The 55,934-nt window shown below is 68.7% G+C and carries 49 protein-coding genes and 2 pseudogenes (1 of these 51 running past the window's edge); 37 read left to right on the top strand and 14 right to left on the bottom strand.

What is annotated here, in order from left to right; genetic code table 11:
• Nucleotides 1-773, top strand: partial view of an ABC transporter permease gene (locus GSQ95_RS22490; protein ID WP_158896434.1) — the 3' portion only. The gene continues 37 nt to the left of window position 1, outside the view; 773 of the gene's 810 nt are visible here — the last part of the coding sequence; its start codon lies off the left edge, out of view; the stop codon is at nucleotides 771-773.
• 16 nt (nucleotides 774-789) lie between these two features.
• Nucleotides 790-1,932, top strand: a complete 1,143-nt coding sequence (locus GSQ95_RS22485) for an ABC transporter ATP-binding protein (protein ID WP_133860699.1) — start codon at nucleotides 790-792, stop codon at nucleotides 1,930-1,932.
• A gap of 282 nt (nucleotides 1,933-2,214) precedes the next feature.
• Here the strand turns inward: GSQ95_RS22485 and GSQ95_RS27305 are convergent, their stop codons facing one another.
• The 3 genes and pseudogenes from GSQ95_RS27305 to GSQ95_RS22475 form a co-directional block, all read right to left on the bottom strand.
• The gene (locus GSQ95_RS27305; protein WP_372241651.1) at nucleotides 2,215-3,078 is read right to left on the bottom strand and encodes a methyl-accepting chemotaxis protein; all 864 of its coding nucleotides are present in this window, start codon (nucleotides 3,076-3,078) and stop codon (nucleotides 2,215-2,217) included.
• Nucleotides 3,070-4,143, bottom strand: a pseudogene (locus GSQ95_RS27300) (methyl-accepting chemotaxis protein); the annotation flags it as partial. The pseudogene GSQ95_RS27300 and the gene GSQ95_RS27305, both read right to left, overlap by 9 nt.
• Nucleotides 4,144-4,299: 156 nt before the next feature.
• The gene (locus GSQ95_RS22475) at nucleotides 4,300-5,223 is read right to left on the bottom strand and encodes a LysR family transcriptional regulator (protein ID WP_158896436.1); all 924 of its coding nucleotides are present in this window, start codon (nucleotides 5,221-5,223) and stop codon (nucleotides 4,300-4,302) included.
• A gap of 367 nt (nucleotides 5,224-5,590) precedes the next feature.
• Between GSQ95_RS22475 and GSQ95_RS22470 the strand changes: the two genes are divergently transcribed.
• The 18 genes from GSQ95_RS22470 to madM all read left to right on the top strand — a co-directional run bounded on the left by GSQ95_RS22470 (nucleotide 5,591) and on the right by madM (nucleotide 24,420).
• The gene (locus GSQ95_RS22470; protein ID WP_158896437.1) at nucleotides 5,591-6,754 is read left to right on the top strand and encodes an isovaleryl-CoA dehydrogenase; all 1,164 of its coding nucleotides are present in this window, start codon (nucleotides 5,591-5,593) and stop codon (nucleotides 6,752-6,754) included.
• A gap of 10 nt (nucleotides 6,755-6,764) precedes the next feature.
• Nucleotides 6,765-8,372 carry a carboxyl transferase domain-containing protein gene (locus tag GSQ95_RS22465; protein ID WP_158896438.1) on the top strand — a complete coding sequence of 536 codons (1,608 nt, stop codon included), beginning with the start codon at nucleotides 6,765-6,767 and terminating at the stop codon, nucleotides 8,370-8,372.
• A 3-nt stretch (nucleotides 8,373-8,375) separates the two neighbouring features.
• Complete coding sequence (locus GSQ95_RS22460; protein ID WP_158896439.1) at nucleotides 8,376-9,176, top strand: enoyl-CoA hydratase-related protein; 801 nt, start codon at nucleotides 8,376-8,378, stop codon at nucleotides 9,174-9,176.
• Nucleotides 9,173-11,107, top strand: coding sequence for an acetyl/propionyl/methylcrotonyl-CoA carboxylase subunit alpha (locus GSQ95_RS22455; RefSeq protein WP_158896440.1), 1,935 nt, complete (start codon nucleotides 9,173-9,175; stop codon nucleotides 11,105-11,107). Before GSQ95_RS22460 ends, GSQ95_RS22455 begins: the two co-directional genes overlap by 4 nt.
• On the top strand, nucleotides 11,104-12,018 hold the full coding sequence (locus GSQ95_RS22450) for a hydroxymethylglutaryl-CoA lyase (RefSeq protein WP_158896441.1): 915 nt from the start codon (nucleotides 11,104-11,106) through the stop codon (nucleotides 12,016-12,018). Before GSQ95_RS22455 ends, GSQ95_RS22450 begins: the two co-directional genes overlap by 4 nt.
• Before the next feature lie 79 nt (nucleotides 12,019-12,097).
• A complete protein-coding gene (locus GSQ95_RS22445) occupies nucleotides 12,098-13,132 on the top strand; it encodes a LacI family DNA-binding transcriptional regulator (protein WP_158896442.1) in 1,035 nt (344 codons plus the stop codon).
• 148 nt (nucleotides 13,133-13,280) lie between these two features.
• A complete protein-coding gene (locus GSQ95_RS22440; RefSeq protein WP_158896443.1) occupies nucleotides 13,281-14,636 on the top strand; it encodes an MFS transporter in 1,356 nt (451 codons plus the stop codon).
• Nucleotides 14,637-14,654: 18 nt separating this feature from the next.
• A complete protein-coding gene (gene gudD / locus GSQ95_RS22435; protein ID WP_158896444.1) occupies nucleotides 14,655-16,013 on the top strand; it encodes a glucarate dehydratase in 1,359 nt (452 codons plus the stop codon).
• 205 nt (nucleotides 16,014-16,218) lie between these two features.
• Nucleotides 16,219-16,929: a YfdX family protein gene (locus GSQ95_RS22430; RefSeq protein ID WP_158896445.1), complete on the top strand. Its 711-nt coding sequence runs from the start codon at nucleotides 16,219-16,221 to the stop codon at nucleotides 16,927-16,929.
• Nucleotides 16,930-17,058: 129 nt separating this feature from the next.
• Entirely contained in the window at nucleotides 17,059-18,735 is a 1,677-nt protein-coding gene (gene mdcA, locus GSQ95_RS22425) for a malonate decarboxylase subunit alpha (RefSeq protein WP_158896446.1), read from the top strand.
• Entirely contained in the window at nucleotides 18,735-19,592 is an 858-nt protein-coding gene (locus GSQ95_RS22420) for a triphosphoribosyl-dephospho-CoA synthase (RefSeq protein ID WP_158973912.1), read from the top strand. The genes mdcA and GSQ95_RS22420 overlap by 1 nt, the downstream gene beginning before the upstream one ends.
• Entirely contained in the window at nucleotides 19,592-19,906 is a 315-nt protein-coding gene (locus GSQ95_RS22415) for a malonate decarboxylase subunit delta (RefSeq protein ID WP_133860715.1), read from the top strand. Before GSQ95_RS22420 ends, GSQ95_RS22415 begins: the two co-directional genes overlap by 1 nt.
• On the top strand, nucleotides 19,899-20,765 hold the full coding sequence (locus GSQ95_RS22410; RefSeq protein WP_158891034.1) for a biotin-independent malonate decarboxylase subunit beta: 867 nt from the start codon (nucleotides 19,899-19,901) through the stop codon (nucleotides 20,763-20,765). The genes GSQ95_RS22415 and GSQ95_RS22410 overlap by 8 nt, the downstream gene beginning before the upstream one ends.
• Nucleotides 20,762-21,577: a biotin-independent malonate decarboxylase subunit gamma gene (mdcE, locus tag GSQ95_RS22405; RefSeq protein WP_158891032.1), complete on the top strand. Its 816-nt coding sequence runs from the start codon at nucleotides 20,762-20,764 to the stop codon at nucleotides 21,575-21,577. Before GSQ95_RS22410 ends, mdcE begins: the two co-directional genes overlap by 4 nt.
• Nucleotides 21,577-22,191, top strand: a complete 615-nt coding sequence (locus GSQ95_RS22400) for a malonate decarboxylase holo-ACP synthase (RefSeq protein ID WP_256664688.1) — start codon at nucleotides 21,577-21,579, stop codon at nucleotides 22,189-22,191. Before mdcE ends, GSQ95_RS22400 begins: the two co-directional genes overlap by 1 nt.
• Entirely contained in the window at nucleotides 22,188-23,123 is a 936-nt protein-coding gene (mdcH, locus tag GSQ95_RS22395) for a malonate decarboxylase subunit epsilon (protein ID WP_158891028.1), read from the top strand. The genes GSQ95_RS22400 and mdcH overlap by 4 nt, the downstream gene beginning before the upstream one ends.
• 116 nt (nucleotides 23,124-23,239) lie before the next feature.
• A complete protein-coding gene (gene madL / locus GSQ95_RS22390) occupies nucleotides 23,240-23,644 on the top strand; it encodes a malonate transporter subunit MadL (RefSeq protein WP_158891026.1) in 405 nt (134 codons plus the stop codon).
• A gap of 8 nt (nucleotides 23,645-23,652) precedes the next feature.
• Nucleotides 23,653-24,420: a malonate transporter subunit MadM gene (gene madM, locus GSQ95_RS22385; RefSeq protein ID WP_158891037.1), complete on the top strand. Its 768-nt coding sequence runs from the start codon at nucleotides 23,653-23,655 to the stop codon at nucleotides 24,418-24,420.
• 9 nt (nucleotides 24,421-24,429) lie between these two features.
• Here the strand turns inward: madM and GSQ95_RS22380 are convergent, their stop codons facing one another.
• Nucleotides 24,430-25,338 carry a LysR family transcriptional regulator gene (locus GSQ95_RS22380; protein ID WP_158891024.1) on the bottom strand — a complete coding sequence of 303 codons (909 nt, stop codon included), beginning with the start codon at nucleotides 25,336-25,338 and terminating at the stop codon, nucleotides 24,430-24,432.
• Nucleotides 25,339-25,471: 133 nt separating this feature from the next.
• On the opposite strand from GSQ95_RS22380, the gene GSQ95_RS22375 reads away from it, so the two are divergent.
• From GSQ95_RS22375 to GSQ95_RS22365, 3 genes are all read left to right on the top strand, one after another.
• Complete coding sequence (locus tag GSQ95_RS22375; protein ID WP_158891022.1) at nucleotides 25,472-26,371, top strand: LysR family transcriptional regulator; 900 nt, start codon at nucleotides 25,472-25,474, stop codon at nucleotides 26,369-26,371.
• A gap of 188 nt (nucleotides 26,372-26,559) precedes the next feature.
• Complete coding sequence (locus tag GSQ95_RS22370; RefSeq protein ID WP_158891020.1) at nucleotides 26,560-27,876, top strand: MFS transporter; 1,317 nt, start codon at nucleotides 26,560-26,562, stop codon at nucleotides 27,874-27,876.
• Between the two features lie 47 nt (nucleotides 27,877-27,923).
• Nucleotides 27,924-28,922 carry a succinylglutamate desuccinylase/aspartoacylase family protein gene (locus tag GSQ95_RS22365; protein WP_158891018.1) on the top strand — a complete coding sequence of 333 codons (999 nt, stop codon included), beginning with the start codon at nucleotides 27,924-27,926 and terminating at the stop codon, nucleotides 28,920-28,922.
• 54 nt (nucleotides 28,923-28,976) lie between these two features.
• Here the strand turns inward: GSQ95_RS22365 and GSQ95_RS22360 are convergent, their stop codons facing one another.
• The 4 genes from GSQ95_RS22360 to GSQ95_RS22345 form a co-directional block, all read right to left on the bottom strand.
• Entirely contained in the window at nucleotides 28,977-29,975 is a 999-nt protein-coding gene (locus GSQ95_RS22360; protein WP_158891016.1) for a transketolase family protein, read from the bottom strand.
• On the bottom strand, nucleotides 29,975-30,823 hold the full coding sequence (locus GSQ95_RS22355; protein WP_158891014.1) for a transketolase: 849 nt from the start codon (nucleotides 30,821-30,823) through the stop codon (nucleotides 29,975-29,977). Before GSQ95_RS22355 ends, GSQ95_RS22360 begins: the two co-directional genes overlap by 1 nt.
• Before the next feature lie 14 nt (nucleotides 30,824-30,837).
• Complete coding sequence (locus GSQ95_RS22350) at nucleotides 30,838-32,136, bottom strand: MFS transporter (RefSeq protein WP_158891012.1); 1,299 nt, start codon at nucleotides 32,134-32,136, stop codon at nucleotides 30,838-30,840.
• Nucleotides 32,137-32,214: 78 nt separating this feature from the next.
• Nucleotides 32,215-32,964: an SDR family NAD(P)-dependent oxidoreductase gene (locus tag GSQ95_RS22345; RefSeq protein WP_158891036.1), complete on the bottom strand. Its 750-nt coding sequence runs from the start codon at nucleotides 32,962-32,964 to the stop codon at nucleotides 32,215-32,217.
• A 194-nt stretch (nucleotides 32,965-33,158) separates the two neighbouring features.
• Between GSQ95_RS22345 and GSQ95_RS22340 the strand changes: the two genes are divergently transcribed.
• Nucleotides 33,159-34,070, top strand: coding sequence for a LysR substrate-binding domain-containing protein (locus GSQ95_RS22340; protein WP_158891010.1), 912 nt, complete (start codon nucleotides 33,159-33,161; stop codon nucleotides 34,068-34,070).
• On the opposite strand, the gene GSQ95_RS22335 is transcribed toward GSQ95_RS22340, so the two are convergent.
• Nucleotides 34,067-34,948 (bottom strand): LysR family transcriptional regulator, encoded by an 882-nt coding sequence (locus tag GSQ95_RS22335; RefSeq protein WP_158891008.1) that lies wholly within the window; start codon nucleotides 34,946-34,948, stop codon nucleotides 34,067-34,069. The genes GSQ95_RS22340 and GSQ95_RS22335 overlap by 4 nt on opposite strands.
• A gap of 128 nt (nucleotides 34,949-35,076) precedes the next feature.
• Between GSQ95_RS22335 and GSQ95_RS22330 the strand changes: the two genes are divergently transcribed.
• The 3 genes from GSQ95_RS22330 to GSQ95_RS22320 are packed head-to-tail and all read left to right on the top strand — an operon-like array spanning nucleotide 35,077 to nucleotide 38,051.
• Nucleotides 35,077-36,387, top strand: coding sequence for a CitMHS family transporter (locus GSQ95_RS22330; protein ID WP_158891006.1), 1,311 nt, complete (start codon nucleotides 35,077-35,079; stop codon nucleotides 36,385-36,387).
• Complete coding sequence (locus tag GSQ95_RS22325; RefSeq protein ID WP_158891004.1) at nucleotides 36,388-37,740, top strand: acyclic terpene utilization AtuA family protein; 1,353 nt, start codon at nucleotides 36,388-36,390, stop codon at nucleotides 37,738-37,740.
• Entirely contained in the window at nucleotides 37,737-38,051 is a 315-nt protein-coding gene (locus GSQ95_RS22320) for a hypothetical protein (protein WP_158891002.1), read from the top strand. The genes GSQ95_RS22325 and GSQ95_RS22320 overlap by 4 nt, the downstream gene beginning before the upstream one ends.
• A 4-nt stretch (nucleotides 38,052-38,055) precedes the next feature.
• Here GSQ95_RS22320 and GSQ95_RS22315 read toward each other — a convergent pair whose 3' ends face one another.
• Nucleotides 38,056-38,334 carry a hypothetical protein gene (locus GSQ95_RS22315; RefSeq protein ID WP_158891000.1) on the bottom strand — a complete coding sequence of 93 codons (279 nt, stop codon included), beginning with the start codon at nucleotides 38,332-38,334 and terminating at the stop codon, nucleotides 38,056-38,058.
• Nucleotides 38,335-38,544: 210 nt separating this feature from the next.
• Between GSQ95_RS22315 and GSQ95_RS22310 the strand changes: the two genes are divergently transcribed.
• On the top strand, nucleotides 38,545-39,012 hold the full coding sequence (locus tag GSQ95_RS22310) for a substrate-binding domain-containing protein (RefSeq protein WP_158890998.1): 468 nt from the start codon (nucleotides 38,545-38,547) through the stop codon (nucleotides 39,010-39,012).
• 215 nt (nucleotides 39,013-39,227) lie between these two features.
• Here GSQ95_RS22310 and GSQ95_RS22305 read toward each other — a convergent pair whose 3' ends face one another.
• A complete protein-coding gene (locus GSQ95_RS22305; protein ID WP_158890996.1) occupies nucleotides 39,228-41,123 on the bottom strand; it encodes a sigma-54-dependent Fis family transcriptional regulator in 1,896 nt (631 codons plus the stop codon).
• A gap of 371 nt (nucleotides 41,124-41,494) precedes the next feature.
• Between GSQ95_RS22305 and GSQ95_RS22300 the strand changes: the two genes are divergently transcribed.
• Genes GSQ95_RS22300 through GSQ95_RS22280 form a run of 5 tightly spaced genes read left to right on the top strand, consistent with a single transcriptional unit; the run spans nucleotide 41,495 to nucleotide 46,763 of the window.
• Nucleotides 41,495-42,544, top strand: a complete 1,050-nt coding sequence (locus GSQ95_RS22300; protein WP_158890994.1) for an ATP-NAD kinase family protein — start codon at nucleotides 41,495-41,497, stop codon at nucleotides 42,542-42,544.
• A 1-nt stretch (nucleotide 42,545) separates the two neighbouring features.
• Nucleotides 42,546-43,523, top strand: coding sequence for a thiamine pyrophosphate-dependent dehydrogenase E1 component subunit alpha (locus tag GSQ95_RS22295; RefSeq protein ID WP_158890992.1), 978 nt, complete (start codon nucleotides 42,546-42,548; stop codon nucleotides 43,521-43,523).
• 25 nt (nucleotides 43,524-43,548) lie between these two features.
• Nucleotides 43,549-44,568: an alpha-ketoacid dehydrogenase subunit beta gene (locus tag GSQ95_RS22290; protein WP_158890990.1), complete on the top strand. Its 1,020-nt coding sequence runs from the start codon at nucleotides 43,549-43,551 to the stop codon at nucleotides 44,566-44,568.
• Entirely contained in the window at nucleotides 44,565-45,686 is a 1,122-nt protein-coding gene (locus GSQ95_RS22285) for an acetoin dehydrogenase dihydrolipoyllysine-residue acetyltransferase subunit (protein WP_158890988.1), read from the top strand. Before GSQ95_RS22290 ends, GSQ95_RS22285 begins: the two co-directional genes overlap by 4 nt.
• Nucleotides 45,687-45,698: 12 nt before the next feature.
• On the top strand, nucleotides 45,699-46,763 hold the full coding sequence (locus GSQ95_RS22280) for a 2,3-butanediol dehydrogenase (RefSeq protein ID WP_158890986.1): 1,065 nt from the start codon (nucleotides 45,699-45,701) through the stop codon (nucleotides 46,761-46,763).
• A gap of 46 nt (nucleotides 46,764-46,809) precedes the next feature.
• Here the strand turns inward: GSQ95_RS22280 and GSQ95_RS22275 are convergent, their stop codons facing one another.
• Nucleotides 46,810-47,388: a glutathione S-transferase family protein gene (locus GSQ95_RS22275; protein ID WP_158890984.1), complete on the bottom strand. Its 579-nt coding sequence runs from the start codon at nucleotides 47,386-47,388 to the stop codon at nucleotides 46,810-46,812.
• Nucleotides 47,389-47,773: 385 nt separating this feature from the next.
• Between GSQ95_RS22275 and GSQ95_RS22270 the strand changes: the two genes are divergently transcribed.
• Entirely contained in the window at nucleotides 47,774-48,694 is a 921-nt protein-coding gene (locus GSQ95_RS22270; protein WP_158890982.1) for a sensor domain-containing diguanylate cyclase, read from the top strand.
• A gap of 177 nt (nucleotides 48,695-48,871) precedes the next feature.
• Here GSQ95_RS22270 and GSQ95_RS27295 read toward each other — a convergent pair whose 3' ends face one another.
• Both GSQ95_RS27295 and GSQ95_RS27290 read right to left on the bottom strand, forming a co-directional pair.
• Nucleotides 48,872-49,660 carry a methyl-accepting chemotaxis protein gene (locus GSQ95_RS27295; protein WP_372241649.1) on the bottom strand — a complete coding sequence of 263 codons (789 nt, stop codon included), beginning with the start codon at nucleotides 49,658-49,660 and terminating at the stop codon, nucleotides 48,872-48,874.
• A gap of 66 nt (nucleotides 49,661-49,726) precedes the next feature.
• A pseudogene (locus GSQ95_RS27290) lies at nucleotides 49,727-50,491 on the bottom strand (MCP four helix bundle domain-containing protein); the annotation flags it as partial.
• Nucleotides 50,492-50,717: 226 nt separating this feature from the next.
• Here GSQ95_RS27290 and GSQ95_RS26675 point away from each other — a divergent pair.
• The 3 genes from GSQ95_RS26675 to GSQ95_RS22255 all read left to right on the top strand — a co-directional run.
• On the top strand, nucleotides 50,718-52,754 hold the full coding sequence (locus GSQ95_RS26675) for a cache domain-containing protein (RefSeq protein ID WP_256664687.1): 2,037 nt from the start codon (nucleotides 50,718-50,720) through the stop codon (nucleotides 52,752-52,754).
• Nucleotides 52,651-53,805, top strand: a complete 1,155-nt coding sequence (locus GSQ95_RS26235; protein ID WP_256664689.1) for an ATP-binding protein — start codon at nucleotides 52,651-52,653, stop codon at nucleotides 53,803-53,805. Before GSQ95_RS26675 ends, GSQ95_RS26235 begins: the two co-directional genes overlap by 104 nt.
• 237 nt (nucleotides 53,806-54,042) lie before the next feature.
• Nucleotides 54,043-55,934: PAS domain-containing protein (locus GSQ95_RS22255; RefSeq protein ID WP_158973910.1), on the top strand; the 1,892-nt coding region annotated here is incomplete at its 3' end.

Genomic DNA, 55,934 nt, shown 5'->3' with positions numbered 1-55,934 from the left:
GCGGTGGCCTGCTGCTGGTCACCGGCGCCATCGCCGCGGTGCTCCTGCTGCCCATCGTCTTCATCGTGCTGCTGTCGTTCGGCTCCTCCCAGTGGCTGGTCTTCCCGCCACCGGGCTGGACGCTGAAGTGGTACCAGCAATTCTTCGCCAACCCGGAATGGATGCAGGCGGCACTGGCGAGCCTCAAGGTGGCGCTGCTGACCACCCTGGTCTCGGTGGCCCTGGCGGTACCCTGCGCCTTCGCCCTGGTACGCGGCAAATTTCCCGGGCGCAAGACGCTCTATGCGGTCTTCACCCTGCCGATGATCGTACCGCTGGTGGTGATCGCCGTGGCCATCTATGCGCTGTTCCTGCGTCTGGGCTACACCGGCACCCTGCTGGCCTTCGTGGTCAGCCACGTGATCGTCGCCCTGCCCTTCGCGCTGATCGCCGTCATCAATTCGCTCAAGCTGTTCGATCAGTCCATCGAGGATGCCGCGGTGATCTGCGGTGCCTCGCGCCTGCAGGCGATCTACCGGGTGACCCTGCCCGGCATCTGGCCGGGGGTGTTCGCCGGGGCGCTGTTCGCCTTCCTGGTGTCCTGGGACGAGGTGGTGCTGAGCGTGATGATGGCCAGCCCCAACCTGCAGACCCTGCCGGTGAAGATGTGGGCGACCCTGCGCCAGGACCTGACGCCGGTGATCGCCGTGGCCTCCACCGTGCTGATCGGCCTTTCCCTGCTGGTGATGCTCGCGGCTGCCCTGCTGCGCCGCCGCCAACCCCTTCCACGCTGAGCTCCCGGAGCCTGCCATGAGCGCCGTACTCCAGAACCACACCCCCGCGGCCCCGCTGGTCCGCCTGCAGAACCTCAACAAGCACTACGGCGACTTCACCGCCGTTGACGATCTCACGCTGGACATCCAGGAGGGTGAATTCCTCACCTTCCTCGGCTCCAGCGGTTCCGGCAAGTCCACCACCCTGTCGATGCTGGCCGGCTTCGAGACCCCCAGCTCCGGCGCCATCAGCGTCGCCGGTCGCTCGCTGCTGCGGGTGCCGCCGCACCAGCGCGACATCGGCATGGTGTTCCAGCGCTATTCGCTGTTTCCGCATCTCTCGGTGCGCGACAACATCGGTTTCCCCCTGGACATCCGCAAGGTCGGCGCGGCCGAGCGCAACCAGCGGGTCGACGCGATGCTGCGCCTGGTGCAGCTCGACGCCTTCGCCCATCGGCGGCCGGCGCAGCTCTCCGGCGGCCAGCAGCAGCGGGTGGCCATCGCCCGGGCGCTGGTCTATGAACCGCGCATCCTACTGATGGACGAACCCCTCGGTGCCCTGGACAAGAAGCTGCGCGAAGACCTGCAGGACGAACTGCGCCAGCTGCACCGGCGCCTGGGGATCACCATCGTCTACGTGACCCACGACCAGGAAGAAGCCCTGCGGCTGTCGCAGCGCATCGCCATCTTCAGTCACGGGCGCATCGTCGGCCTTGGCAGTGGCTACGACCTCTACCAGAATCCGCCGAATGCCTTCGTCGCGGCCTTCCTCGGCAACTCCAACTTCCTCAAGGTGACCGCCCGGGCCCAGGCCCATTGCACCTTCGAGGGTCAGGAGCTGGCGATGCGCCCGACCGCCGGCGTCAGACCGGAACAGGCGTTGCTGCTGATGCTGCGGCCGGAAAAGCTGCAGCTGCTGACTACCGAACAGGCCGCGACCCTGCCCATGCCGGCGGGCTGGAACGAGATCCCGGCACGGGTCGGCGAGGCACTGTTCCTGGGCGAGAGCCAGAGTTGCATGCTGCAGACCGCGGGGGGCGCCCAGTTGATGGTCAAGTCGCTGGCCCATGCCCAGGGCCTGCAGCCTGGACAGGTGGTACGGCTGCGCTGGGCGGCCAGCGATGCCTGCGTCTATACCGAGTGGAACGAAGCCGACCTGAGCAAGGCCGCCGCGCACTGAGGGCCCTGCAGGGCAGCGCGAATCGCCGCCCTGCCTTCGTTACCCGCCGAGCGCGATCCGACCGGCCAGGTCAGCGGCCTCACCTCCCAGCGCGCGGCGTTCCTCCCTGCATGACCCACCTCGCGCGTCCCGACCCGGGCGCGCGCGGCACGCCGGATCGCCGGCAGCGGGTTGACGAAGGCCAGGACCCGCACTGACGTTCGCGAGGAGCGCGCGCGCCGCGGCCGCCTTCGCCAGGCGACCCTCATCCGCCCCTGTGGATGGCCGCGGCCTTTGACGTGCCTACAGGCGGAAGCGACTGATCCGGGCGGTCAATTCCGCGCCCAGCTGTCCCAGTTCCGCGCTGGCCGCGGACATCTCCTGGCTGGAACTGACACTGGCTTCCGCCAGGGCCTCGACGACGGCGACGCTCTGCCCCACCTCACCGGCGACCCGGCTCTGCTCTTCGGCGGCCGCCGCGATCTGCAGATTCATCGCCTGCATGCTCGTGACCTGGCTGCCAATGAGTTGCAGCGCCTCGCCAGCGTGCTGGATCAGGGTCACCGCCTGGCCGGTCTGCGAACGACTGGCGTCCATGCGCGCCGCGGCCTGGGCGGCGCGGCCACGCAGATCGGCGACGCTGCGCTCGATCTCGGTGACCGACTGCTGGGTGCTACGAGCCAGATTGCGCACCTCGTCGGCCACCACCGCGAAGCCACGTCCAGCCTCCCCGGCGCGGGCCGCTTCGATGGCCGCGTTGAGCGCCAGCAGGTTGGTCTGCTCGGCGACCGCCTTGATGACCCCGGTGACCGTGCCGATACGCTCGCTCTCGCGCAACAGCGCATCCATCGCCGTGGCGGCCTGCACCATCTCCTGGACCAGCGCGTCAACCGCGGTGATCGCCTGGCGTACCCGTGCATCGCCGTCGTCCGCCGCGCGCTCGACCTGCCGAGAGGTCTGCGACGCCATTTCGGCATGGGTGGCCACCTCCTGGGCACTGGCGGTCAACTGCACGATGGCGGTAGCCACCAGGCGAGTTTCCTGGCCCTGGCGTTCCACTCCGTCACGCGTCCGCTCGGCGCTGCCGGTGAGCCCCTGAGCCGCGCCTTGCAGCTGCGTGGTGCTCTCCCGGACCTGGCCGACCAGCTCGCGCAAGCCGGCGGTCATCTCGCCCATGCTGGCCTGCAACTGACCGAGTTCGTCCCGCCGCGTCACCGGCGGCACGGACGACAGATCACCACCGGCGATGCGCCGGGCCTGCAGCAGCGAGGCGCGCAGCGGCTGCATCAGTTGGCGGGTGATGAGCCAGCCGGCCAGCAGACCGGCCAGCAACGCCAGGACGCTGATCAGCGCCAGCCAGCGATAGGCCTGCTCGCTGGCCGCCTCGCGCTGGACGATGGTCTGGCGCACCAGCTGGCGCCCGGTGTCGAGCAGGCGATCTTCCAGCCCGCGCAGTGCCTCGGCGGCCTGGGCGGCCTGCTGGTTGGCCTGCTGGAAGGTGCCGATGGAATCCTGGTAATGCAGCAGTGCCTCTTCGGCCCGCCGCAGAATGGGCGCGTCGCGGCTGGAGGCACTGGCCAGACGGCGTTGCAGTTCGGCGACCGTGGCCGTCATGTCGGCACTCGCCTTGGCCTCCTGGGCGGGATCGCCACCGAGCAGGTAGCGCTGCAGGCTGTACCTCACCTCGCGCAGGCGGCGCTCCAGTACGCCGATGGCCCGGAATTGGCCGAGTCGCTGGCCGGGATAGAGTTCGGGTGCCTCACTGGTAGCCAGGTTCTGCTCGATCTCACCCACGCCCTGCAACGCTTCGTCGGCACGGGTGCCGAGCAAGGTCGCCGCTTCACCGCGCCGCTGGTAGGCGCTGACCTGAGCGGCGAAGGTCTGCGCATAGGCAGCGGCCAATTCGCTCTGCGCGTCGAGCAGGCGCTGGCTGGCGGCGTCGAGGCCCAGCCGCTGCAATGCCGCCTGCTGCTCGCGCAAGGCGTCCAGGCGCGCCGTCACCGGCTGGGCCACGGCTTCGCCGACCGCCTGGGCATAGGCCTGCCGGGCGATGCCCAGGTCCTTCGCCGCCTCGGTGAGTTCACCGATGGCCGCCAGGCGGTCGCCGCTGCGCGCCAGCAGGCCGATGGTGCTCCACCCGGTCGCGGCGATGGCCAGCGTCAGCAGCAGGACGCTGCCAAAACCCAGGGCCAGCTTGAGGGTCGTCTTCAGATCCTTGAACCAGGTGCGCATACGCATCTCCTTATCGAAGCGAGGCTCTTGGCAAGCCACGGCTGAACCGCTCAATAGATGGATTATGGTATACCAACCGACATTCAAGACATCGTCCTTCGTCCCCGCCAGCGCCACGTTCATCCGGTCCGGCGGAAGCCCTGTTGCGGGGTGCGCCTAACGTTCATGGGCCTCGCCACTCGCCGACACCAGGAACTGGCGAAACGCCTGGGCACCGGCCCCCAGGCGGTCTTCGGGACTCCAGATCAGGCCCAGCTCCATGGGCGGGATGGCGTCGGCCACCGGCCGGGCTTCCAGCTTGCGGCCTTCCAGCGACCAGCCGCGATAGAGCATGTCGGAGAGGATGGTCACGCCGAAGCCGTGGGCGACCAGGCCGCGCAGGGACTCCATGGACGAGGTCTTGAACACCACGTTGGGTGCAAGACCCGCCGCGTGCCAGTAGCGCAGGGTCGAGGTCTCCCCTTCGTCCACCGTGGCGAGGATGTAGGGATAGGGAGAGATGTCGGCCAGGGTGACGCGCTCCGCTGCCAGCAGCGGATGGGCGCTGGGCAGCCAGAGCTGGCGCGGCGAGCGCATCAGCAGATGACGTTCGAAGGGCTGGGCGGCGTCGACGTTGGAGATGACGGTGAGCCCCAGCTCCAGGGTGCCATCGGTGATGCCGGCTTCGATGCTGGGCCGGTCCATGTCGCGCAGGTCGATATCGATCTGCGGATAGCTGCGCTTGAAGCGCGCCAGCAAGGTCGGCAGGTAGTAGCCGAGCACCGCATAGGAGGCACCGACGCGCGCCTGGCCGGTCAGGGCATGGCTCTGGAACAGCGGCTGGCTGACAGCGTCCTGTAGGGTGTCGAGGATGTGCCGGGCATGGTGATAGAACTGGTGACCCTCGGCCGTGAGCTTGACGCCGTGGGGCAGGCGTTCGAACAGCCGCACGGCGAGCAGTGCCTCCAGCTGGCTGACCGCCGTGGTGACCGCCGACTGGCTGACGTTGACCGCGTTGGCGGCCAGGGAAAACTGGCTGTTCTCGGCGGCGGCGACGAAGTAGCGCAGCTGCCGCATGGAAATATCCTTGAGCAATGCCATCTGATTTTCCAATACCTGGATTCTATTTTTATCGTTTCACGATAGCGCATTTCCTCTCCTAGACTCAGAGGCACAGGCGCGCCGCCTTCCTCTCGCGGTCGCCATGACAAGAATAATGAACAGGAGGACGGACCATGCGCGCCCTGGCGCCCGCGTTCCGCAGCCGCGCTCCGTGCGCCCCCTTGCCCTGCCGTCGGCCGCCCTGCCCGACGGTTTTCCAGCGTCCGACTGCGCGCCACGCTCGCGCCTGGCCATCAGCGCTGTCCCGTCCTGTTTCTTTCAGCTCCGCGCCGTATCGGGTGGCCGCCCCATGCGCGCCCGATCGGCTGACCGCTCTCACCCGACAATCCCAACAACAGGTGACCCCATGAGCTACCCGAGTCTCAACTTCGCCCTGGGCGAGACCCTCGGTCTGCTGCGCGATCAGGTGCGCACCCTGGTCGCCCGCGAGGTAGCACCGCGCGCGGGCGAGATCGATGCCAGCAACAGCTTTCCCATGGATTTGTGGCGCACCTTTGGCGACCTCGGGTTGCTCGGCATCACCGTGGGCGAGGAATACGGCGGCGCAGGGCTCGGCTACCTGGCCCATGCGGTGGCCATGGAGGAGATCAGCCGCGGCTCCGCCTCGGTCGCCCTGTCCTATGGCGCCCACTCCAATCTCTGTGTCAACCAGATCCATCGCAACGGCAGCGCCGAGCAGAAGGCGCGCTACCTGCCCCGGCTGGTCAGCGGCGAGCACATTGGCGCCCTGGCCATGAGCGAACCCAATGCCGGCTCGGACGTGGTCTCCATGAAGCTGCGCGCCGACCGCCGCGGCGATCGCTTCGTGCTCAACGGCAGTAAGACCTGGATCACCAACGGGCCCGATGCCCATACCTATGTCATCTATGCCAAGACCGAGCCGGAAAAGGCTGCCCATGGCATCACCGCCTTCATCGTCGAGCGGGACTGGACCGGTTTCAGCCGCGGCAGCAAGTTCGACAAGCTGGGCATGCGCGGCTCCAACACTTGCGAGCTGTTCTTCGACGACGTGGAGGTGCCGGAGGAAAACGTGCTGGGCCAGGTCAACGGCGGGGTCAGGGTGCTGATGAGCGGCCTAGACTACGAGCGCGTGGTCCTCGCCAGCGGCCCGGTGGGCATCATGCAGGCCTGCCTGGACGTGGTCCTGCCCTACGTCCATGACCGCAAGCAATTCGGCCAGAGCATCGGCGAATTCCAGCTGATCCAGGGCAAGGTAGCCGACCTCTACACCGGCCTCGCCGCCAGCCGCGCCTATCTCTATGCGGTGGCCCAGGCCTGCGACCGCGGCGAGACCACCCGCAAGGACGCTGCCGGGGTGATCCTCTATACCGCCGAGAAGGCTACCCAGATGGCCCTGGAAGCCATCCAGATCCTGGGTGGCAACGGCTATATCAACGAATACCCCACCGGCCGCCTGCTGCGCGACGCCAAGCTCTACGAGATCGGCGCCGGCACCAGCGAGATTCGCCGCATGCTGATCGGCCGCGAGCTGTTCAACGAAACCCGGTGAGGACGCCTTCATGACCGTGCTGACCTCCACGCTGAACCGGCGCACCCCGGACTACCAGCGCAACGCCGCCGCCATGGCCGCGCAACTGGCCCGGCTCGAAGGGCTGCTGGCGCGCATCCGCGAAGGCGGCGGGGCCAAGGCCCAGGCGCGCCATACCGCGCGCGGCAAGCTGCTGCCCCGCCAACGCATCGATCTCCTGCTGGACCCGGGCTCGCCCTTCCTGGAGATCGGCGCCCTGGCCGCCCTCGATGTCTACGAGGAAGAGGTACCCGCCGCCGGGATGGTGGCCGGCATCGGCCGCATCGAGGGCGTCGAGTGCATGATCATCGCCAACGACGCCACCGTGAAAGGCGGCTCCTACTATCCGCTGACGGTGAAAAAGCACCTGCGCGCCCAGGCCATCGCCCTGCAGAATCGCCTGCCCTGCCTCTATCTGGTGGACTCCGGCGGCGCCAACCTGCCGCGCCAGGAAGACGTCTTCCCCGACCGCGAGCACTTCGGGCGGATCTTCTTCAACCAGGCGACCATGAGCGCCCAGGGCATCCCGCAGATCGCCGTGGTCATGGGCTCCTGCACCGCCGGCGGCGCCTATGTGCCGGCCATGAGCGACGAGACCATCATGGTGCGCCAGCAGGCCACCATCTTTCTCGCCGGCCCGCCACTGGTGAAGGCCGCCACCGGCGAGGTGGTCAGCGCCGAGGAACTGGGCGGCGCCGATGTCCACTGCCGTACCTCCGGCGTGGCTGACCACTACGCCGAGAACGACGCCCATGCCCTGGCCCTGGCGCGGCGCTGCATCGCCAACCTCAACTGGCGCAAGCTGGGCGAACTGCAACTGAAGACGCCCAGCGCACCGCTGTATCCGGCCGAGGAGCTGCACGGCCTGGTCCCGGTCGATCCCAAGCAGCCGCTGGAGGTGCGCGAGGTGATCGCGCGGCTGGTGGACGGCAGCGTCTTCGATGAATTCAAAGCACAGTTCGGGACCACTTTGGTCTGCGGCTTTGCTCATCTGCACGGCCATCCGGTGGCCATCCTCGGCAACAACGGCATCCTCTTCGCCGAATCGGCGCAGAAAGGCGCGCACTTCATAGAACTGGCCTGCCAGAGACGCATCCCGCTGCTGTTCCTGCAGAACATCACCGGCTTCATGGTCGGCAAGAAATATGAAGAAGGCGGCATCGCCAAGCACGGCGCCAAGCTGGTGACTGCGGTGGCCTGCGCCCGGGTGCCCAAGTTCACCGTGATCATCGGTGGCAGCTTTGGCGCCGGCAACTACGGCATGTGCGGTCGCGCCTACGATCCACGCTTCCTGTGGATGTGGCCCAACGCGCGCATCGGCGTGATGGGCGCCGAGCAGGCGGCCGGGGTGCTGGTGCAGGTCAAGCGCGAGCAGGCCGAACGGGCCGGCGAAGCCTTCGACGACGAAGAGGCGGCGCGCATCAAGGGCCCCATCGTCGAGCAGTACGAGCGCCAGGCCCATGCCCACTATTCCAGCGCGCGGTTGTGGGATGACGGGGTGATCGACCCGGCCCAGACCCGCGAGGTGCTCGCCCTGGCCCTGTCGGCCAGTCTCAACGCCCCGCTCGAGCCGACGACCTTCGGCATCTTCCGGATGTAGGCCATGACTGACTTCCACACCCTGGAACTGATCCGCGATCCGCGCGGCTTCGCCACCCTCTGGCTCGACCGTCCGGATCGCCACAATGCCCTGGATGCGCAGCTGATCGCCGAGCTGGGCACCGTGCTGGCCGAGATCGCCAGCGATCAGGAACTGCGCTTCCTGCTGCTGCGCGGTCGGGGGCGGCACTTCTGCGCCGGCGCCGACCTGGCCTGGATGCAGGCCTCGGCCAATCTGGACGCCGCCGCCAACCGCGCCGACAGCGAGCGGCTGGCCGAGGTGATGTATCGCCTGCAGGCCCTGCCACTGCCTACCCTTGCGGTGGTCCAGGGCGCGGCCTTTGGCGGCGCCGTGGGCCTGGTCAGCTGCTGCGACCTGGCCCTGGCCGCCTGTGACGCCACCTTCTGCCTGTCGGAGGTGCGCATCGGCCTGGTGCCGGCGGTCATCGGCCCCTTCGTGATCCGCGCCCTGGGCAAGCGGGCGGCGCGGCGCTACATGCTCGGCGCCGAGCGCTTTTCCGGCGAACGCGCCGCCGAGCTGGGCCTGGTGGCCGAGACCGCCGCGGCCGCCGACCTGGAAGCCCTGGTCGAGGCCTGGATCGCCCGGCTGCTGGACAACGGCCCCCAGGCGTTGCGGGCCTGCAAGCGGCTGCTGGACGGCGCTGGCGAAGGCACACCCAGTGCCGAGGTGCGCTCCTTCACCGAGAGCCTGATCGCCGCCGTGCGCGTCACCCCCGAAGCCCAGGAAGGCCTGCAGGCCTTTCTGGAGAAACGTCGCCCCGCCTGGCAGGAGACCGCCCCATGACCTTCGACCGTCTGCTGGTCGCCAATCGCGGCGAGATCGCCTGCCGGGTGATGCGCACCGCCAAGGCCCTCGGCCTGGGCACCGTCGCCGTGCACAGCGCCATCGATGCCGGCACCCGCCACGTGCGCCAGGCCGACCAGGCGGTGGACCTGGGCGGGACCAAGCCGGCCGACAGCTATCTGCTGGGCGAGCGCATCATCGCCGCCGCCCTGGCCACCGGCGCCCAGGCGATCCATCCCGGCTACGGCTTTCTCTCCGAGAACGCCGCCTTCGCCGAGGCGGTGGCCGCGGCCGGGCTGGTCTTCGTCGGGCCACCCGCGGCGGCGATCCGCGCCATGGGCAGCAAGTCCGCGGCCAAGGCGCTGATGACCGACGCCCGAGTGCCCCTGGTGCCGGGGTATCACGGCGAGGACCAGTCCCTGGCCAGCTTTCGCGACGCCGCGGCGCGCATCGGCTATCCGGTCCTGCTCAAGGCCACCGCTGGCGGCGGCGGCAAGGGCATGAAGATCGTCGAGCGCGAAGCCGATCTGGCCGAAGGCCTCGCCTCGGCCCAGCGCGAAGCGGTCTCGGCCTTCGGCGATGCGCGGATGCTGGTGGAGAAATACGTGCTGCAACCGCGCCACGTGGAGATCCAGGTCTTCGCCGACGGGCACGGCCACTGCCTCTATCTCAACGAACGCGACTGCTCCATCCAGCGCCGCCACCAGAAGGTGATCGAGGAAGCCCCCGCGCCGGGTCTCACGCCCGAAACGCGCCGGGCCATGGGCGAGGCGGCGGTGCAGGCGGCCCAGGCCATCGGCTACATCGGCGCCGGCACCGTGGAATTCCTGCTCGACGCCCGCGGCGACTTCTTCTTCATGGAGATGAACACCCGGTTGCAGGTGGAGCACCCGGTCACCGAGGCCATCACCGGCCTGGATCTGGTGGCCTGGCAGCTGCGCGTGGCCGCTGGCGAACCCCTGCCCCTCACCCAGGCCCAGGTGCCGCTGCACGGCCATGCCATCGAGGTGCGGCTCTATGCCGAGGACACCGACCAGGGCTTCCTGCCGGCCTCGGGCACCCTGCAGCTCTATCGCGAGCCGGCGGCCGGTCCGGGGCGGCGGGTGGACAGCGGCGTGGAGGAAGGCGACGAGGTGTCGCCCTTCTACGATCCCATGCTGGCCAAGCTGATCGCCTGGGGCGACAACCGCGAACAGGCGCGCAAGCGCTTGCTGGCCATGCTCGACGACACCGCGGTGGGCGGCTTCGCCACCAACCTCACCTTCCTGCAGCGCCTGCTCGCCCATCCGGCCTTTGCCGCGGCGGAACTGGACACCGGTTTCATCGAGCGTCACCAGGCGGCCTTGCTGCCCGCACCCGAAGAGCTGACCGACGCCTTCTGGACTTTGGCGGGCCAGGCCTGGCTGGCGACGCTGCCCACCCCTGCCGATCCCACGTCACCCTGGGCGTCCCGCCAGGGCTGGCGCCTAGGTGGGCCATCACTTGTCTCGCTACGCCTGGCCTGTCGCGGAGAGGTGCGCGCCGTCGCCCTGCCCGGTTCGGCGGCGGTCGAGCTGAATGGTGATCGCCTCCACTGGCAGGCCGAGGGCATCCGTCAGAGCACACACCTCCATCGCCGTGGGCAAACGCTGTTTATCGAGTGGCAGAACCGCCTCGAAGCCGTCACCTGGGCCGATCCGCTGGCCGAGGTGGCGCGGCAGGCGGACGCCGGCGGGCTCACCGCGCCGATGAACGCCAGCGTGGTCGCCGTACCGGTGGCCGTCGGCGATGCCGTGGAAGCCGGTACCCCGCTGGTGGTACTGGAGGCGATGAAGATGGAGCACAGCATCCGCGCCCCCCGCGCCGGGATCGTCGCCGCGCTGTTCTGCAGCCCTGGCGAACTGGTGGCCGAGGGCGCGCCGCTGGTGGAGCTGGAGGAGTCGGCGTCATGAGCGATACCTTGCCGACCCGGGTACGGCTGGTCGAGGTCGGCCCCCGCGATGGCCTGCAGAACGAGCCCCAGGCGCTGGGCATCGCCGAGCGCATCCAGCTGTGCAAGACGCTGATCGCCAGCGGCGTGCAGCATCTGGAGGTGGGCAGCTTCGTCTCGCCCCGCTGGGTGCCGCAGATGGCCGGGACCGCCGAGGTGCTGGCGGGACTCGGGCGGCCGCCGGGTGTGGTCCGTTCGGTACTGGTACCCAACCTGAAAGGTTTCGAAGCCGCCCTGGCGGCGGGGGTGGACGAAATCGCCGTCTTCGCCGCCGCCTCGGAGGGCTTCTCCCAGCGCAACATCAACTGCTCCATCGCCGAGAGCCTGGCGCGCTTCGTGCCCGTGGTCGAGGGCGCGCGGGCGGCGGGCATCCGGGTGCGCGGCTATGTGTCCTGCGTGCTGGGCTGCCCCTACGACGGCGCGATCGCCCCGGACCAGGTGGCCAGCGTGACCCGCGAACTGCTGGAACTGGGCTGCGCCGAGGTCTCCCTGGGCGACACCATCGGCGTCGGCACCCCGGGCCGCACCCGGGCGCTCTGGCAGCGGCTGGGACGGGAGGTGCCGCTCAGCCAACTGGCCGGGCATTTCCACGACACCTATGGCCAGGCCCTGGCCAACGTCTATGCCAGCCTGCTCGAAGGCATCGCGGTGTTCGACAGCTCCGTCGCCGGGCTGGGCGGCTGTCCCTATGCCCAGGGCGCCAGCGGCAATGTCGCCAGCGAGGACCTGGTCTATCTGCTGGACGGCCTGGGCCTGGCGACCGACGTCGACCTCGACCGACTGGTCGAGGCCGGCCAGGACGTCTCCGCCCTGCTGGGTCGATCCAATCAGTCGCGGGTCGGCCGCGCCCGGGCAGCGCGGGCGGTCGACTAGCAGGGGCGCCGGCAGGCGCCCATGGCAACAGCCGGGGCTTGCTCCCATAATGGCGGCCTCTCTCACCCAAGGACCCGCTTTGGCCAGGAAGTCCCGACGCGAACTCGCCCAGCTCGATGGCACCACCGAGCTGCCCCTCACCGTGCGCGAGGTCGCCCTCGCCGCCGGGGTGTCGCCCATTACCGTGTCCCGGGCTCTGCACCGACCGAGCCTGGTGAGCGCCGCCACCCGCGAGCATGTCCTGGCCGTGGTCAAGGAACTGGGCTACGTGCCCAATCTGCTGGCAGGCAGCCTCGCCTCCAGCAAGAGCCGGCTGGTAGCCATCCTCCTGCCCACCATCGCCAATTCCATCTATGCCACCGTGGTGCAGGCGATCATGGATCGCCTCACCGAGGCGGGCTACCAGGCGCTGATCGGTCCCACCGGCTATTCGCCGGAAAAGGAAGAGGAATTGCTGGAAGCCATCCTCGGCCGCCGCCCCGATGGCATCGTCCTCACCGGCACCCTGCACACCCCGGCCAGTCGCGCACGGCTGGCGGCGCTGAACATCCCGGTGGTGGAAGCCTGGGACCTGAGCGCCGAGGCCCTGGACATGCAGGTGGGCTTTTCCCACGAGCAGGTCGGCGTCGCCCTGGCGGAGCACTTCGTCGCCCGTGGCTATCGCCGCTTCGGGGTGATCTCGGTGGACGATCCCCGCGCCATGCGCCGCAACCTGGCCCTGCAGGCCCGCCTGGTGGCGCTGGGCGTCCCCGAACTGCCCATGGAAGTGCTGCCGCTGCCCGCCACCTGGGAAGTCGGCCGGATCGGCCTGGCGCGCCTGCTGGAACGCCCCGAGCCGCCGGACCTGGTGCTGTGCAGCTCCGACACCCTGGCCCTGGGCGTGGTCGCCGAGGCCAGCAGCCGGGGCCTGCGCATCCCCGCGCAACTGGCGGTGGTCGGCTTCGGCGACACCAGCAATGGCCGCTTTGCCACCCCGGCGCTGTCCACGGTCAGCGTCAATGCCGACGCCATGGGCCAGAGTGTCGCCCAGGCGCTGCTCGACCGTCTCGCGGGCGAACGCACCGCGGTGAATCTCGATACCGGTTTCGCCCTGATCGAGCGCCAGAGCTCCTAGCGGATTTTTTGTACGCGGCCACAGATTTAGCGGTTGAATGATAGCGTTATCTGTTTAATGATAGCGCTATCGTTGTCAGACGACTTACAACCTAAGCCCGCTACACGATGTCAGCCCGCACACAAAAACAAATCAGTGGGAACTCTCCATGCACGAAACCAAGCAGACGCGCGTCCGCTATCTGATCCTGTTCATGCTGTTCATCGTGACCACGATCAACTACGCCGACCGCGCCACCATTTCCATCGCCGGCTCCGCCCTGCAAAAAGACCTCGGCATCAGTGCCGTCTCCCTCGGCTTCATCTTCTCCGCCTTCGGTTGGGCCTATGTGCTCGGCCAGATCCCCGGCGGCTGGCTGCTTGATCGCTTCGGTTCGAAGAAGGTCTATGCGGCAAGCATCTTCACCTGGTCGGTGTTCACCATGCTGCAAGGCTACATCGGTGAATTCGGCATCGGCACCGCGGTATTCCTGCTGTTCGCCCTGAGATTCATGGTCGGCCTGGCCGAAGCGCCCTCCTTCCCCGGCAACGCCCGCATCGTCGCCGCCTGGTTCCCCACCAAGGAGCGCGGCACCGCCTCGGCCATCTTCAACTCGGCGCAGTACTTCGCCACCGTGCTGTTCGCGCCGCTGATGGGCTGGATCGTCTACCACTTCGGCTGGCAGCACGTCTTCGTGGTGATGGGCGCCCTGGGTATCGCCTTCTCGGCGGTCTGGCTGGCGGTGATCTACAGTCCCCGCGAACATCCCCGCGCCAATGCCGCCGAGATCGATTACATCGCCAGCAACGGCGGCCTGGTCGACCTGGACACTCCCGGCAAGAAGAGCGAAGGCCCGAAGTGGAGCTACATCGGCCAGCTGCTGACCAATCGCATGATGGCCGGCATCTACCTGGGCCAGTTCTGCATCAACGCCCTCACCTACTTCTTCCTCACCTGGTTCCCCGTCTACCTGGTGCAGGAACGCGGCATGACCATCCTCAAGGCCGGCATCATCGCCTCCTTGCCGGCCATCTGCGGCTTCATCGGCGGCGTGCTCGGCGGGGTGATCTCCGACTACCTGCTGCGCCGCGGCAGCAGCCTGAGCGTGGCGCGCAAGACCCCCATCGTCGCCGGCATGCTGCTGTCGATGAGCATGATCCTCTGCAACTACGTCGACGCCGACTGGATGGTGGTGGGCTTCATGGCCATGGCCTTCTTCGGCAAGGGCATCGGCGCCCTGGGCTGGGCGGTGGTTTCCGACACCTCGCCCAAGCAGATCGCCGGCCTCTCCGGTGGCCTGTTCAACACCATCGGCAACCTGTCCTCCATCACCACCCCGATCATCATCGGCTACATCATCGCCGCCACCGGCTCGTTCAAGATGGCCCTGGTGTTCGTCGGTGCCAACGCCCTGGTGGCCGCCATCAGTTACCTGTTCGTCGTCGGCGAGATCAAGCGTGTCGAGTTGCGCGGTGTGCCCACGCCGCCCGCCGAAGCCCCGCTCGCCGCTGAAACCCCTCGCTGATCACCAAGGAGCCCGACCATGACGCAATTCAACGCCACGCCTGCCCTGCACACCGGCACCCCGGTGGTCACCTCGCTGGAAGTCGTACCCGTCGCCGGCCAGGACAGCATGCTGCTCAACCTCAGCGGCGCACACGGCCCCTACTTCACCCGCAACGTGCTGATCCTCAAGGACAACGCCGGTCGCACCGGCGTCGGCGAGGTGCCCGGCGGCGAGACCATCCGCCAGACGCTGGAAGACGCCCGCCAGTTCCTCATCGGCCAGCCGCTGGGCCAGTACCAGCGCATCCTCGGCCAGGTCCGCCAGGCCTTCGCCGGGCGTGATGCCAGTGGCCGCGGCCTGCAGACCTTCGACCTGCGCGTCACCATCCACGCGGTGACCGCCATCGAAGCCGCCCTGCTCGACCTGCTCGGTCAGCACCTGGAGGTGCCGGTCGCCGCCCTGCTCGGCGAAGGCCAGCAACGCGATGCCGTGGAGATGCTCGGCTACCTGTTCTATGTCGGCGACCGCAACAAGACCACGCTGGACTACCGCAGCGAAGCCGAGAGCGACGACGCCTGGTTCCGCGTGCGCAACGAAGAGGCCCTGAGCCCCGAGACCGTGGTGCGCCTGGCCGAGGCCGCCTATGACCGCTACGGTTTCAAGGACTTCAAGCTCAAGGGAGGCGTGCTCAGCGGCGATGCCGAGATCGAGGCGGTCACCGCCCTGGCCGAGCGCTTCCCCGAGGCGCGCGTGACCCTGGACCCCAATGGCGCCTGGTCGCTCAAGGAAGCCATCCGCCTGTGCCGCGACCAGCACCAGGTGCTGGCCTATGCCGAGGACCCCTGTGGCGCCGAAAACGGCTATTCCGGACGCGAGGTGATGGCTGAATTCCGCCGCGCCACCGGCCTGCCCACCGCCACCAACATGATCGCCACCGACTGGCGCCAGATGGGTCACGCCATCCAGCTGCAATCGGTGGACATCCCCCTGGCCGATCCGCACTTCTGGACCATGCAGGGCTCGGTGCGGGTGGCGCAGATGTGCAACGACTGGGGCCTGACCTGGGGTTCGCACTCCAACAACCACTTCGACATCTCCCTGGCCATGTTCACCCACGTCGCCTCCGCGGCGCCGGGCAAGATCACCGCCATCGATACCCACTGGATCTGGCAGGATGGTCAACGCCTCACCCGCCAGCCGCTGGAGATCAAGGGCGGCCTGGTCGCGGTGCCGCAGCAGGGTGGCCTGGGCGTGGAGCTGGATCTGGACGCCCTCGCCCGCGCCCACGAGCTGTACAAGACCAAGGGCCTGGGCGCGCGGGACGACGCCATGGCCATGCAATTCCTCTCGCCTAACTGGACCTTCGATAACAAGAAGCCCTGCCTGGTGCGCTGAGGCGCCCCAGCCCGCCAGCAGCGCCCGCTCCGGAATCTCCGGGGCGGGCGCTGTTTCCGTTTCAGCGTCCGACACATCGGATTACACCTACCGATAGTCTGCTAAGCGATCGTTAAGCTCACCGGATCGACACTAACCCCAAGGTATCCCGCAGCCCTGCCCGATACCCCGCGGTTCCAGTCACTTTCGTCTCCGGGAGAAGCACATGAACCTCAATCGTCGTATCGCCAAGAGCCTCCTCGTCCTGAGCATCGCCTCGGTGTTTTCCACCGCCGCCCTGGCCGACACCCGGCCCGATGTCGCCACCCAGCAGGTCGCCACCCTGCCGGCGATTTCCCAGCAGGGCCAATCGGTTTTCAGGGACGTGATCGCCGCGCGTCAGGATCTCTTCGAAGGTCACGTCGATCAGGCCAGGCAGCAGCTGGGCGCCGCCGAGAGCGCCCTGCAAACGGCCCAGACCGACAAGACCGCCTATCTCAAGTCGGCCAGGGACCTGCGGGGCCAGGACGGCAAACTCATGCAGGTCTCCGCGCAGGACGCCAAGGCCACGTCCTGGCTGCCGATCTGGAGCGGTATGGCGCTGCGTGACGACTATGTCGCCACCCCGGCCAAGAATCAGGCCGTGGCCCAGGCCAACGCCAAGATCCAGCAGGGCGACACCCAGGGCGCCGGCGCGATCCTCAAGGTGGCCGGGGTCGAAGTGGACTACTCGACCGCGGTACTGCCGGCCCAGGAAACCCTGGACCTGGTGCACAGGGCCAACCAGGAGCTGGGCCACGAGCAATACTGGCAGGCCAACCTGACGCTCAAGCAGGTGCAGAACAGCCTGAGATTCGACAACGCCAATGTCGACGTGACCCCCACCAGCTGGTTCTCCAAGACCACCACGGTCTTCACCCCGGTCGACAAGACCTGAGCCGGTCGCAGGCACCTGAGATCAACGGAATCGTTAACTTCAGCGTAACGATTCCGTCCTCAGGTTGATTGAACGCCCGGCAGTCGAGGTCTAGGGTGACTCCACGACAGGTGATTCGTGGAGACCCCAATGACAACGACATCCTCCCCACCGGCTCGGATCGCCAGGCGCCGCAGCGACAAGCAGCAGCGCCTGGACCGGGTGGCCACGCTGGCCGATGGCAAGGTGCTGCCCACCGCCTCCATCGTCGCGGCCCTGGAACAGCTGCTGGCCCCCGGCGACCGGGTGGTGCTGGAAGGCAACAACCAGAAGCAGGCCGACTTCCTCTCCCGCAGCCTCGCCCAGGTCGATCCGGCCCGGCTGCACGACCTGCACATGATCATGCCCAGCGTCGGTCGCGCCGAGCACCTGGACCTGTTCGAGCGCGGCATCGCCCGCAAGCTGGACTTCTCCTTTGCCGGCACCCAGAGCCTGAGGATCAGCCAGCTGCTGGAGGACGGCCTGCTGGAAGTCGGCGCCATCCACACCTACATCGAACTCTATGCCCGCCTGCTGGTGGACCTGATCCCCAAGGTGGTGCTCAGCGCCGGCTTCATGGCCGATCGCGCCGGCAACATCTACACCGGCCCCAGCACCGAGGACAGCCCGGCGCTGATCGAGCCGGCGGCCTTCAGCGACGGCATCGTCATCGTCCAGGTCAACCAGCTGGTGGACGACGTGTCCGAATTGCCGCGAGTCGACATCCCGGCGGACTGGGTGGATTTCGTGGTGGTGGCCGATCGGCCCTTCTATATCGAGCCGCTGTTCACCCGCGATCCGCGCCACATCAAGCCGGTGCACGTGCTGATGGCGATGATGGCGATCCGCGGCATCTACGAACGCCACCAGGTGCAGTCGCTCAACCATGGCATCGGCTTCAACACCGCGGCCATCGAGCTGATCCTGCCCACCTACGGCGAGCGCCTGGGCCTCAAGGGCAAGATCTGCCGGCACTGGACGCTCAATCCCCACCCCACGCTGATCCCGGCCATCGAGAGCGGCTGGGTGGAAAGCGTGCACTGCTTTGGCACCGAGCTGGGCATGGAGGGCTATATCGCCCAGCGCCCGGACGTCTTCTTCACCGGTCGCGATGGCTCGCTCCGCTCCAACCGGCTGCTCTGCCAGCTGGCCGGTCAGTACGCCGTGGACCTCTTCATCGGTGCCACCCTGCAGGTGGATGGCGACGGCCATTCCTCCACCGTGACCCGGGGGCGCCTGGCCGGCTTTGGTGGCGCGCCCAACATGGGCCATGATCCGCACGGTCGGCGTCACCCCACCCCGGCCTGGCTGGACATGCGGCAGCAGACCGGCGACGGCGCACCGGCCCTGCTCGAACGCGGCAGGAAGCTGGTGGTGCAGATGGTCGAAACCTTCCAGGAAGGCGGCAAACCCACCTTCGTCGACACCCTGGATGCGGTGGAGGTGGCGCGCAAGAGCGGCATGCCGCTGGCGCCCATCATGGTCTATGGCGACGACGTCACCCACCTGCTCACCGAGGAAGGCATCGCCTATCTCTACCGTGCCCGCTCCCTGGAAGAACGCCGGGCGATGATCGCCGCCGTGGCCGGGGTCACCGCCATCGGCCTGCGCAGCGATCCCGCCGAGGCCCGCCGCCTGCGCCAGGAAGGCCTGGTGGCCCTGCCCGAGGACCTCGGCATCCGCCGCACCGATGCCAGTCGCGAGCTGCTCGCCGCCAAGAGCATCGGCGAGCTGGTGGAATGGTCCGGCGGCCTCTATCAACCCCCGGCCAAGTTCAGGAGCTGGTGATGCGCGCCCTCGCCCGCCGTACCTCATCGCTCGCCGAGCGTCTGGCCGACCTGGCCGTGACGGCCCTGGTGGACGAAGCCGAACTCTCGCCCAAGCCGGCCCTGGTGGATCGCCGCGGCCAGGGCGCCCACAGTGACCTCAGCCTTGGCCTGATGCTGACCTCGGCCCAGGCGCTGCAGCCCTGTTTCCAGGCCATGGCCGAAGCCGCCGAGCGAGGACTGCCCGCCGCCGACCTGCGCCGCCTGATCGGCCAACTGGGGCGTGACGGCGAAGCCGCCATGCTGCAGGTCACCCACGGGGTCAACACTCACCGTGGCGCCATCTGGGCGCTGGGGCTGCTGGTGACGGCGACCGTGCATGGACGTCCGGCTTCCGCCCAGGCGCTGTGCCTGGCGGCCGGGCGCCTGGCCAGCCTGCCCGATCCGGACGCGCCCCAGGCGGCGCCCAGCCATGGCCAGCGCGTCGCCCAGCGCTATGGCTTCGGCGGTGCCCGGGCCGAGGCCACCGCGGGCTTTCCCGCCATCCACCAGCGCGGTCTGCCGCAGTTGCGCGCCAGCCGCCTGGCCGGTGCGGGCGAACAGAACGCGCGCCTGGATGCGCTGCTGGCCATCATGACCGCGCTGGACGATACCTGCGTGCTGCACCGGGGCGGCCCGGCGGCCCTCTCCACCATGCAGCAGGGCGCCCGCGCCGTGCTGCAGGCCGGGGGCAGCGCCAGCCTAGCCGGGCGGCGCCAGCTGCTGACCCTGGATCGCCAGTTGCTGGCCGCCAATGCCTCTCCCGGCGGCGCCGCCGATCTCTTGGCCGCCACCCTTCTGGTCGATCGCCTGGAGCCATGGCTCCCTGGAGACCTCTGATGGAACACTTCACCTGCCGCTATCCGGCCAGCCAGCGCCGCCAGGGTCGCGCCCTGGTCGGCTGTGTCGGTTCGGGGGACCTGGAGGTCCTGCTCGAACCCGCCAACGCCGACTTCACCCTCAAGGTGACCACCTCGGTCAACGGCAGCGAACCGCGCTGGCGCGCCCTCTTCGACCGGCTGTTCGCCACCCGCGAGGACCTGCCGGCCCTGACCCTGGACATCCACGACTTCGGCGCCACCCCGGGCGTGGTGCGCCTGCGCCTGGAGCAGGGTCTGGAAACCCTCGACCTGGAGGACAGCACCCATGGCTGAAGCCCCTCTTCCCGATGTCCAGGAGCTGCTGCACAGCCGCAGCTTCGTCGAACTCGGCGCCCGCGAGCGGGCCCGTGTGGTGCTCGATGCCGGCAGCTTTCGCGAGCTGGTCGGCCCCTTCGAACGGCTGATGTCGCCGTGGCTGCCCAAGCAGGGCATCGTCTGCCAGGCCGATGACGGCGTGGTGGTGGCCAAGGGGCTGATCGACGGCCAGCCCGCGGTGGTCTGCGCCATCGAGGGCGCCTTCCAGGGTGGCAGCATGGGCGAAGTGGGCGGCGCCAAGATCGCCGGTGCCCTGGAGCTGGCGCTGGAGGACAACCTCGCCGGCACCCCGACCCGCGCCGTGCTGCTGCTGGAAACCGGCGGCGTGCGCCTGCAGGAGGCCAATCTGGGGCTGGCCGCCATCGCCGAGATCCAGGCGGGCATCGTCGCCCTGCGCGCGCACCAGCCGGTCATCGGCGTCATCGCCGGCAGCGTCGGCTGCTTTGGTGGCATGTCCATCGCCGCGGGCCTGTGCAGCCAGCTGATCGTCACCCGCGAGGCCCGCCTGGGACTCAACGGGCCCCAGGTGATCGAGCAGGAAGCCGGCATCGAGGAATACGATTCCCGCGACCGTCCGTTCATCTGGAGCCTGACCGGCGGCGAGCAGCGGGTCGCCACGGGTCTGGCCGACGTCTTCGTCGCCGACGACAGCGCCGCCGTGACCGCCGCCATCCGCCAGGCCTTCACCCAGGGCGCTGCCGGCGCCTTGCGCAGCCAGCAGATCGACCACTACCTAACGCGCCTCGCCGATCTCGACATCCGTCCCCAGGCGGACGCCGCCGCGGTCCGCCACCTCTATGCCGGAGACCAGCCATGAGCACCCAGCCTTCGCAACGCGGCCTGACCTGGTTCCAGGCGCTGGCCGGCCAGGGCGAGGCCGTCACCGGCCTGCCCGCCTCCCTGCGCGTCGCCGACCTCGAACTGGCCGGACGCCCCGCGCGCTGGCTGGCGGTGGTAGTGGACGGCGAGAATCCCTTTCCCCGCGCCCGCCAGGGCGAGGTGGGTCTGCTGGAGGGTTGGGGCCTGGCCCGGGCCATTCAGCAGGCCATCGCCGAGGATGCTGGCACCCAGGTGAAACGCACCCTGATCGCCCTGGTGGACGTGCCCAGCCAGGCCTATGGTCGCCGCGAGGAGGCCTACGGCATCCACCAGGCCCTGGCCGGGGCCGCCGGGGCCTACGCCGAGGCGCGCCTGGCCGGGCATCCGGTACTGGGCCTGCTGGTGGGCAAGGCCATGTCCGGCGGCTTTCTCGCCCATGGCTACCAGGCCAATCGCCTGCTGGCCCTGCGCGATCCCCAGGTGCAGGTGCATGCCATGGGCAAGGCCTCGGCCGCGCGGGTCACCCTGCGCAGCGTCGAAGACCTGGAGCGCCTGGCCGCCGATATTCCGCCCATGGCCTACGACCTGGACAGCTATGCCTCCCTGGGCCTGCTCTGGCGCCAGCTGGAAGTGGCCCAGCCCGACCAGCCCTCGACCGCAGATCTGCAGCAGGTACGCCAGGCCCTGGCCGAGGCCCAGGCCGATGTGCTCGCCAGCGGTACCACCGATCTCAAACTACGGTTGGACGGCGCCAATCGCGCGGCCTCTCGCGCAGTACGCGATCGCCTGCGGGCGGGATGGAACGCGTGATGAGCGGGTGCCCCCACGACCTCCTCTGGGGCTTCACCCCGGACGCCCTGCCCGCGCAAGCCCCCGGTTGGGCCCGCCAGGTCGCCCAAGCCGGCCTGCCCGTCGTCGTCCGCCGCGCGACACCTGAGCCCGGCCGCATCCCGGTCGGCCTGCGCGGCACCACCCGCGCCGAGCGGCTGGCGGCCTGGCTGGAGCCTGCAGTCGTGCTGCAGCGGCGGTCTCCCGAGGCGCTGCGGATCACGAACGGCTGCCGCGATCTGCCCGTCTTCGAAACCCTGGCCCGCCTGCACACCCGGTTGGATGACCTGGGCCTGCCCTGGGGCCCCACCGGCGCCGCGGGTTACGAACTGGCCTCCGGCTGGCCGGCTCTGCATGCGGGGAGCGATCTGGATCTGCTGATCCGCTGTGCAGCCCCGCTGTCACGCGAGCGGGCGCGGGCCCTGCTGGCGTCCCTGCACGGGCAGGCGCGATGCCGCCTGGACATCCTGCTGGAGACCCCACTCGGCGGCGTGGCCCTGGCCGATTGGGCCGGAGACGCCCCACGCGTGCTGCTCAAGACCGCAGCCGGTCCCCAGCTGGTAGGCGATCCCTGGCCGGAGGCGCGCGCCGCATGAGTACCCTCTTCCAGTTTCCCGGCCAGGGCGCCCAGCGTCCCGGCCTGCTGCATGCCCTGCCCGACGACGCCGAGGTCCGGCGTACCCTGGCGGAAGCCGCCGCGGTGCTGGACCTCGATCCCTTGAGCCTGGACTCTGCTCAGGCCCTGGAACACACCCGCGCCGTGCAGCTCTGCCTGCTGATCGCCGGCGTCGCCACGGCGCGCCTGCTGCTGAGCCGCGGACCGGCGCCACAGCTGGTGGCTGGGCTGTCCATCGGTGCCTATGCCGCGGCGGTGGTGGCCGAGACCCTGGACTTCGCCGACGCCCTGCGCCTGGTGGCCCTTCGTGGCGAGTTGATGCAGACGGCCTACCCGTCCGGCTACGGCATGCTGGCGATCCTGGGCCTGGGGCGTGGCGCGGTGGAGAGCCTGGTCGCTGACCACCATCGCCCTGCCCCGCCGCTGTACCTGGCCAATGCCAATGCCGAGCAGCAATACGTGGTCGCGGGCAGCGATGCCGGCCTGGCCGCGCTGGCCGAAGCCGCGCGCGCCCAGGGTGCCGCGGCGGCCAAGCGCCTGGCCATGAGCGTGCCGTCCCACTGCCCGCTGCTCGCCGAAGCGGCCCAGACTCTGAATCAGGCCTTTGCCGAGGTCGAGCTACGCGCGCCCCGGCTGGCCTATCTAAGCGGTACCTCGGCACGACGGCTGGTGCGTGCCGAGCAGTTGCGCGACGACCTGGCCTTCAACATGGCGCGGCCCATCGAATGGCACGCCACCCTGGAAGCCGCCCGCGAGCGCGGCGTGCGTCTGGCCATCGAACTGGCGCCGGGCAGCGTGCTCAGCCAACTGGCCAGGCGCGTGCTGCCCGCCAGCGGCGCACTGGCCTGGCAGGATACCCACCCCGAGACCCTGGACGCGCTGCGGCGCGAGGAGGCGGCGCGACCGGACTGAACATTCCCCATACGGCGGCTGCCCTCACCCCGGCCCTCTTCCCAAGCGAGAGCGGACAAAAGCGAGAGCGGTGCCAGGCTTCACCCCACCCCCAAGCACAACCGAGGACAACAACAATGATCATCTACGGTGTCGCTTTACTTTCCCTCTGCACCCTGGCCGGCATCTTCGCCGGCGAAGTTTTGGGCCGGCTCATCGGCGTGCCCGCCAACGTCGGCGGGGTCGGTATCGCCATGTTGCTGCTGATCTTCTTCAGCAGCTGGATCAGCAATCGCGGCACCGGCCTCAAGCCTAAGACCGAACAGGGCGTGGAATTCTGGAGTGCCATCTACATTCCCATCGTGGTCGCCATGGCGGCGCAGCAGAACGTGGTGGGGGCCCTGCACAGCGGCCCCATGGCCATCCTCGCCGGCCTGACGGCCGTGGGTATCGCCTTCGCCCTGGTGCCGGTGCTCGATCGCCTGGGCCGCAAGAAGCCGGCCACTGCCACCCCTGCTCCCCTTAGCCAGACCGCCCGGTGACCGCCATGCTGATCGAAGCCCTGAGCAAGACCACCCAGTCCTACGGTTTGATCGCCTCCTTCGCCGTCATCGGCGTCATCATGTGGGTGTCCTACTGGCTCTCCGACAAACTCACCCGCGGTCGCCTGCACGGCTCGGCCATCGCCATCTTTCTCGGCCTGCTGCTCGCCTATGTCGGCGGGGTCATCAGTGGTGGCCAGAAGGGTCTGGTCGACCTGCCATTGCTGGGCGGCCTGGGCCTGCTCGGCGGCGCCATGCTGCGTGACTTCGCCATCGCCGCCACGGCCTTTGGCGTCAACATGCGCGAACTGCGCGAAGCGGGCATCGCCGGGGTCATCGCCCTGCTGATGGGGGTGTTCTCTTCCTTCATCGCTGGCGTCGCCATCGCCCTGGCCTTTGGCTACACCGACGCCGTGAGCCTCACCACCATCGGTGCGGGTGCCGTGACCTACATCGTCGGTCCGGTGACCGGCGCGGCCATCGGCGCCAGCTCCGACGTCATGGCGCTGTCCATCGCCGCCGGCCTGGTGAAGTCCATCGTGGTGATGATCGCCACGCCCTTCCTGGCGCCCTACATCGGCCTGAACAATCCGCGCACGGCGGTGATCTTCGGCGGCCTGATGGGCACCTCCAGCGGCGTGGCCGGAGGCCTCGCGGCCACCGATCCGCGCCTGGTGCCCTATGGTTGCCTGACGGCGGCCTTCTACACGGCCCTGGGGTGCCTGCTCGGCCCTTCGCTGCTGTTCCTGGCCACCCGCGCCGTCGTCGGCGGTTGAGACGCGGCGTCAGCCGCGCGCGTACATCCGGCATTCGGCGACGAAGGCCAGCAGATTGGGATCGCGCTCGCGGCTGCGCAGGAACACCGCGCCGATGCGCTGCTGCAGCCGGTAGCGCGGTGCCAGGGGCAGCAGCTTGAGGCGACTCTGGTAGACCGCCTCGACCCGCCCGGGCAACAGCGCGTAACCCACCCCAGAGCTGACCATGCTCATCAGCGAGAAGATGTCGTTGACCTGCATGATCACCTCCGGCTCGAAGCCGGCCTGGGCGAACACCTGGCGGCCGTCGCGAAAGGTGGCGAAGCCCTGGGTCAGGGTCACGAAGGGCACCCCCGCGAGGTCGCGCAGGTCCACCTCGGCCTGGTCGGCGAAGGGCGAGTCGCTGGGCGCGGCGAGAAAGATGTCGTCACTGAACAGCTCGACGCTCTCGCAGTCGGCATCCACCACGGCGTCGTCCAGCGCCACCAGCATGGCATCCAGCTTGAAGTCGTGCAGTTGCACGGCGAGGTCGGCGTTGGAACCCAGCACCAGGTCGATGTTGAGTTCGCTGCGCCTGAGCTTGAGGCCCATGATCAGCTGGGGCACGGTCTTGACCGTCAGCGAATAAAGCGCGCCCAGGCGGAAGCGATCGGCCGAAAAGCCCGCCGCCTGCCGCGTGAGGCGCACCGTCTCCGCCAGGTCCTGCATCAGCCGTTCGGCCCGGGCCTCCAGCACGAAGGCGCCGTCCAGCGGCGTCAGGGTACGCCCCTCGTGCTTGAACAGCGGACAGCGCAGGGCGTTCTCCAGCGAATGGATGGCGCGGTGCACGCTGACATGGCTGGTGCCCAGCTCGGCGGCGGCCCGCGCCAGGTTGCGGCTGCGCATGAAGGCCAGAAAGATCTCCAGCTTGCGCAGGGTGAGTTCATCGGTATCGGACATGGCGGCCAGCAGGCGATGGAAGACAGCTGCCCACCTTGCCCGGATGGGTGGGCGGCGTCGAGCCCCGGCCCGGACTGGTCGTGAACGCTGGCACGCCGTACCCTGCCCTGGCCCCGAAACAGGTCTGGGATCTATGCAACTGGAATGGCTGGAAGACTTCATCGAATTGGCACGCACCCGCAGTTTCTCACGGGCGGCGGAAAACCGCTTCGTCACCCACCCTGCGTTCGGCAGACGTATCAGAGCCCTGGAAGACTGGTGCGGAGCTCCGCTGATCCGTCGTCAGCAGCCCATCAGCCTGACGCCCGAGGGCCTGCTGCTGCTGGAAACGGCGCGCGAGGTGGTCGACCGGCTGAGCGAGTGCCGCTCGCTGTTCCAGGGCACCGCCCTGCAGCGCGAACAGCCGATCCGCATCGCCACCGGCCGTACGCTGGCCAGCGATTTCTTTCCAGAGTGGTACGACAGCCTCAGGGCGCGCTTCGGAGAGTTTCCCGTCTCGCTCATTACCAGCGGCGCCCAGGAAGCCATCAGCCGACTGGCCGCGGGCGATGCCGATCTGATGCTGATCTTCAGCAGTCCGCTAACCGAGCGACTGCTCGATCCGGTACGCTTCGACACCCTGGTCATCAGCCAGGACGAGTTGCTGCCGGTCAGTGCGCCGGATGCCAGCGGGCAACCCCGCCACCGTCTGGACGATGGCGCTCCCGTCGTACCCTGGGTGGCCTTCGCACCGTCGCTGGCGCTGAGTGGCGTCCTGGCCCGGCATCTCGCCCGCCTGCCGGGCAAGCTGGCCATGCGCATGATCTACCAGGCCGACTCCTACCCTGCCATCCACCAGATGGCGCGGCGGGGCCACGGCCTGGCCTGGCTGCCCCGCATGGTGGTACGCGAGTCCCTGGCCCAGGGCAGTCTGGTGCTAGCGGGATCGACCAGTCTGGTCGCCACCTTCGACATCTGCCTGCACCGGCTGCGCGGTCGCCACGATGAACGCCTCGAACGCATCTGGCAGACCCTGGCGGAAACTGCCTCATAACGGTGCACGGCGAAATAATCGGCTCCAGGCACTCCGCCAGCACGCAGGCTCTTGAGCCCCTGTGCCCACTTGGCCCTCAGTTGTGCCGAAACGGCAATTGAGCCACTGCCCAACCATGACCCAAGGTTGAACCTCACTCGTGAAGGCGCCGCCACCCTCGGCCGCGCTCCGCCAAGGGGAACCAGGCCATGTCGCACTCCATATCGACCCTTGCCAGCGCCGAGGCTGGCGCACCCGTCCGGCGCGGCTCCTGGAAGGAAATCTGCGCGGCCGGCATCGGCAACGCCCTGGAATTCTACGACCTGCTGATCTACGGCTACTTCGCCGTCATCATCAGCCGGCAGTTCTTTCCAGCGGAAAATGAAACCACCTCCCTGCTGCTGAGCGTGGCCACCTTCGCCATCTCCTTCATCATTCGACCGCTGGGCGCCGTAGTGCTCGGATCCTACACCGATCGCCGCGGTCGCAAGGCCTCGCTGACGCTGTCCATCGCCCTGATGATGATCGGCACCCTGCTGATGACCTGCGTGCCCACCTACGGCCAGATTGGCGTGCTGGCCCCGCTGATCGTGATCGTCGCGCGGATGCTGCAGGGCTTTTCCAGCGGCGGCGAGTTCGGCGCCTGCACCGCCTTCATGGCCGAGAACGCCACCGAAGGCCGGCGCGGCTTCTTCGCCAGCTGGCAGCTGTCCACCCAGGGGCTGGCCACGGTCTTCGCCGCTGGCGTAGCGGCGGTCCTGAGCTATGTGCTAAGCCCGGCGCAGCTGGACGACTGGGGCTGGCGCCTGGCCTTCGGCATCGGTCTGCTGATCGGTCCGATCGGCCTCTATATCCGCCGGCAGATGGATGAAACGCCTGAATTCAAGGCGCTGGCCCGCCGCGAAGGCCCGGAGCCGACCCCGGTGCGGGATCTGCTGCAGGCCGACTGGCGCGTGCTGCTGCTGTGCATCGGCGTGGTGTCCGGCGCCACCGCCTTCAACTACGTGCACAAGCTGTACATGCCCACCTACGCCATGAAGCAGCTGCACATCGCCGCTACCTCCTCCTTTCTGGGCGCCTTCATCACTGGCCTTGCCATCATGCTGATGTCCCCGGTGTTCGGCATCCTGTCGGACCGCTTCGGCCGCCTGCGGGTGCTGGGCATCGCCATGACCCTGGTCGGCCTGTCGTCCTACCCGCTGTTCCTGCTGCTCAACGCCCTGCCCTCCATCACCACCCTGCTGCTGGTGCAGGCGCTGGTGGGCGTCTTGATCGCCGCATCCCTCGGGCCGATCCCGGCCATGCTGGCCGATGCCTTTCCCACCCGTACCCGCGGCTCGGGCCTGTCGCTGAGCTACAACTTCTCGGTCACGGCCTTTGGCGGCTTCGCCCCGTTGGTGGTGACCTGGATGATCAACAGCAGTGGCGACAACCTGGCCCCCAGCTATTACGTGATGGCCACCGCCGCCCTGAGCCTGGTATCGATCCTGGCGCTGACCCGCGCCCGGCGCCTCGTCCCGTCCTGATCCATCGCCGGGGCCCGGCCCCGGCCTGCCCACCCTAGGAGCCTGCCATGACCACTCTCGCCCAGATCCGTGCCGGTCTGCCCCGCTACCCCATCGAAGTCGCGTTTCCGGACGTCGACCGCTGGAAGACCGGCAACACCGGTATCGACTACGTCCACACCTTCGACAGCGGCGTCGAAGGTCCTCACGTGGCCATCATGGCCCTGACCCACGGCAACGAGGTCAGCGGCGCCATCGCCGTCGACGAATTGCTGCGCCGGGGTATCCGTCCGCGCCGTGGCAAGCTGACCCTGGCCTTTGGCAACGTGGCCGCCTATCACGCCTTTGACCCGGACGACATCGACGCCACCCGCTACCTGGAGGAGGACATGAATCGCGTCTGGCTGCCACAGCGCCTCCAGGGTCCGGCCACCACGACCGACCTGGCGCGCGCCCAGCAACTGCGCCCGCTTATCGATGAGGTCGACTGGCTGCTGGATATTCATTCCATGCACGAGCATTCCGCACCCCTGATGATGACCGGTCCGCTGGCAAAAGGGCTGCGTCTGGCCGCCCAGCTGGGTACACCGGAATTCGTCATCGCCGACGCCGGGCATCAGAACGGTCGGCGCCTGCGTGACTTCGGCGGCTTCGGCGAAGGCGATAGTCCCAAGAACGCCCTGCTGATCGAAACCGGCCAGCACGTGCTGGCCGTGAGCCGCCAGATCGCCCTCGATTGCGTCGCGCGCTTCCTGCTATTGGCCGAGGTGGTGGATGAGGCTGCGGTGGCCGACCTGCTGCAGGTAGCCAAGCCAACGCGCCAGCGCTTCCTGCGAGTGACCGATGCCATCGTCGCCGACACCCTGGACTTCCGTTTTACCCAGGACTTCAAGGGTCTGGAAACCATCCCCGAGGCAGGTACCCTGATCGCCACCGACGGCGAGCGCGAGATCCGCACTCCCTACCCTAATTGCGTGCTGATCCAGCCCTCGATCCGCCACCTGGGTAGCGGTGTCACTGTCGTGCGCCTGGCGCGGGAGCTGGGTGAAGACGAAGTGCCCCACTGAGTTAGTGGGGCACTAGGCTGCGGCGCCACCGAGCGCGATCCGCAGCCCTATTCCCTACAACCAACCCTTGATCTGCTGGCAGACCGCCGTGGTGGAGATGCCGTAGCGGTCGTGCAGGGTCGGCAGCGCCCCGGCGTCGAGGAAGGCGTCGGGCAGCGCGATCTGGCGGAAGGTGGGCGTCACGCCGTTGCGCAGCAGGGTGGTCGCGACGGCCTCCCCCAGGCCACCGATCAGCGAATGGTTCTCCGCCGCCACCACCAGCCGTCCCGGCTTGCGGGCTTCCGCCAGAAGGGTCGCTTCGTCCAGCGGCTTGATGGTCGGCACATGCAGCACCGAGACGTCCACGCCATCCGCGGCCAGGGCCTCGGCGGCCTCCAGGGCGCGCATGGTCATCAGGCCGGTGGACACCACCAGCACGTCGCGACCGGGGCGCACCACCTGGGCCTTGCCGAGCTGGAAGCGGTAGTCGTAGCGGTCCAGCACCAGGGGCACGTTGCCGCGCAGGAGGCGCATGTAGACGGGCCCCTGGTGGGCGGCGATGGCCGGCACCGCCTGCTCGATCTCCAGGGCGTCGCAGGGATCGATGACCATGAGGTTGGGCATGGCGCGAAAGATCGCCAGGTCGTCGGTGGCCTGGTGGCTGGGCCCATAGCCGGTGGTCAGCCCCGGCAGGCCGCAGACGATCTTGACGTTGAGATTCTCTTCGGCGATGGCCATGCAGATGAAGTCGTAGGCGCGCCGCGAGGCGAACACCGCATAGGTGGTGGCGAAGGGCACGCAGCCTTCGCGCGCCAGGCCGGCGGCGGCGCTCATCAGCAGCTGCTCGGCCATGCCCATCTGGTAGAAGCGCTCGGGATGGGCCTTGGCGAAGACGTGCAGGTCGGTGTACTTGGCGAGGTCAGCGGTGAGGCCGACGATGTCCTGGCGCTGTTCGGCCAGGGCCGCCAGGGCGTGACCGAACGGAGCCGGCCGCGTCGGCTGGCCCTCGGCGGCGATGCTGGCGATCATCGCCGAGGTGGTCAGGCGTGCCTTGGTCGCGGTGCTGGTAGTCATCAGAAGTCCCTCCCGGCATCCAGGGCATCGAGGGCCAGGGCCCATTCGTGCGCCTCGACGCGGATGAAGTGAGTCTTGTCGCGGGTTTCCAGGAAGGGCACGCCCTTGCCCATGCGGGTATCGCAGAGAATGATCCGGGGCTGCCGGCCGGGGTGCTGGCGGGCGCGGTCGAAGGCCGCGACCAGGGCCGCGCGGTCGTTGCCGTCGACGCGCTGGACGAACCAGCCGAAGGCCTGCCAGCGTTCGGCCAGGGGTTCGAAGGCCAGGATCTCGCGACAATGGCCGTCGGCCTGCTGGTTGTTCACGTCCACCAGGGCGATGAGATTGTCCAGTTGCCAGTGGGAAGCCGACATGGCCGCTTCCCAGGTGGCGCCCTCGTTGAGTTCGCCATCGGACAGCAGGTTGTAGACGAAGGCGCCGGAGTTCTTGCGCTTGAGCCCGAGGCAGGCGCCCACGGCGATGCCCAGGCCCTGGCCGAGGGAACCGCCGGTGATCTCCATGCCCGGGGTGTAGGCGGACATGCCCGACATGGGCAGGCGGCTGTCGTCGCAGCCATAGGTCTCCAGTTCTTCCTGCGGCACGATGCCGGCCTCGATCAGCGCAGCGTAGAGGGCGATGGCGTAATGGCCGATGGACAGGTAGAAGCGGTCGCGCCCTTCCCAGTCGGGGTCCTGCGGCTGGTAGCTCAGGGCATGGAAGTAGGCGACGGCCAGGACGTCGGCGACGCCCAGGGCCTGGCCGACATAACCCTGGCCCTGGATCTGACCCATGCGCAGGGCATGGCGGCGGATGTTGTGGGCGCGCTCGGCCAGCGAGAGCGTTGCGAGCTGTGGCGAAGAAGCGGTCATGATCTGTACCTCGATTAGCGATTGACCAGGGCGGCGGGAATGCGCAGGACCAGCGTGGCGCCGATCACCAGCACCCCGGTGATGAGGAACATGCCGATGGCGCTGGAGCCGGTGCTGGTGGTGATCCAGCCGATCAGGTAGGGCGAGCAGAAGCCGGCCAGGTTGGCGAAGCTGTTCACCGCGGCGATGCCGGCGGCGGCGGTGACCCCGCCCAGCAGCGTGGTGGGCAGCATCCAGAACAGCGAGGACGCGGAGAGGATGCCGGCCGCGGCCAGGCACAGGCTGAGGATCGACAGGGTGACGTTGTGGCCGAAGACCGCGGCGAGGCTGAGGCCGCAGGCGCCCAGCAGCATGGGAATCACCAGGTGCCAGCGACGCTCGCGGTGCCGGTCGCCGCTGCGCCCGGCCAGCAGCATGGCGACGATGGCGCACATATAGGGCAGGCTGGTGAGCAGGCCGATGTGCAGCGGATCGGCGACCCCCGAATTGCGCACCAGGGTCGGCAGCCAGAAGGTGATGGCGTACTGGCCCATGACCACGCAGAAGTAGATGGCGGCCAGCAGCCACAGCCGGCGATCACGGATGAAGTCGCGCACGCTGGCGTGCTCGGTCTTGTGCTGGTTGTCCTCGGCCAGTTCCTTCTGGATCAGCGCCTTTTCCTCGTCGTCCAGCCAGGTCGCCTGCTGCACGCCGTCCTTGAGATAGCCGAGCACCATCAGCCCCACCACTGCCGTGGGGATGGCTTCGATGACGAACATCCACTGCCAGCCGGCCCAGCCGTGGACGCCGGCGAACTGATTCATGATCCAGCCCGACAGCGGGCCGCCGATCATGCCCGACAGGGGAATGGCGACGAACCAGAGCACCGTCATGCGGGCGCGGCGGTAGGTGGGAAACCAGTAGGTGAGATAGAGCAGCAGACCGGGCGCCAGGCCTGCCTCGGCCACGCCGAGCAGGAAGCGCAGCAGGTAGAACTGCCAGGCCGTCTCGACGAAGGCGAACAGCCCCGAAAGGATGCCCCAGGTGATCATGATGCGGGCGATCCAGCGTCGCGCGCCGACCTTGTGCAGGATGATGTTGCTGGGCACCTCGCAGAGGAAATAGCCGATGAAGAACATGCCGGCGCCGAGGCCGTAGACGGCTTCGCTCAGCGCCAGGTCGTTCATCATCTGCAGTTTGGCAAAGCCGACGTTGACCCGGTCCAGATAGGCGCAGAAGTAGCACAGCATCAGGAAGGGCATCAGCCGCCAGGCGGTCTTGCGATAGGCATTGGCGCGCGCCGAGGTGGCCGCTGCCAGGGTGAGCGTAGTCATGGTCTGATCTCTTGTTGTTATGGGCGCCGCAGCCGCGGGCGCCCTTGTCGATGCAGAGCGTTGAAAACGAGGGGGCGATCAGTGGATCAGCATGCCGCCGTTGACGTCCAGGGTGACGCCGGTCAGGTAGCCGGAGAGATCGCTGGCCAGGAACAGCGCGGCATTGGCCACGTCTTTGGGCTCGCCGAGGCGACCCAGCGGGATGCCGTCGATGATCGACTGGCGGCGTTCGTCGTGCATCAGTCCGCCGGTGATGTCGGTCTGGATCAGACCGGGGGTCAGGGCATTCACGCGGATGCCGTCCGGCCCGAATTCCCGCGCCATCGCCCGGGTCAGGCCCAGCACCCCGGCCTTGGCGGCGCTGTAGTGCGGTCCGCCAAAGATGCCACCGCCACGCTGGGCGGACACCGAGGACAGGCAGACGATGCTGCCAGCGCCCTGCTCGCGCATGGCCGGGATCACCGCCTGGGACATCAGCAGGGTGCCGCGCAGGTTGACGTCGAGGATGCGGTCGTAGTCGGCGCGGCTGATCTCCAGGGTCTTCACCGGCTGGGTAATGCCGGCATTGTTCACCAGCACGTCGAGGCGGCCGTAGTGGGCGAGCGCCTGGTCGACCGCGGCCCTGACCTGGGCTTCGTCGGCCACGTTGGTCGCCAGGCCCAGGTGACCTTCGCCGAGGCTGGCGGCGGCATCCCGCGCGGCACTGGCATCGAGGTCGAGGATGATGACCCGCGCGCCCTGGGCGGCGAAGGCCTGGGCCGTGGCCCGACCGATGCCGCGCGCGGAGGCGGCGCCGGTGATGAGGGCAATCTTGTCTTGCAGCAGCAGGGCGTTCAGGGGCATGACGCTATCCTTCTTGTTGTTGTGGAGGGCTGTCGCTGAGGGCCAGAGTGCCCCTGCCCCAGGGTCCCAGCAACGCAGCCTGCGTCAGACCGTGCTGAATAAAATTCATGCCTGCGGCTTGGCAACAGGGTCTGGTCTCTCGACAATCAGCCTCGAACTGGCCATAGGAGCCGCGCCCCATGGATTCCAGCAAGACGCTTTCCCTGCCACCCCTGAAAGCCCTTCAAGCCTTCGAGCAGACCGCTCGCTTCGCCAACGTCGCCCGCGCCGCCGAGCAGCTGGCGCTGACGCCCTCGGCGGTCAGCCATCAGCTGGCCAAGCTGGAAGCCCTGGTGGGTCGCGCCCTCTTCGTCCGCGGTGCCCGTGGCATGACCCTGACCCCGGCCGGAGAGCAATACCTCGAAGAGGTCAGCGAGGTGCTGCACCGGCTGGCCATGGCCACGGATCGCGCGGCCAGCGATGCCGGCCTGGAATGCCTGCGCTTGCACTCGGCGCCGAGCTTCGGCCTGCTCTGGCTGATGCCGCGGCTGGAGCTATTCCGCCAGAGTCATCCCGACCTGCAGATCAATCTCTCCTGCTCCTACGAATCCCTGCATTTCAGCCGCGACAAGGTCGACATCGACATCCGCCACGGCCTGCCCAGCTGGCCGAACCTGGAGATCCGCACCCTGCAGCGCGAACGCCTGGCGGTACTGGCCGCGCCGCAGCTGCTGGAAAAACGCCCGGTCCAGTCGCCGGCGGATCTGCTGCACAGTGAGCTGATCCTGTCCGAAGCCACCCTGATGAAGTGGCCAAACTGGTTCGCCCAGCAGGGCCTGGCGCTGCCGGAACGGCCCTACACCCTGAGTTTCGATCGCTCCTACATGACCCTGGAAGCCGCCCGCCATGGCCTGGGCTTCGCCCTGGAGAGCACGGTGCTGGCGGCGGACTATCTGGCTCGCGGCGACCTGGTGCGGGTGCTGCCCCAGGACGACGACCTGCCGGTGGCCGCGCACCACCTGGTGTTTCCCCGGGCGCACTCGCGCTACGCCCGGGTGCGGCGCTTTCTCGACTGGCTGCAACAGGAGCTGGGGCAGCCCTTCGACTATTAGCCTGCCTGCAGCCGCTCCCGGAGCAAGGCGACGAAGGCCTGAGCCGCCGGGGTGAGGCTACGGCCGCTGGGGGTCAGGATGCCCAGCGGCCGGGCCAGGCTCTCGCCACGGACCGGCAGGGCCACCACCGGGGCCTCCCCGCCCGCCGATTCCGGCAGCAGGGCCAGGCCCTGGCCGGCCGCCAACAGGGCCAGCAGGGTGCTCATGTAGTTGGCTTCCAGCGCCGCCACCAGGCGCAAGCCGGCGGCGGCGAAGGCGAAGTCCAGGCACTCGCGCACGCTGCTGTCGCGACCGGTCAGCAGCAGGGGTACGGCGTCGAGTTCGCCCAGGGTGATTTCGGCGCGGCCTGCCCAGGGATGGTCGCGAGGGACGAACAGCTGCAGGTGATCGACATACAGCGGCTGGAAGTCCAGGCCCACGGCCCGTGGCCGGACGCCGATGCCCAGATCCACCTGCCCTTCCCGGACCAGCGCCTCGACTCTACCGGCGACCACATCCTGCAGGCGGACCTCGATGGCCGGATGACGGGCCTGGAAGGTCTTCAGCAATTCGGGAAAGGGGCCCATGAAAAAGGACGGCAAGGCCGCCAGGGTGATCCGTCCGCGGCGCAGGCCCGCCAGATCCCGGGCATGGGTCTGGACATCGCCCAGGTCTACCAGGATGCGCTCCAGGGGCCCACGCAGTTCTTCGCCGGCGGTGGTGAGCTGGACCCTTCGCGGGGTGCGTTCGAGCAGTTGCACCTCCAGCCAGGCTTCGAGTTGCTGGATCTGCACGGTGAGCGCCGGAGGGGACAGGTGCAACTCCTCGGCCGCGCGGGCGAATGAGCCCTGACGGGCCACGGCGAGAAAGGCCTGCACGTGCTGGAGCAGATTCTTCATTTTGTTTTTCTGAACGCTGCTTCGGAAGATTCCAATTTACAGGACATCGGACGTCTTCGAATACTGGACCTACAACAACAAAACCTCCCGTGCGCCCGCCTGCCGTGCCACGGTCCAAGGAGTCCGCCATGCTCGCCCTGCTCGGTGTCGTCACCATTCTTGCGTTGCTCGTCGCGGTCATGAGCAAGCGCGTCTCGCCCCTGGTCGCCCTGATCGTCATTCCCATCGCCGCGGCCCTGATCGGTGGCTTCGGCCTGGGCACCAGCGCCTTCATCATCGCCGGCATCAAGGGCGTCGCCCCGGTGATCGGCATGTTCGTCTTCGCCATCCTGTTCTTCGGCATCATGACCGACGCCGGGATGCTCGATCCCATCATCGACCGCATCCTGCGCACCGTCGGCACCCGGCCGACGCGCATCGTCTGCGGCAGCGCCCTGCTCGCCCTGCTGGTGCACCTGGACGGCTCCGGCGCGGTGACCTTCCTGGTGACCATCCCCGCCATGCTGCCGCTCTATACCCGCCTGGGGCTGGACCGGCGCATCCTGGCCTGCGTGGCCGCGATGGCCGCCGGGGTCAACTTCCTGCCGTGGACGGGCCCGGTGCTGCGCTCCTCCGCCGCCCTGCACGTGCCGGTGGCCGAGCTGTTCCAGCCACTGATCCCGGTGCAGCTAGTGGGTCTGGCCTTTGTCTTCGCCAGTGCCTGGTGGCTCGGCCGCCGCGAGGAGAAGCGCCTGACCCTGGCCGGCCAGGCGCCCTGGCTGAATGCCGAAGGGGCCGGTGCCGCACCGGAGCAGGTACTCAGCGATGCCGAGCGCGCCCTGCGCCGCCCCGGGCGGTTCTGGATCAACCTGCTGCTGACCCTGGTGGTGATGGGCGTGATGATCGCCGGCTGGGTCGATCCGGTGGTGATGTTCATGCTCGGCACCGTGGCCGCGCTGTGCCTGAACTACCCCTCGGTGGACGCCCAGAAGGCGCGCATCGATGCCCATGCCAAGACCGCCCTGACCATGGCCAGCATCCTCTTCGCCGCCGGGGTCTTCACCGGCATCATGCAGGGCAGCGGCATGCTCAAGGCCATGGCCCAGGTGGCGGTGGCGGGCATCCCGGCTGGCCACGGGCAATTGATCCCGGCGGTGGTGGGCTTCCTGTCCATGCCGCTGAGCCTGCTGTTCGATCCGGATTCCTTCTACTTCGGCGTCATGCCGGTGATCGCCGAGGTCGGCCGCAACCTGGGGGTCGATCCGGTGCAGGTGGCCCAGGCCTCGCTGCTCGGGGTGCACACCACCGGCTTCCCGGTCAGCCCCCTGACCCCGGCGACCTTCCTGCTGGTGGGCCTGTGCAAGCTGGACCTGGCCGATCACCAGCGCTTCACCATCCCCTTCCTGTTCGCGGCCTCGGTGCTGATGACCCTGACCGCCCTGCTCCTGGGAGTCTTCTAGATGAGCCGTCTTCTTCGCATTGGCTGCGGCGCCGGCTATTCCGGTGATCGCATCGAACCCGCCGTGGAGCTGGCCGAACACGGCCGCCTCGACTACCTGGTGTTCGAATGCCTGGCCGAACGCACCATCGCCCTGACGCAACAGGCGCGGCTGGCCGATCCCGAGGCCGGTTTCGATCCGCTGCTGGAGGCACGGATGCGCCGCATCCTGCCGCTGCTGAATCAGGCGGATCGTCCGCGCCTGCGGGTGATCACCAACATGGGCGCCGCCCATCCCTCCGCCGCGGCGCGCAAGGTCGCGGCCTTGGCGCGCGAGCTGGGCGTCACCGGGCTGAAGATCGCTGCGGTGGCCGGCGACGACGTGCTGGCCCAGTTGCCCGCCGACGCCCTGCTGGACAGCGGCCAGACCCTGGCCGAACTGGGCGACCGGGTGATCTCGGCCAATGCCTACCTGGGGGTGGAAGGCATCGTCCAGGCCCTGAAAGCGGATGCCGATGTCATCATCACCGGTCGGGTAGCCGATCCCTCGCTGTTCCTCGCGCCCCTGGTGCATGAATTCGGCTGGGCGGCGGATGACTGGGAACGTCGCGGGCGCGGCACCCTGGTCGGTCATCTGCTGGAATGCGCCGGTCAGGTCACCGGCGGCTACTTCGCCGACCCCGGCTACAAGGATGTCCCGGACCTCGCTCGCCTGGGCTTTCCCCTGGCCGAGGTGGACGCCGAGGGCCAGGCGACCCTGACCAAGATCGCGGGCTCCGGCGGCTGCGTGACCCCGGCGACCTGCAGCGAGCAACTGCTCTATGAAGTACACGACCCGGCGGCCTATCTGACGCCGGACGTCACTGCCGACTTTTCCGGCGTCGCCCTGCAGCAGTCCGCGCCCGACCGGGTCGCGGTCAGCGGGGCCCGGGGCAAGCCGCGCCCGGAACAGCTCAAGGTCTCGGTGGGTTATCGCGACGGCTGGCATGGCGAAGGCCAGCTGTCCTACGCCGGACCGGGCGCCCTGGCCCGCGCCCGCCTGGCGGCTGAGGTGGTGCGCGAGCGTCTGCGACTCTGCGGCGTACCGGTTCAGGCGCTGCGTTGCGAACTGATCGGCTGTGACGCCCTGCACGGCGAGACGCTGGCCGCGCGCGCTACCGGCGAACCCTGGGAGGTCCGCTTGCGGGTGGTCGGGCGCTGCGCTACGCGCGCGGCGGCGGTGCAGATCGGCAACGAGGTGGAAACCCTCTATACCAATGGCCCGGCTGGCGGCGGTGGCGCCACCAAGGCTGTCCGCGAGGTGATCGCCGTGGCCTCGCTGCTGTGGCCGCGCGCGGCCGTCACCCCTACCCTGGAGCTGGAGACGCTGCCATGAAACTGCGCGAGATCGCCCACGTCCGTACCGGCGACAAGGGAGACACTTCGAACATGGCGGTGATCGCCTATCGCCGTGAAGACTTCGAGCGGCTGCGCCAGGCGCTGACCGCGGAACGGGTCGCCGCCTGGTTCGCCGACAGCCGACCCGCCGACGCCGCGCCCGTGCGCCGCTATGAGTTGCCCGCCCTGGGCGCGCTGAATTTCGTGCTGCCCGGCGCCCTGCGCGGCGGCGTCACCCGCTCGCTGGCGCTGGATGCCCACGGCAAGGGCCTGGGCGCGGCGTTGCTGGATCTGGAGCTGGAGGACTGAGCGTTCAACCGTGAAAGCTGATGCACTCGTCGGACAGGTCGTTGATGAACACGCTGTCCTTGTCGAGCGGGACGTGGGCACCCTTGCGCCGCAATTCGTTGATAGCGTGCAATAGGACCAGATTGATCCGCTCGACCCGCAGCTCATCCGAGCGGATAAAGCGCGATACCCGCGCGTTATGCTCGGGATCGATGAGGATGATCAGCAGACCGTCCGCCTGACGCTCCAGCCGATGGCGCAGGGGTGGATCCAGCTGGGCCAGGCGCTCATGCAATTTGTCCATGCCATGCCCCTCTGAGACAGAACACCTCGATTTCAGGCTAGCTGGCTCGCTCGAGAACGCAAGACCGCTCCCGGGCGTTGCGCTCGCATACGGACCATGACGGACTCCTGGTCGGGCGCGAGAGGGCGGTGCGGGGTACTGTCACGAAGCTGCCATCAGCCTCCGGCACGCTGGACCTCTTGACCGCTCACGCCGTAGCAGAGGCCGCCGATGGATTCCCGCCCAGTCGTCCACCTGTTCAGCGCCCTCGCCCCCTCGACCCAAACCCTGGGTCCGAGCGCCGCAGCCATTCGCGCTCTAGCGGCCCGGGGACGTGGCCAGCGCATCGCGCGCACCACCCGGCAGCTCTTGGCGCTCGGTCACCGCCGCATCATGCTGGTGTCGTGGCCGGAACGAGATGCGCTGCTGACGAATGCCGACCTGTACGGGCACTGTCAGGTGATGCTGGCGGAGGGACTGCCGCTGTTGCCGCGCCTGGAACTCGAGGCAGCAATCGAGCCAGTGTGGCCGGAGCTAGCGACCCTGCTGGACGAGGTGGCGCCAACCGCGCTGCTGTGCAGCCGCGACGCCCTCGTCGCTGGCCTCGAAGCCGCCGTGCGACGCCATGCAGGGCTCGCCGGACTGGTCATCGTGGGGCCCGGAAGCGGTGCGGCAGGATTGGTAACCTCTCGGCATTGATACCGGAGCCGGCTCAGCCATCCGTTAGAGCCTGTTCAAAGTCTGGCGAGCTAGCGACAAACAAGGCCCAGGCGGCCCTGCGAAAACGGCTAAGGAAGCGGCCCGGGCTTGCGAACGAGTTTACAAAGGGTACATGAGCAGTGCGAAGGAACCGCCCAGGCCGGGCTGGCGACCCAGGCCGTTTTCAACGTCGTTTGGTCGACGCGCAGCAGACGTTACGCATGCTCTTGGTCCCCGGGCTGTCGATGCGGCATGACGATGCCATGCAGCTTGAGGCGCCGATAGAGGGTCGCCCGTGAGATGCCGAGCGCCCGGGCAGCGGGAATGGCCTTCCAGCGATGCCGGACCAGGGCGGCGAGAATCGCCCGCCGCTCGGGGCTGTCGACCGCGGGTGGCGGCTCGGTAGCCAGAGCGGCAGTGGGTTTCAGGCTGGCCGGCAGGTGATCGAGGGTGATGCGGGCACCGTCGCACAGGGCGCAGGCGTAACGCAGCGCGTTGCGCAACTCGCGCACGTTGCCCGGCCAGTCATGGGCGAGGATGGCCTCCTGCGCCTGAGGTGTCAGCTCCGGCGCAGGACGCTCGCCGCACTCCTCTTCAAGCAGCCGCCGCGCCAGCGCCAGGCGGTCGGCACGTTCGCGCAGTGGTGGCAGCTGGAAGACGGCGCCATTGAGGCGATAGAACAGGTCTTCGCGAAACAGTCCGGCGGCGACCCGCGCCTGGAGGTCGCGGTGGGTGGCGCAGACCAGCCGTACATCGACCCGCCGCGCCTGGGCGCTGCCCACCGGCAGCACCTCGCCCTCGGCCAGCACCCGCAGCAGGCGCGTCTGCAGGGCCAGGGGCATGTCGCCGATCTCGTCGAGAAATAGGGTGCCGCCATCGGCCGCCACGATCAGGCCGTCGCGACCCTGGCGCTGGGCGCCGGTGAAGGCCCCCGCGGCATGACCGAACAATTCGCTCTCGATCAGGCTTTCCGGCAGCGCCGCGCAATTGAGGGCAATGAAGGGCCGCCCGCTGCGATCGCCGCCCTGGTGCAGGCCGCGGGCAAAGACCTCCTTGCCGGTGCCGGTCTCCCCGGTCACCAGGATCGGCAGGCCGTGGCGATAGAGCCGCAGGGCGGTCGCGAGCGCCTGGCTGACCTGCGGCTCCTGTTCGTCTGCGGTCTCCCGGGCTTCGCGCACCAGGGGAATCACCACACCCGTGCGCGGCCGCGGCGCCCGGACCCGGGCGTGGAACTGCGCTTCGCCCAGGCGCAGGGGTTCAGGATCGTCCTCCTTCAAACGGGCCGAGGCGTCGCGACCGAATAGCTCGTCGAGGCGCTGGGGCAGATAGCCCAGCTGCGCGAGGCAGAGTTGCCGGGCCGGGCGATTCAGGCCGGTCAGACGGCCGCTTTGATCCCACGCCAGCAGGAATTCCGGCTGGGTGTCGAGATAACTGGCCTGGGCATGGCCGCAGAGCACCCAGTCACCCCGGGCGCTGTGCATGAAGTAGACATTCTCAATGCGCTGGGCGCTGTCGCGGGTGAATTGCTGGATCAGCAACTGGCTGCGCCGGTCGTCCGGCGAGCGCGGCGCCGAGACGTCCAGCACCCCGAGCAACTCGCCGCTCGGGGCGAACACTGGCGCCGCGGTGCAGGTCAGCCCGGTAAAGGCCACGCGGAAGTGATCGGCCTTGTGCACCGTGACCGGCGCCCGGTCGGTCAGTACCGCGGCCACGCCGCAGGTACCCTCCTCCTGTTCCGACCAGCAGGTGCCCAGGTAGAGTCCGGCGCGGCGGCATTCGTCGTCGAGTCGGTCGCTGACCCGGTAATCCAGGGTATGGCCCTGGGCGTCGGCCAGCAGCACGCAGTAGTCGGCCGCCTCGACCCGCGCATGCAGGGCGCCCAGTTCGCCATCGGCGACGCGCAGGAAGTCTTCCGCCGCCTGCTGGTGCTGGCGCAATTCGTAGCGCGAGAGGATGCGCGGCCCCCGCAGAGAGCCCGGGTCGAGCTGATATTGCTCGAAGGAACGGCGCCAGGAATCGAGGATGCGCCCGGGCGGACTGGCCGCGCGCAAGGGTGCGCGCAGGGCCTGGTCGATGGCGCGGGCGTGATAGCGGGCCTGGGTAGACAACATGGACGTCTCTCCCTGAATTCCGGTCATGGCATGGAAGGCCGGTCATTGTTCTGCCCTTCATTTAGCGCCCCCTGGCCCCGGCCTTCAAGTCCGCCGCGTCGTGAGACGAATCGTCTCAGCGTCTCGCCCTGCCGTCGCAGGCGTGAGACGCCCCGGCGCCTGGAGTCGCCCCTCCCACGACCTGTCGCCTCCATTCAAACCCGCGCCCTGCCTGCACTGCAGCGGATTCATCACGGTTTGGCACCGGCCTTGCTCAGGGCTCTGCGACGCGCCCATCACAACGACAAGAGGGCCAGACCCATGAGCGCACCCTGGCATCGCCGCACGGCTGCCCTGACCACCGGCCCCGGCCCCGGCCTCGGAGCTCAGCGATGCCCGTAACTGTGGGCATCCTGCCCAACCCGGCCTCGGGCCGTGACCTGCGCCGGCTGACCGGCAACGCCGCCCTGACCTCCAGCACCGACAAGGCCGGGGTGGTGATGCGCCTGCTGGCGGCCTTTGGCGCCACCGGCGTGGAGCGGGTGCTGCTGCCGCCGGACATGACCGGCATCGCCGCCGCGGTGCTCAAGGCCAGCGGCAGTCGCCAGGCCCGCGAGCAGCGCTGGCCGGAGCTTAGGTTTCTCAACCTGCCACTGACCCAGACCGTGGACGACACCCGGCGCGCCGCGCGGCTGTTGCTGGCCCAGGGCGCGGCGGTGATCGCCGTGCTCGGCGGCGACGGCACCCACAAGGCGGTGGCCGCCGAGGTGGGCGACCTGCCGCTGCTGACCCTGTCCACCGGCACCAACAATGCCTTTCCGGAATTGTGCGAGGCCACCAGCGCCGGCCTGGCCGGTGGCCTGGTGGCGAGTGGTCGCATCGACCCGGCGCTGGCGCTGCGGCGCAACAAGCGGTTGCGGGTGGAAGTGCCGGAGCGCGACATCCGCGACTGGGCGCTGGTGGACGTGGCGGTCTGTCGCCAGACCTATCTCGGTGCCCGGGCGGTGACCCGGGTGGAGGATCTCGCGGAAGTCTTCACCACCTTCGCCGAGCCCTGGGCCATTGGCCTCTCGGCCCTCTGCGGTCTCTGGCACCCCGTCGCGCGCAGCGCCCCCCATGGCGGCCGGGTGCGACTGGAGCCGGAGGCCCCGGCGCAACTGACCGTGCCCCTCGCCCCCGGCGTGCTGGCCCAGGCCGGCATCGCCGCCAGTGGCCTGCTGCTGCCCGGCGAACCTCGGGCGCTGTCGCTGGCCACCGGCACCCTGGCGCTGGATGGCGAGCGGGAAATCGAATTCGGCCCCGAGGCGCGTCCACTGGTGACGCTGGACCTCGACGGCCCCCTGAGCATCGACGTGGAGCGGGTACTGGAGCTGGCGGCGCAGCAGCGCCTGCTGGTCCGCCGCCTGCCCGCGTCGGCCCTCGGCAATCCTGGAGAACAATAAGATGAGCGAGACCGTAAGCGTCGAAAACCTGAGCCATGCCTACCGGGTGATGCGCACCATCCGCGTCTTCGAAGAGCGGCTGCACGTGGAATTCGCCACCGGCGAGATTCCCGGCTTCGTCCACCTCTATGCCGGCGAAGAGGCCTCGGCCGCCGGTGTCATGGCCCACCTGGGCCACGAAGACAGCATCGCCTCCACCCACCGCGGCCACGGCCATTGCATCGCCAAGGGCGTGGACGTCTACGGCATGATGGCCGAGATCTACGGCAAGAAGACCGGGGTCTGCCAGGGCAAGGGCGGCTCCATGCACATCGCCGATCTGGAAAAGGGCATGCTCGGCGCCAACGGCATCGTCGGGGCCGGAGCGCCCCTGGCCGCCGGCGCCGCCCTGGCGGCCAAGCTCAAGGGCAGCGACGCCGTGGCCGTGGCCTTCTTTGGCGACGGCGGCTCCAACGAGGGCGCGGTGTTCGAGTCCATGAATCTGGCGTCGGTGTGGAATCTGCCGTGCATCTTCGTCGCCGAGAACAACGGCTACGCCGAGGCCACCGCCTCCAACTGGTCGGTGGCCTGCGACCACATCGCCGATCGCGCCGCCGGCTTCGGCATGCCCGGGGTGACGGTAGACGGCTTCGACTTCTTCGCCGTCCATGAAGCCGCCGCGGCCGCCGTGGCCCGCGCCCGGGCCGGCGAAGGCCCCTCGCTGATCGAGGTGAAGTTCACCCGCTACTTCGGCCATTTCGAGGGCGATGCCCAGACCTATCGCGATCCCAATGAGGTCAAGCACGCCCGGGAGCAGCGCGACTGCCTGCTGCAATTCCGCGAGCGGGTGACGCGCTCCGGCCAACTCCAGCCCGCCCTGCTCGACAGCATCGACCAGGAGGTGGAACAGCTCATCGAAGACGCCGTGCGCAAGGCCAAGGCCGATCCCAAGCCCGGCCCGGAAGACCTGCTCACCGACGTCTACGTCACCTACGCCTGATCGGAAAACAACAAGGAGCGCCACCATGGCCAGAAAGATCAGCTACCAGCAAGCCATCAACGAAGCCCTGGAACAGGAGATGCGCCGCGACCCCACCGTCTTCCTCATGGGCGAAGACAACGCCGGCGGTGCCGGCGCGCCTGGCGAGCAGGACGCCTGGGGCGGCGTGCTCGGGGTCACCAAGGGCCTCTACCACAGGTTTCCCGGGCGGGTACTGGACACCCCGCTGTCGGAGCTCGGCTACGTCGGCGCCGCGGTAGGCGCCGCCGCCCGCGGCACCCGGCCGGTGTGCGAACTGATGTTCGTCGACTTCGCCGGCTGCTGCCTGGACCAGATCCTCAACCAGGCGGCCAAATTCCGCTACATGTTCGGCGGCAAGGCGGTCACCCCGCTGGTGCTGCGGACCATGGTCGGCGCGGGTCTCCGCGCCGCCGCCCAGCATTCGCAGATGCTCACCTCCTGGTGGACCCATATCCCCGGCCTCAAGGTGGTCTGCCCGGCCACCCCCTATGACGCCAAGGGCCTGCTGATCCAGGCCATCCGCGACAACGACCCGGTGATCTTCTGCGAGCACAAGCTGCTCTACGGGATGCAGGGCGAGGTGCCCGAGGAGTCCTACGCCATCCCCTTCGGCGAGGCCAGCTTCCTGCGTGAGGGCGACGACGTCAGCCTCATCACCTACGGCCGCATGGTGCACCTGGCCATGGAGGCCGCCAGCAACCTGGCGCGCCAGGGTGTCTCCTGCGAGGTGCTGGACCTGCGCACCACCAGCCCGCTGGATCGCGACAGCATCCTGGAAAGCGTCGAGAAGACCGGCCGCGCGGTGGTCATCGACGAAGCCAATCCGCGCTGCTCGGTGGCCACCGACGTCGCCGCCCTGCTCGCCGAGCACGCCTTCGACGACCTGCGCGCCCCGGTACAGCTGGTCACGGCGCCGCACACCCCGGTGCCCTTCTCCGATGCCCTGGAAGACCTCTATATCCCCGACGCGGCCAAGATCGAGCGCGCCGTGCTGAAGATCACCCAAGGGAGGCAGGCCGCATGAGCCAGATCCATACCCTGACCATGCCCAAGTGGGGTCTGTCCATGAGCGAAGGCCGGGTCAACGCCTGGCTCAAGACCGAAGGCGACCCCATCACCAAGGGCGACGAGGTGCTCGACGTCGAGACCGACAAGATCAGCAGCAGCGTCGAGGCGCCCTTCTCCGGCACCCTGCGCCGCTGCCTGGCCCGCGAGGACGAGACCCTTGCGGTAGGCGCCCTGCTGGCCATCGTGGTGGAAGGCGAGGCCAGCGACGAAGAGATCGAGGCGGTGATCGCGCGCTTCCAGGAAGACTTCGTGCCCGGTGGCGAAGACGCCGCCGAGGCCGGTCCCCAGGCCCAGCGCATCGAACTCGACGGTCGGCCGCTGCGCTATCTGGAGCGCGGTGCAGGCGGCCTGCCGCTGGTGCTGATCCACGGCTTTTCCGGCGATCTGGACAACTGGCTGTTCAACCACGAGGCGCTGGCCGCCGGGCGCCGGGTGATCGCCCTGGACCTGCCGGGCCATGGCCAGTCCGGCAAGGACCTGGCCACCGGAGACCTTGCCGAGCTGGGCGCCGCGGTGCTGGCTCTGCTCGATCATCTGGACATCCCCCGCGCCGTACTCGTCGGCCACTCCATGGGTGGCGCCGTGGCCCTGCAGCTGGCGCAGACGGCGCCGCAGCGGGTCGCCGGCCTGGTGCTGATCGGCAGTGCGGGACTGGGCGGGGATATCAATGGCGCCTACCTGGAAGGCTTCGTCGCCGCCACCAGCCGCAACCAGCTCAAGGGGCCGGTCAGTCTGCTGTTCAGCGATCCCGGCCTGGTCACCCGGCCACTGCTGGAAGACCTGCTCAAGTACAAGCGGCTGGAAGGAGTGGACCAGGCCCTGCAGCGACTGGCCGGTACGCTCTTCCCCAATGGCCAGCAGGCCCAGGTGCTGCGTCAGGCACTCGACGGCGATCTGCCCGCCCTGGTGATCTGGGGCAAGGCCGACGCCATCATTCCGGTCCAGCATGCCGAAGGCCTGCCCGGAACCGTCCAGGTCGAGGTCCTGGAGGGCCAGGGCCATATGGTGCAGATGGAGGCCGCGGACCGGGTCAATGACCTGATCCAGGCCTTCCTGCCCCGCTGCGAACGCTAGAGGAGCCTCACGATGAAAGCAGCCCGTTTCCATGCCGCCCGCGACATCCGGGTGGAAGACGTCCCAGCTCCCGGCGAGCCGGGTCCTACCCAGGTCCTGGTGAAAAACCAGTTCTGCGGCATCTGCGGCACCGACCTGCACGAGTACCTTGGCGGTCCCATCTTCATTCCCACCGCGCCGCACAGCTACACCGGCGGCCAGGTGCCGCAGATCCTCGGCCACGAGTATTCCGGTGTGGTGGAGGCCGTGGGCAGTCAGGTGACCTCGGTGAAACCCGGTGATCGGGTCTCCATCCAGCCCATGGTGTCGCCGCGAGACGACTACTACGGCCGCCGTGGCCAGTACCAGCTCAGCGAACAGCTGGCCATCATCGGCCTGTCCCATCCCTGGGGCGGCATGGCCGAGTACTCCCTGGTGGAGGACTACAACGCCGTCCCCATGCCGGACGATCTCAGCACCGAGCACGCGGCGCTGATCGAACCCACCGCGGTGACCGTCTACGCCACCCACCGGGGTGGCGTGAAGCCTGGCGACAGCGTGCTGGTGGCCGGCGCCGGGCCCATCGGCCAGTTGCAGGTCATGGCCGCTCGCGCGGCGGGTGCCACGCGGATCTTCCTGGTGGACCTCAACGACAACCGCCTGGAGATGGCCCACCGCCTGGTGGAGGGGCTCATCACCCTGAACCCCGGCAGCACCGATGTGCTGCGCGAGGTGCGTGCCCGCACCGCCGGGGGTGTGGGGGTGGATGTGGCCTTCGAATGCGTGGGCGCCGAGGCACCGCTGGGGCTGTGCCTGGAGGCGGTCCGCCGCCAGGGCGTGGTGGTCCAGGTGGGGATGCAGGGCAAGCCGCCGGCGCTGGATGGCTTCACCCTGACCTACAAGGACGTCGACCTGCGCGGCTCCTGGTGCTACTCGACGCTGATGTGGCCCCAGGTGGCGGCCCTGATCGCCAGCGGCCAACTGCCGGCGGAGAAGGTCGTGACCCGCCACATCGCGCTGGACGACGTGGTGGAACAGGGCTTCGAAGCCTTGCTGGACAAGGCCGGCACCCAGCTGAAGATCCTGATCGAGCTCTAGGGCTTTACCACGCGGTTGGCGGGGGCCGCCGCGTGGGCTTTTCGCCTTACTGGAAGCGCGTCGCGGCAAAGCTGGGACGCGCCAGGAGCCGCTGGTGAAGGGCCACCAGCCGCGCCCGCGCCGACCAGTCGATTTCCGGCAGGCGAAAGCTCAGGTAATCCAGGCCGACGGCTACGAGGTAATGCCCGAAGTCGAGGTCTTCCGCGTCCAGCTCCGGATGTTCTTCCAGGCGCGCCAGCAGACGCTCGATGGCCGCCAGCCGGCGGGCGCCCTGCACCGATTCATCCTGGGCCGCACCGCCCTGCTTGCGGGCGATCACCGTGCCGAAGGCGGCGTCGATCAGGCCCTGGCCCAGGCCGGCCAGTTGCAGGCGTTCGGCCGCAAGCGGGTTGCCGCCTGCCAGCTGGTGCAGATAAACGCAGATCAGCAGGGTCTCGCCGAGGGCGATGCCCTCGTCGGTGATCAGTACCGGGACCTTGTTGGCCGGATTGGCGGCCAACAGCGGCGCGTCCTCGTTCCAGGGGTCGCTCCACACCAGCGTCAGCCGCTCGCCGAAGCCGGCCTCGAGGGCGGTGACGCGCGCGGCGCGGGCATAGGGCGAGGTCTGGTTCAACAACAGTTGCATGGCGGACTCCGGGATACGGGTGGGCGGTAACGACCTGCCCGCCAGTGTAGCCGTTGCGGTAGGGCGTGGTCGCGGTCGGTTCAGGGTGAGGACCCCCGCGGCGATGCGGTCGGCATGGGCCTGGACCCTGCCCTTCAGCATCCAGCCCTGACGGACTTCCGACCGGTCGATGGTCAGACCGCCCGTATCGGGTCAGCGCGATTGCGCCGCCCCTGCTGCCGCCCCGTGGCGCTGGGCTGCTCCCCCCGCGAACTCCACTAGCCCGACCTGGCGGGCTCGCCGGCGCAGAGGAGCGAGGCGGCGACGGGTGACCTGACGAAGGGTCTCATTTTCCAGGCTGGCGGGCCGATAGCCTGACAACCCACGCGACTGCCAGGCCCTACCCATGTCTCCTGCCGATTCCGATGTCGATCTGCGCGCCCTCCTCGATTCGATCCAGGAATTCATCATCGCCAAGGACGGCCGCGGGCGCTGGTTATTCGTCAACCGCATCGTGCTCGAAGCCTACGCCATGCTCGGCTTCGACTACGTGGGCATCACCGACGCCGAATTGATCGAGCTGTTTCCGGATCATGCCCAGGCCTTCGCCTACAACATCGAGACCGACGAGCGCGCCTGGCGCAACGGTGTGGCCACGCAGATCGAGAAGTCCTTCATGGGGCCGGATGGACGCATCAATACCTGGGACGTGATCAAGACGCCTCACTTCGATGCCCAGGGCGAACGCCAGCTGCTGACCATCGTCAGTCGCAATGTCACCGAGCGCAAGCTGGCGGAGACCGCCCTCCAGGACAGCGAAAGACGCTTCAAATCCCTGGCCTACCTGGATGCCCTGACCAGCATTCCCAATCGACGCAGCATCCTCGACCAGATCGTCGGTCACCTGGCGGCCGCCACCCCCCAGGCGGAGTGCGCGCTGTTCTACCTCGACCTGGACAGGTTCAAGGCGATCAACAACGAATTCGGCCACGAGGTGGGAGATCGGCTGCTGGTGGCCTTCGTCACCCGGGTCAGCGCCTGCCTGCGCCCGGACGATCTGCTCGGGCGCATCGGCGGCGACGAATTCATCGTCTTCCTGCGCGACACCTCCGCAACCACCGCCCTGGCCCTGGCCGAGCGCCTCTGCCTGGCCCTGCAGGAGCCCTGGACGCTGCAGGACATCCGCCTGGCGACCACCTCCTCCATCGGCATCGCCCACGGCGCCGCCGGCAGCCTTAACGTCCACGAACTGATCCGCCGCGCCGATGGCGCCCTGTACCAGGCCAAGCGCGCCGGGCGGGCCCGGGTGGTGCTGGCGGACAGCTAGCGCCACTCCGTCGGCTGGGCGCGGATCTTGATCTCGCGCTGGCGAAAGGACATCGCCAGACGGTGCCGATAGCCTTCCCACCAGGCTCCCGTCCATTGATCCCCTGCCCGCACGCGAGAAACGCAAAGGCCCTGCCGAGGAGCGCTCGGCAGGGCCTTTCACCACCGCTCAGTCGGATCAGACCGAGAAGCGGCCGACCAGGCGATTCATGTCCACCGCCAGGCGCGAGACCTCATGGGCGGCGGCGGCGGTCTGGTGGGCACCGGCCGAGGTCTGGATCGACAGATCGCGGATGCTGACCAGATTCTGGTCCACCGACCGGGCGACCTGGGCCTGCTCTTCTGAGGCCGTGGCGATGAGGAAATTGCGCTCGTTGATCTCGGTGATGGAGCGGGCGATCTCCTCCAGGGCCGCGCCCGCCTCGTTGGCGATCTTCAGGGTGGCGGTAGCCTCGTCGCGGCTGCGTTGCATGGCCTGGACAGCGCCTTCCGAACCACTCTGGATACCGCCGATCATCTGCTCGATCTCGCGGGTGGATTCCTGGGTCCGGTGCGCCAGGGCCCGCACCTCGTCGGCGACCACGGCGAAACCGCGGCCCTGCTCCCCAGCGCGGGCGGCCTCGATGGCGGCGTTCAGCGCCAGCAGGTTGGTCTGCTCGGCGATGCCGCGGATCACGTCGACCACGGTGGCGATGCCTTGCGCCTGCCCGGCCAGGGCGACGATCTGCTCGCTGGTATGGGACACGGTGCCGGTCAGCGACTGGATAGCGTTGACGGTCTCGGTGACGCGAGCCGCGCCCAGACCGGTCGAGCGCTCCGACTGTTGCGCGGACGTCGAGGCCGAGGCGGCGTTGCGCGCCACCTCCTCGACGGCGGCGGTCATCTCGTTGACCGCGGTAGCCGCCTGTTCCACTTCGCTGTTCTGCCGTTGCAGCCCACGGCTGCCCTCTTCAGTCACGGCGTTCATCTCTTCGGCGGCGGACGCCAGCTGCGTCGAGGCTTCGCCGATGTGGCTGACGGTGTCGCGCAGGGTCTGCTGCATCTGCACCGTGGCGCGCATCAGGTCGGCCATCTCGTCGCGGCCGGTGGCCTGGGCCGCGACCCGCAGATCACCCTCGGCAATGCGGCGGTTGACGGCCAGCACCTGGCGCAGCGGCTGCAGGATGCTGCGGGTATAGAGCGTGGCCAGCACCACGGTGAGCACCACGGCCACGGCGGAGATGATCCCGAGCAGCCAGAGGTTATGGCTGTAGGTCTGGGTCGCCAGTTCGCCGGCCTGCTTGGCGCCGCGCTGGTTAAAGTCCGCCAGGGCCACGATCTTCTCTTGCAGGTCGTTGGTCAGCGGCCGGATGTTGGCATTGACGTAGGCGGTCCCTTCGCTGGCCGGACGGGTCTGGGCGAGGGTGACGATCTCGTCGAGGCGCGCATCGTAGGCCTTGGCGCCAACGGACACGGCATCGGCCAACCGCTGCTCTTCAGGCGAAGCCACCAGGGCCTGGTAGGCCGCCACTTCCTGCTGCAGATGGCCGCGCGCCTGAGCGATGGTCGCCGCGGCGGTCTGCTTCATCTGCGCGTCTTCCGAGGCCACCATGCGCAGGGTTTCCAGACGCAGCCTGAGAACGAGGGAGTCTATCTTCGCCGTCTGGGCGATGCTGGCCATCCAGTTGGTCTCGACATCCTGCTCGGCTTTGTACAGCGCGTTGAGGCCCACCGCCGAGGTCACCGCCAGCACCAGCAGCAACAGGGTGACGGCGGCAAAACACACGGCTGAACGGGCCGACAATTTCAGGGTACGCATGGCGCGACTCCAGGCAGGAAAGGGGTATTCACCTCCTTCTGGTCGGCGCCAACACCCCTGGCTGAACAGCCACCCATCGCCGATCAGTGGCACCCCTCGATAAGCTGCAGGCTAGAGCTGGCGCGGCCTGCAGCCATAGGCAGCGGGCCGACGACGGACGCCCAACCCTGGCCAATGGCCACTCGAACTCAGGCTAGAATGAGCCTTTCCCTCACTCGAACTCCCCATGCCGCCGACGAAGTCCCGTACTGCGTGTCTGGTCCCCTTGCGCAATCGCCTGCTGGCCATCGCCTTCGCCGGGATCGTGCCCCTGGCGCTGGTGGCCGGGCTGGAGCTGTGGCTGCTCGTCCACCACCAGCAGCACGAAGCCGAGCAGCGAGCCCTGGAGTCCAGCCGCCAGGCGGCCACCATCATCGAAAGCGAATTGCGCCGCTCGGTGACCATCCTCCAGGCGTTGGCCGAGTCGCCCCTGTTGCGGACGGGTGACCTGAGCGATTTCGAAACCCTGGTCGAGCGCATCCTGCCGCTGGTACCGGGCTGGAGAACGGTGCTGCTCGCCAACCCGGAGGGCCAGGTCGTCCGGCGGATATCAAACGTCAAGCGGCCCGCTAGCTCGCCCCTCGCCGAGCCGGACAGCTTTGCCGAGGTGCTCGCCCAGCGCCGGCCGGTGATCGGGCAACTGGGCCGCGGAGCCGCCGGGCTGCTGGCCTTTCCGATCCGGGTCCCGGTGCTGCGCGAAGGTCGGCTGAATTTCGTGCTGACCGCGGTGATGACACCGGAGAGCATCCGCGCGGCGCGCATGGCCCGCGCCCTGCCCAAGGACTGGGTGGGCTCGGTATTCGATCGCCATGGCCTGCGCATCGCCCGTACCAGCCTGCACGAGGAGAGCCTGGGCGAGCCGGCCCTGCCAGGTCTGGCCGAGATCCTGGCCCAGCCCGGCGAAGAAGGCGTCGGTACCGCCCGTACCCGGGAAGGCCGCCAGGTCTACACTGCCTTCGTGCGCCTGCCCGATTCTGGCTGGACGGTGACCACGGCCATCCCCACCGCGGAGGTGTCGGCCGCGGCCACCCGTTCCTTTGCCCTCTATGGCGGCGGCCTGGCATTGTCGGTGGCCTTCGCCTGGGCGATGGCGCTGCTGCTGTCACGGCAAATCAGCCGGCCGGTGCAGGCGCTGCAGGCGGCCGCCCAGGCCCTGGGGCAGCGCCTGCCGCCGGTGCTGCCGGACAGCGACGTGCTGGAGATCCGCCAGGTGGGCGAAGCCCTGCTGGCCGCTGCCGACGCCCGCCGGCTGATCGAAGAGGAACGCGACGACTACCTGCGTAGCCTGCAGCTGAGCCAGGAGCAGCTGCAACTGCAGGTCGCCGACCTGGAGATCCTGCAGCGGCTCAATCATCGCCTGCTGCAGTTGCCCTCGCTGCCGCAGCAGTTGCAGGAGATCCTCGCGGTCCTCTGTCGCTTCCACCAGACTTCCCTGGGCTGCGTCTCGCTGCTGGAAGACGGCAAGCCGCCGCAGCTGTATTTCGCGGCCGGTTTCTCGGCCGCAGATCAGGCCCAGCTGGCCACCCTGCCGCTGGAGGAAAGCGCCTGTGCCGCCGCGCTGCGCAGCGATGCCCGGGTGGTGGTGCCGGCGCTGGCCGCCGCACCCGAGTTCACCGCCCTGGCCGCCCTGGGCCAGCCGCCTGGGCTTCGCCGCCCTGCATGCCGTGCCCCTGCGCAGTACCCTGCACGGCACCCTCGGCGCCATCACCGTCCACCTGCCGGAGGCCCGGGAACCCACGCCGCGCCAGCAGCGCCTGGCCGACCTGTGCGCCTCCAAGGCGGTACTGGTGATCGACCGCGCCCGCATTCAGGAGGCCGCCCTGCGGTCGCAACGCCGGCTGCGGGTGGCCCTGGAAAGCTCCCAGGTCTCCTTCGGCATCGCCGTGCCCGCTGCCGCGGGCGTCTTCATCTGGGACTATCTCAACCCCGTCGGCGCCACCACCCTGGGCCTCGACGGCAGCGCTGCGAACGCCCGCCTGCCCTGGGCCAGTGCGCGGATCCTGCAGCTCTGTGCGGAGCACCAGGCCGGCGAGGCGGCCTGGTCCGTCGAGGTGCAGGGTGCCGATGCCAGCGGCGCCAGTTGCTGGCTGCAGATCAGCGCCACGCCCTTCGACGGCAACGTGGCGGTCTGGTTTCTCGACATCAGCGCGCGCAAGCGCCAGGAGCATCAGCTGCGCGACAACGACCGGCAAAAGGACGAATTCCTCGCCGTGCTGGCCCATGAATTGCGCAATCCGCTGGCCCCCATTCGCCAGGCGGCGGCGCTGATCGCCGCGCCCCAGGCGTCGGCCGAACAGCGGCAGCGCAGTTGCCAGACCATCGAGCGGCAGGTGGAACGCATGGGCGCCCTGCTCAACGATCTGGTGGACATCTCGCGCATCACCTTTGGCCGCATCACCCTGCACAACGCCGTCGTCACCCTGCAGACGGTACTCCAGGCCGCCGCCGAGGCGACCCTGGCGTCCATGGAGGAGAAGCGCCAGACCTTCGCGCTGCACGTGCCCGAGGCGCCCCTCTGGCTGCAGGCCGATCCGCTGCGCCTGGAGCAGATCTTCATCAACCTGCTGGGCAACGCCGCCCGTTACACCCCGGCAGGGGGGCGGATCACCCTCACCGTGCAGGCGAGCGAGACCGAGGTGCGGGTGGACATCGCCGACAACGGCATCGGCATCGCCCCCGAGCGCCTGGCGGACCTGTTCCAGATGTTCGGCCAGCTCGACCCGCGCCTTACCGAGCGCTCGCCCGGGCTGGGCATCGGCCTGGCCCTTTCCCGCGAACTGGCGCGGCTGCAGGGTGGCGACATCATCGTGACCAGCGCCGGCCTGGGTCAGGGCAGCCGCTTCACCGTGAGCCTGCCGCTCACGGTGGCGCCGCCCGCCAGCGTGGTGGGGGGCGTGGCTGTCGCCTCGGCGGCGCCCGCCACCCGCCGGATCCTGGTCGCCGACGAGAACCCCGACATCGCCGACACCATCGCCGAACTCCTTGAGCTGGATGGCCACGAAGTGCGGGTCGCCTACGATGGCCAGCAAGCCCTGACCCTGTTCCAGAGCTATGGCCCCGAAATCGTCATCTCCGACATCGGCATGCCCGGCCTGACCGGTCATCAACTGGCTCGGGCGATCCGCGCGACCCCGGCCGGCCAGGCGGTGAGGATGATCGCCATGACCGGCTGGGGCCAGCCCCAGGACCAGGCCGAGGCCCTGGCGGCCGGCTTCGATCATCACCTAACCAAGCCAGCCGACATGCAGACTCTCTACGCCCTGGTGGGCGCCTAGGCGTTGACCCGGCGGGCCACCCGCCGCCTCCCCTGCCCCGCTCTATCCCGGTGATTTCCGCGCCATGAGCGTTTCGCCTGGTCGTCGCCGCGACCCGAGCGGTACCCCGGCCGCTTCTTCCGCCCAGCGTGCCGAACAGCGGCCAGGGCTATCCGGCGTCGCCCGGGGCCGCCACACTCTGGCGCTTTCGTGGTCGAACGCTGCTCAGACCGCCTTTTCCCGAGGATCCCCTGCAAGATGAGTGAGGCACCCCTGGCAACGCTGACGCGCGAGGAACTCGAAGCCGAAGTCCTGCGATTGCGCGCCGCCCTGCTGTCCACCGAGGACCAGGGCGTGGCCCCGACCGGCGCCATCCGCCGGCCCAGCAAGGCACGCAGCCGCGCCGTGCTGGAGAGCACCACCCAGTTCGCCATCGTGGTCTGCGACTCCGAGGGGCTCATCACCGACTGGAATCCCGGTGCCGAGCAGGTCATGGGCTGGACCGCCCAGGAAATGATCGGCCAGGATGCCTCGCGTTTCTTCACCCCGGAGGACCGTGCCAACCGTCGTGCCGAGTACGAGATGGCCAAGGCCCTGCGCGACGGCAGCGCCATCGACGAGCGCTGGCACCTGCGCCAGGACGGGCAGCGCTTCTGGGCGTCCGGCGAGATGATGGCGCTGAACGATGACGACGACGAGCCCCTCGGCTTCGTCAAGATCCTGCGTGACCGCACCGAAGAACACCTGGCGGGCCTTGCGCTCAAGGAAACCCAGGAACGCTATCGCCTGGTCGCCGAAGCCACCAACGATGCCATCTGGGACTGGGACTTCGCCTCCGGGACGGTGCTCTGGAACGAAGCCTTGCACACGGCCTACGGCCATACCCCCACCGCGGTCGAATCGACCGGCGACTGGTGGCTGGGCCGGATCCACCCGGACGATCGCACCCGTATCGCGGCCTCCATCCACGCGGTGATCGATGGCGACGGCCTGGTCTGGACCGATGAATACCGCTTCCAGCGCGCCGATGGCTCCTATGCGCTGGTGTTCGACCGCGGCCGGGTGATCCGCGACAGCTACGGGCGCCCGCTGCGGATGATCGGTGCCCTGCTGGACATGAGCCAGCTGCAGACGGCCGAGACCGCCCTGCGCAAGAGCGAGGAACGCTTTCGCGCCATCATCGAGACCATCGGTTCGGCCTTCGCCATCGTCCAGGTCAAGTTCGACGCCGACGACAAGCCCATCGACTACCGCTTCCTGGAAGCCAACCCGGCCTTCGAACGCCAGGCCGGGGTCAACCTGCGTGGCAAGTGGGTGACCGAATTCGCCCCCAACCTGGAACAGTTCTGGTTCGATACCTATGGCCACGTGGCCAAGACCGGCGAGCCGGCGACCTTCGAGAACTACGCCAACACCTTCGAACGCTGGTTCGACGTGCGCGCCGTACGAGTGGGCGATCCCGACGAGCGCCAGATCGCCATCCTCTTCAGCGACGTCACCGAGCGACGCAACGCCGAGGAACGGCTGCGCATCAGCGAGGCCCTGGCGCGGGAAAACATCGAGCGGGTGCAGCTGGCGTTGTCCGCCGGCGCCATCATCGGCACCTGGCACTGGGACCTGCCCACCGACCGCTTCACCGTGGACGACGCCTTCGCCACGGTCTTCGGTCTCGATCCGCGCCTGGGGCATGAAGGCCTGAGCCTGGCCCAGGTGGTGACCAACGTCCATCCCGACGACAAGGGAGGTCTCGCCCACGCCATCGACGGGGTGATCGCCCAGGGCGGTCCCTTCGCCCACCAGTACCGGGTACGGCGCGCCGACGGCAACTACTACTGGATCGAGGCCAATGGCCGGGTCGATCATGCGGCCGACGGCACCCCGCTGCGCTTTCCCGGGGTGCTCATCGACGTCGAGGAGCGGCGGGCCATCGAAGCCGAGCGGGACAAGGCCCTGGCCGCCTTGCGTACCCTCAACGAGACCCTGGAAATCCGGGTGGCCGAACGCTCGGCCGAACTGATGCAGGCCGAGGAAAAGCTGCGTCAGTCACAGAAGATGGAAGCGGTCGGCCAGCTAACCGGCGGTCTCGCCCACGATTTCAACAACCTGCTGGCGGGTATCTCCGGTGCCCTGGAGCTGATGGAGACGCGTAT

It is taken from the genome of Pseudomonas sp. BAV 4579 (genome assembly GCF_009765395.1).
GTDB classification, from domain to species: Bacteria; Pseudomonadota; Gammaproteobacteria; order Pseudomonadales; family Pseudomonadaceae; genus Chryseomonas; species Chryseomonas aestiva.
Note: the sequence above shows the minus strand (reverse complement) of the source record. Positions and strands in the feature narration are given on the sequence as shown.

Excerpts from the sequence above, each read along its gene's own strand:
- GSQ95_RS22400 (WP_256664688.1), top strand. The coding sequence starts at position 21,577 with ATGAGCGGGTGCCCCCACGACCTCCTCTGGGGCTTCACCCCGGACGCC.
- madL (WP_158891026.1), top strand. The coding sequence starts at position 23,240 with ATGATCATCTACGGTGTCGCTTTACTTTCCCTCTGCACCCTGGCCGGC.
- GSQ95_RS22300 (WP_158890994.1), top strand. The coding sequence starts at position 41,495 with ATGCCCGTAACTGTGGGCATCCTGCCCAACCCGGCCTCGGGCCGTGAC.
- mdcH (WP_158891028.1), top strand. The coding sequence starts at position 22,188 with ATGAGTACCCTCTTCCAGTTTCCCGGCCAGGGCGCCCAGCGTCCCGGC.
- GSQ95_RS22410 (WP_158891034.1), top strand. The coding sequence starts at position 19,899 with ATGGCTGAAGCCCCTCTTCCCGATGTCCAGGAGCTGCTGCACAGCCGC.
- GSQ95_RS22310 (WP_158890998.1), top strand. The coding sequence starts at position 38,545 with ATGGATTCCCGCCCAGTCGTCCACCTGTTCAGCGCCCTCGCCCCCTCG.
- GSQ95_RS22350 (WP_158891012.1), bottom strand. The coding sequence starts at position 32,136 with ATGACTACGCTCACCCTGGCAGCGGCCACCTCGGCGCGCGCCAATGCC.
- GSQ95_RS22285 (WP_158890988.1), top strand. The coding sequence starts at position 44,565 with ATGAGCCAGATCCATACCCTGACCATGCCCAAGTGGGGTCTGTCCATG.
- GSQ95_RS22290 (WP_158890990.1), top strand. The coding sequence starts at position 43,549 with ATGGCCAGAAAGATCAGCTACCAGCAAGCCATCAACGAAGCCCTGGAA.
- mdcE (WP_158891032.1), top strand. The coding sequence starts at position 20,762 with ATGAGCACCCAGCCTTCGCAACGCGGCCTGACCTGGTTCCAGGCGCTG.
- GSQ95_RS27295 (WP_372241649.1), bottom strand. The coding sequence starts at position 49,660 with ATGAACGCCGTGACTGAAGAGGGCAGCCGTGGGCTGCAACGGCAGAAC.
- GSQ95_RS22460 (WP_158896439.1), top strand. The coding sequence starts at position 8,376 with ATGACTGACTTCCACACCCTGGAACTGATCCGCGATCCGCGCGGCTTC.
- GSQ95_RS27305 (WP_372241651.1), bottom strand. The coding sequence starts at position 3,078 with ATGACCGCCGGCTTGCGCGAGCTGGTCGGCCAGGTCCGGGAGAGCACC.
- GSQ95_RS22340 (WP_158891010.1), top strand. The coding sequence starts at position 33,159 with ATGGATTCCAGCAAGACGCTTTCCCTGCCACCCCTGAAAGCCCTTCAA.
- GSQ95_RS22305 (WP_158890996.1), bottom strand. The coding sequence starts at position 41,123 with ATGTTGTCTACCCAGGCCCGCTATCACGCCCGCGCCATCGACCAGGCC.
- GSQ95_RS22380 (WP_158891024.1), bottom strand. The coding sequence starts at position 25,338 with ATGTCCGATACCGATGAACTCACCCTGCGCAAGCTGGAGATCTTTCTG.
- GSQ95_RS22295 (WP_158890992.1), top strand. The coding sequence starts at position 42,546 with ATGAGCGAGACCGTAAGCGTCGAAAACCTGAGCCATGCCTACCGGGTG.
- GSQ95_RS22375 (WP_158891022.1), top strand. The coding sequence starts at position 25,472 with ATGCAACTGGAATGGCTGGAAGACTTCATCGAATTGGCACGCACCCGC.
- GSQ95_RS22470 (WP_158896437.1), top strand. The coding sequence starts at position 5,591 with ATGAGCTACCCGAGTCTCAACTTCGCCCTGGGCGAGACCCTCGGTCTG.
- GSQ95_RS22270 (WP_158890982.1), top strand. The coding sequence starts at position 47,774 with ATGTCTCCTGCCGATTCCGATGTCGATCTGCGCGCCCTCCTCGATTCG.
- GSQ95_RS22455 (WP_158896440.1), top strand. The coding sequence starts at position 9,173 with ATGACCTTCGACCGTCTGCTGGTCGCCAATCGCGGCGAGATCGCCTGC.
- mdcA (WP_158896446.1), top strand. The coding sequence starts at position 17,059 with ATGACAACGACATCCTCCCCACCGGCTCGGATCGCCAGGCGCCGCAGC.
- GSQ95_RS22420 (WP_158973912.1), top strand. The coding sequence starts at position 18,735 with ATGCGCGCCCTCGCCCGCCGTACCTCATCGCTCGCCGAGCGTCTGGCC.
- GSQ95_RS22330 (WP_158891006.1), top strand. The coding sequence starts at position 35,077 with ATGCTCGCCCTGCTCGGTGTCGTCACCATTCTTGCGTTGCTCGTCGCG.
- gudD (WP_158896444.1), top strand. The coding sequence starts at position 14,655 with ATGACGCAATTCAACGCCACGCCTGCCCTGCACACCGGCACCCCGGTG.
- GSQ95_RS22275 (WP_158890984.1), bottom strand. The coding sequence starts at position 47,388 with ATGCAACTGTTGTTGAACCAGACCTCGCCCTATGCCCGCGCCGCGCGC.
- GSQ95_RS22335 (WP_158891008.1), bottom strand. The coding sequence starts at position 34,948 with ATGAAGAATCTGCTCCAGCACGTGCAGGCCTTTCTCGCCGTGGCCCGT.
- GSQ95_RS22370 (WP_158891020.1), top strand. The coding sequence starts at position 26,560 with ATGTCGCACTCCATATCGACCCTTGCCAGCGCCGAGGCTGGCGCACCC.
- GSQ95_RS22485 (WP_133860699.1), top strand. The coding sequence starts at position 790 with ATGAGCGCCGTACTCCAGAACCACACCCCCGCGGCCCCGCTGGTCCGC.
- GSQ95_RS22315 (WP_158891000.1), bottom strand. The coding sequence starts at position 38,334 with ATGGACAAATTGCATGAGCGCCTGGCCCAGCTGGATCCACCCCTGCGC.
- GSQ95_RS22440 (WP_158896443.1), top strand. The coding sequence starts at position 13,281 with ATGCACGAAACCAAGCAGACGCGCGTCCGCTATCTGATCCTGTTCATG.
- GSQ95_RS22360 (WP_158891016.1), bottom strand. The coding sequence starts at position 29,975 with ATGACTACCAGCACCGCGACCAAGGCACGCCTGACCACCTCGGCGATG.
- GSQ95_RS22415 (WP_133860715.1), top strand. The coding sequence starts at position 19,592 with ATGGAACACTTCACCTGCCGCTATCCGGCCAGCCAGCGCCGCCAGGGT.
- GSQ95_RS22320 (WP_158891002.1), top strand. The coding sequence starts at position 37,737 with ATGAAACTGCGCGAGATCGCCCACGTCCGTACCGGCGACAAGGGAGAC.
- GSQ95_RS22365 (WP_158891018.1), top strand. The coding sequence starts at position 27,924 with ATGACCACTCTCGCCCAGATCCGTGCCGGTCTGCCCCGCTACCCCATC.
- GSQ95_RS22475 (WP_158896436.1), bottom strand. The coding sequence starts at position 5,223 with ATGGCATTGCTCAAGGATATTTCCATGCGGCAGCTGCGCTACTTCGTC.
- GSQ95_RS22280 (WP_158890986.1), top strand. The coding sequence starts at position 45,699 with ATGAAAGCAGCCCGTTTCCATGCCGCCCGCGACATCCGGGTGGAAGAC.
- GSQ95_RS26675 (WP_256664687.1), top strand. The coding sequence starts at position 50,718 with ATGCCGCCGACGAAGTCCCGTACTGCGTGTCTGGTCCCCTTGCGCAAT.
- GSQ95_RS22450 (WP_158896441.1), top strand. The coding sequence starts at position 11,104 with ATGAGCGATACCTTGCCGACCCGGGTACGGCTGGTCGAGGTCGGCCCC.
- GSQ95_RS22355 (WP_158891014.1), bottom strand. The coding sequence starts at position 30,823 with ATGACCGCTTCTTCGCCACAGCTCGCAACGCTCTCGCTGGCCGAGCGC.
- GSQ95_RS22430 (WP_158896445.1), top strand. The coding sequence starts at position 16,219 with ATGAACCTCAATCGTCGTATCGCCAAGAGCCTCCTCGTCCTGAGCATC.
- GSQ95_RS22325 (WP_158891004.1), top strand. The coding sequence starts at position 36,388 with ATGAGCCGTCTTCTTCGCATTGGCTGCGGCGCCGGCTATTCCGGTGAT.
- GSQ95_RS22465 (WP_158896438.1), top strand. The coding sequence starts at position 6,765 with ATGACCGTGCTGACCTCCACGCTGAACCGGCGCACCCCGGACTACCAG.